This window comes from Streptomyces sp. NPDC053076 (assembly GCF_044546845.1).
Lineage (GTDB): Bacteria > Actinomycetota > Actinomycetes > Streptomycetales > Streptomycetaceae > Streptomyces.
The window spans coordinates 684,143-740,737 of the sequence record NZ_JBITZL010000003.1 but is presented as its reverse complement, the minus strand read 5'-3'; the positions used below and the strand labels follow the sequence as shown (position 1 = coordinate 740,737).

Sequence of the window (56,595 nt, the reverse complement as noted above, 5' to 3'; positions counted from 1 at the left end):
ACCGTATCGAGGTGCAGGCGGCCGTAGCTGCGCGCCGATGTCCCACTCGTGGTCCCGATCGCACCGACGGGTTCGGGGGTGGCGGCCAGCGCGGGCTGAGGCGGAGACACCGCCCACAGTGACCCGGCGAGCACGGCGGCGGTCAGAACCGCGGCACCTCTCCTGCCGACCGCACCTCTGCGGTGTGCCGTGACGCGTGCGGCCTGTAACCGATGTGCCGTCAACTGTCGCATGGCGACAGCCGACTACACCCGCCGCGCCCGCACAAGAGCGCCGCCGCGCACGGCCCCCACCGGCCGCGCTCCTGCTCTCCCTGTGCGTCGCGCACTGCATCCGGGTGACGCCCAGCCTTCTTCCGGTTCCCGCCCTGGCCGCCGGTGGTCCACCGTCTTCCGTACCCGATTCGGGCAAAGATCCATCCGCCACGGCCGGGGGTGGAGACTGGCCACGCTCACGTCACAGAAATGACACACCGGGGGGAATGTGATCACGTCTCCGTCGGTTGGTGAATGTCATGCCCGCAGATGCCGCACGACCCCGCATGCCCGTAGCCGTCTACATCCTCGGACTGTCCGTCTTCGCGCTAGGCACCAGCGAATTCATGCTCTCGGGGCTGCTGAGGCCCATCGCCGAGGATATGGACGTCAGCATTCCGCAGGCGGGTCTGCTCATATCCGCCTTCGCGATCGGCATGGTCGTCGGGGCGCCACTGCTGGCCGTGGGCACCCTCCGGCTGCCCCGCCGCGCCACCCTGATCGCCCTCATCAGCCTCTTTGGCCTCGGGCAGGTCGCGGGCGCGCTCGCCCCTTCCTACGAGCTCCTCTTCGCCTCTCGCGTGGTCTCGGCCCTCGCGTGCGCGGGCTTCTGGGCGGTCGGCGCGGCCGTCGCCATCGCCATGGTTGACAAGGACCAGCGGGCCCGCGCAATGGCTGTCATGATCGGCGGCCTGTCCATCGCCAACGTCCTCGGCGTCCCGGCCGGTGCGTTCCTCGGCGAGCACCTGGGCTGGCGTTCCGCTTTCTGGTCGGTCGGCGCGGCCTCCGCGGTCGCCCTCGTCGGCATCCTGATGCTGATCCCCCGGATCCCGCTGCCTGCCGAGCGGCCGAGGCTCGGCCGCGAGCTGCGGATCTACGCCGACCGTCAGGTGTGGCTCGCGATCGGCATCACGGCGCTGGGTGCCGGCGGCGTCTTCTGCGCCTTCAGCTACCTGTCGCCGTTGCTCACGGACGTGGCCGGGCTGGACTCGAAGTGGGTCCCGTGGATCCTTGGCCTCTTCGGCATCGGCGCCCTCATCGGTACCACCATCGGCGGCCGGGTCGCCGACGCGCATCTGTTCGGCGTGATGATCTGGGGCATCACCGCCTCGACGGTCTTCCTGGCCGCCCTCGCCCTGCTGGGCGGGGCGGCGGCCGTGGCCATCGCCCTGTCCTTCCTGCTCGGCGCCTCGGCCTTCTTCACCGCCCCGGCCCTCAACGCCCGCATGTTCAACGTGGCCGGAGCCGCCCCGACCCTGGCCGGAGCCACCACCACGGCCGCCTTCAACCTGGGCAACACTGGCGGCCCGTGGCTGGGCGGCACCGTCATCGACGCGGGGCTGGGCTTCTCCGCCACCGCCTGGGCGGGCGCCGCCATGACCGTCACGGCGATCGCCCTCGCCGCGGTCGCGGTACGCCTGGACCGCCGCACGCCGCCCCGCCCGACCCGGGTGGTCGCCTCCGCGGCCCCGACCGCCGAGTCCACAGCGGAGCCCGCCCGCGCCTGACCGCACCGACCGGGCGCTTCCCGAGGGCCCGGTCACAGAGCCTGAGCGATGAGGGGACCGAGAGGGCGGCGGGGCACCAGCCGTCGGCGGCCCGGACGGTGCACGGCGCGTGTGGGCGAGGAGCAACAAGCGAATCGGGCGCCGCCACGCGCGTCCTTCGAGAACCGCGCTCCCTGCGTACGGTCAGTGACCGCCTGAGGGCTGCTCGCACCCGTCGTGGTCGGGATAGCCGCCGAACGCGTCCGCCTCGGTCGCGGCGGGGGACAACGTGCCCTCCACGCACACGGGGTAGTCGTCGGCCTCGATGAGGAACCCGACACCGGAGCCGTCGGCGTACGTCCGCACCTTCGAGTAGCCCAGGCCGGCGATGGTGTGCGAGACGCTCTCGGGCGTGAAGTGGCCCTTCTCCCGCAGCGGTTGGAGTGCCTTCTTCACCCGCCCGATGACGGCGAGGCCCTGGCAGCGGCGGTCGCCGTGCAGCTTGAAGGGAACCATGAAGCCGTGGTTCTCGGCGTAGTGGTCCGTCGGCGCCGTGGAACTCGTCGGGGTCGACGATGCAATGGGTGAGGGGCGCTCGCCGGGGCAGAGGCGGTCGGCAGGCGCGCTCGGCGTCGCCACGGCCTTCGGCAGCCCGCCTCCGGCGGTCACATCTCCCGCCCGCTGCGTACCGCAACCCGCCACCAGTACGGCGAGCACCGCCACCGGCAGCATCCCCAGCCGAACCCGTCTCGCCCCGTTCATCGTCATGTCCCGCATTCTCGTATCTGTAGACGGCGGGTGTCATGAGTATCCGTACTCACTGCCCGTACGGACGCCGGAGGTTGCGCCGGCAGCGGTGGGGCGGCGTGTGCTCGTTCCGAGCCGTCCGGGCGGCGAGTCCGCATGCATCAGAAGGCGGCTGTCGCTCCGCGCAGGGCAGTCCGCTTCAGCGGGGTCGGCCCTCAAGGCGGCGGGATCGGTGCACCGGCCCCGCAGAGAATAGGAGGCGCAGGGTTCCCTGCTGATTCCACAGGACCGGTGCATGGCACAAGTACCCTGCGGTACACCCGATAAGCCCGATCCCTCCCTGCCGATTCGGTGGGATGACCCCCACGCGCGCGTGGGGCCCGGCCGCAACCGGCCGGGCCCCACTTCCACTTCACGCCTGGCGTGCTCCTCGTACGGGCACGCCTCTGTCTACCAGCGATACCACCGGCCCTTGCGGCCACCGCTGTCGGCGGACCGGACCACGAAGCCCAGCAGCCACACGACCAGCACGATCACCGCGATCCACCACAGCGCCTTCAGCGCGAAACCCGCACCGAAGAGGACCAGAGCCAGCAGAAGAACCAGAAGCAGGGGAACCATCGTTATCAACCTCCTGCCCACCGCATGCCCTTACTTCAGCTCTACAAGCACACAAGATGTGAGTTATTTCCGCGGGATCCAGGGCATTCGCACGTACTGCGATCTTCCCCTTCGTCCGCGTCTCACGCACCGCGCAGCGACGACACGGGGGACGACGCACTGGGCCGCGGAGCCCGGGTCTACCGAGATGATGCTGCAGGCCAGTTCCAGGAAGCCTTAGGTGAAGGTCGGCACGGCGTGCTCGTGGTCAGCGAGGCTGGTAGGCGGTGGCCAGCACCGAGACGGTGACCCGATCGGGCAGTAGGCCGTCATCGTTCATGTCTGCACGGCTCACGTGCCGTGCGCTCGGTGTCATCGCCACCAGGTCCAGGGCATCAATCCTGGCCAGGGACGCGGGATACTCCACCTGTTCGGTGACTGCCGCCTCGAAGAAGGGGGCCAGCGCCCGGTGCAGGCGCTGTTCCTTGGCCGGGTCGATCGTGACCATCCCAGGCAACCGGCCGCGCAGCTCGGCCAGATGCCGCAAGGTGGGACGCACCACGATCAGCCGGCCGGTAGGGCGCAGTACGCGGTGGAACTCGGCCGGGTTGCGCGGGGCGAACACGTCCAGCACGACATCGGCTGTCCCGTCGGCCAGCGGGAAAGGACGGAAGACGTCCCAGGCCACCGCGGCTGCCCGGTCGTGGACACGGGCTGCCGAGCGCAGCGCGCGCACCGATGTGTCCAGACCCAGACCACGGGCGCCGGACAGCTGGTCGAGTACGCCGGCCAGGTAGTAGCCCGTGCCGCATCCCACGTCCACAACTGTGGCCTGCTCAGACACGGCGTCGGCTGCCAGACGGGCCCCGGCTTCGCGGATCGGCGCGTAGGTGCCGGTGGACAGGAAGCGGTCCCGGGCCTGCGCCATGGCCGCGTCGTCGCCGCTGGTGGCGCGGGTGCCCGTCAGCAGGCTGGCGTAGCCGTGGCGGGCGATGTCGAAGGTGTGGCCCACCGGGCAGCGCAGTGTGCTGCGGTCCGGGTGCAGGTGGCGCGTGCGGCACGTCGGGCAGCGCAGAAGGTCGAGGGACAGTTCGAGGGCAGGGGGAAGCGACACCGGCACGAGGCACTCCAGGCAAGGATGAAGGGAAGAAACCGTGCCTGCACGCGCGCTCAGAGCGTCACTGCCTCAGGAAGGAACGGGCAGCGTCGGGACCGTGGTTCACGCGGGAGGCACGCCGAGGAGGGCGACGCCGTCCGGCATCGCCCTCAATGCCTTCCGATCACAGGAAGCAGCAGTGCGGGGTGCTCATGAATGCCATGCCATGAGTCTACGAGCATCGGCGAAGGCGGCCACGGCTCAACGGAGCCGGTGGGCACGGCCACGCCCTGACCGATAGGCGCTGGCTGGCACCTACCAAGCGTGAGCGCGACAGCCAATGATCGTTGCTGGTCTCGGACACCTGCTCATGACTGGTACGCAGGGCTGTGAGGGGGCACCAGTGAGCTCCGTGGAGAAGCCGTTCCTGATGCTGTCGCAGATGTCTTCCGCCGGGGCAGGCTGGTCATGTCGACGGGCCGGATCGAGCGTGGGCGGGTCCGCAAAGGTGACGCGGTGGAGCTCGTCGGCTTCGGCGGCATGATCGCTCACGTCACTGGTATCGACGCGAGCGAACTGCCCACTGACGAGGCGTGTGCGGGCATGAACGTAGGACTGCTGCTGCGCGGCGTGGCGGCGGGAGTCGTTGAGCGGGGACAGGTGCTCGCGGCATCGGGCTCAATCGACGCGCACATCGGCTTCGCCGCGGACATCATGCTGCTGTCCGAGGAACACGGGGCTGCCGAAGTACGCACGGGTGAGCGTCTCCAGTTCCACATCCGTACCGCCGTGGTGTCGGGCGTTGTGACATTGACCCGGGGAACGGACACGCTGCAGCCGCTGCACAAAGGCGCGGTGACGGTCGCGCTCGAACGGCCCGTCGCCCTTGAGGAGGGCCAGTCCCTCGCTTTCCGTCACCACGGGCGTGCCGCAGGCTCAGCGACCGTGACCCGGCTCCCGCGTGCGGTGTCGAGTGGGCAGCCATGTTTCGATGGCGGCTGCCAGCTCGTCGCGGTCGGTGAAGACGTGTCCGTTCATGCCGGTGGCCTGTGCGGCGCGTACGTTCTCCTCGCGGTCGTCGACGAAGAGGAAGTCGGCCGGGGCCGCCCGCATGGCGGCGACGCAGTGACGGAAGGCTGCTGGGGCCGGCTTCGCCACTTTGATCTTCCCGGAGAAGGCAACGTGGTCCAGTTCGTGCAGCCAGGGCTGCGCGGTGAGGAATGCCTCCGCGTGGTCCGAGGGAATGTTGGACAGCAGCGCGACCTCGGCGACGCGGCGCAGGGACTGGACGTAGGCGACCATCTGGTCGTCGACGCGTGACCAGCTGTCGATGTCGGTGATGCGTAGTTCCTCGATCGTGTCGGCGTCGACGGACAGGGACAGCCGTCGCAGTACGGCGGTCCAATACTCGCGCGCGGACTGCTGGCCGGCGTCGTAGGGCGGGCGACAGGCCCAGTACGCCGTGGTGAAGGCGCCGGTGGGTGCCTGGCAGCGTCCGGCCATCTCCGCCAGGGCGCCCGGGCGTTGGTGGCGGGCGATGACCCCGAAGAGGTCGAACAGCACGATGTTCCGGTCGGTGGACATGGTGGTTGGTTCCTTCGGCCGAGGAGCGTTCAGTGACTGCTTGCTGCTGTCTCGCGCGTGCGGTCGGATCCGGTGCGCAGGACCCCCGCGGCCACTGCGGTGCTCGCACACAGCAGCGTCAGCAGTACGAAGGCGTGGTTCAGGGCGACGAGATGGGTCAGCCAGCCGATGACGGCGGGACCGGCGAGCATACCGACGTAGCCGAGCCCGGCGACGCGGGAGACGTTGGCCCCGGCAGCGGCAGGGTCGGCGTGCCCGGCTGCACTGAACAGCTGCGGGACACAGCCGGACAGCCCGAGACCGAACAGCGCCCAGCCTGCGAGCGCCGCCCACATCCACGGGGAGAGGACCACCGTCGTGATGCCGACGGCGGCCGTTGCCGCGCCGTGGCGCAGGATTGCCGTGGACCCGAACCGCGCGACGAGGCGGTCGGCGAGCAGCCGGCCGATGGTCATGGTCGCCGCGAAGGTGCCGTACCCGAGGGCAGCAGTGCTCGCGGATGCACCGAGGACGTCCTTCAGGTGCAGAGCGCTCCAGTCGTTGGCGGCTCCCTCGCACAGCATGACCATCAGAGCCAGGGCGGCGAGGAGCCAGATGCGCCCGCTGGTCACGCGGTGCTCGGCGGTTGGCACTTGCTCGGATCCCTCCGTCGAGACAGTGTCGGCAGCGGTGGGCGCGGCCGGCAGCAGGGCGCCTGCCGACACCAGGGCGATCACGACGCCCAGGGCCCCCATTGCGGCCATGCCCGCGGCCGGACTCAGACCGGCGCTCGCCGTGGCTGCTCCGACGAGGGAGGCGAGGACACCGCCGACCGAGAACGTGGCGTGGAAGGCTGACATGACGGGACGGCCGTACGCCTTCTCCACGTGTACGGCGTGGGCGTTCATGCTCACGTCCAGGCAGCCGTTGCAGAACCCGAAGGCCAGCAGGGCAGCCGCCAGCGTCCACGGATCCCGGGGAAGACCGGGCAGCGCCAGGGTCGCGCTGCACAGGACGCCGGTGGCGGGGACGACGATGCGCGCCCCGAGCCGATCGGTCAGACGCCCGGCCGTGTGCATGCCGATGAAGGCACCCACACCCAGCACCACCAGGAGTCCCCCCAGCGTCGCGTGGCTGACGCCGACACGTTTCTCGATGGCGGGGATGTGCACCACCCAGGTACCCATCGCAGTACCGCACAGGATGAAGTAGACAAAGGTCGCCACTCGGGCAGCTCTCAGCGAATGACTCATGGCTGCCACCGTAACGACCAGATACAGTGATTGAATACTGTCACTTCGCACACATTGAATGTTCGTTTCGGCCGGTGTTCAATCACGGTATGAGGAACGCAGACCGACACGGAATGATCGCCCAGGCCGTCAGGGAGTCGGGAAGGATCACGGTCCAGGAACTCGTCGAACTGACCGGCGCATCCGAGATGACCATCCGGCGCGACCTCGACGCGCTGGCCGCGCAGGGCGTCCTTGAGCGCGTCCGTGGAGGGGCGCGCACCCTGCTGCTCCGGGGCGAGGAGCCGCCCTTCGCGCTGCGTGCTCACGAGGCGGTCGACGCCAAGCGCCGCATCGCGACGGAGGTGTCGTCGCTCATCGCCGACGGCGAGACCGTCCTCCTCGACAGCGGCACCACCTGCCTGGAAATCGCCCGCCTGCTGCGCCGACGGCCGGTCACCGTGATGCCCCTGTCATTGCAGGCCATCCATGTACTCGGCGAGGGTCCCGGCCCGGCCACGCTGATGGTGCCCGGCGGGCAGCCTCGGGCCGCCGAGGGAGCCCTCACCGGTCCCCTCGCCCTCGCCTCCCTGGCGGCGCTGCGCTTCGACACCGCCGTCATCGGCTGCTGCGGCCTGAGCGCAGCCGAGGGCCTGACCGCCTACGACCTCGACGACGCAGCCGTGAAGAAGGCCGGCATCGCCTCCGCGCGCCGCATCCTCGTCGCAGCCGACGGCAGCAAGCTCGGCCACACCGCCTACGCGTACGTCGGCCCCGCCACACTCCTGCACACCCTCGTCACCGACACCACAGCACCCACCGACGAGGTAACCGCGCTCGAAGGCACGGGCACTGTCGTCAAGGTCGTCTGACGAGGCCCCATGGAACCGGGGCGCCGGACAGGCTCCCGGGGCGCGGACGTCCCCGACCAACAGGCTTCAGGCGCGGACGTCCCCGGCGGACAGGCTCCCGGGGCACGCACGGAGACGGCCATCGCGGCAGCGGCGCCGCGGACGTTGGAACAGCTTTCGGCGCTAGCGGGTTGGACCTGATCTTCCAGTACGACAACGGCATCCGGGCGCTCGGCCCGCACGCGGTCGTCGGGCACGATCGGACGGTGCTGGTGACCGCACCGAGCCATCCGCTGGCCCGCAAGGAGGTCGTGACGCCCGGGGAGTGTGACAGGGGGCTTCGGTTGGCCGGTGAGTGCCGGAGTCGGGCCATCTCGTGCTCGGGCATTGACGCTGGTGAGTGCCGTCCGCCCCAGGACGGCACTCACCGGAGCCACCGATCACATGGGAAGCGAGAGCACGCGGACCTCGCCAGCAGGCCAGTTCGCACCCTCGCGCAGGGGCGTCCACATGGTCCGCAGCGGCATGATCACGGGTCCTTCGGGCTGTTCGACGTGGACGTCCTGCTCAAGCGGTCGCCAGCCGAGTCGCTGGTAGAGCGGGACGAGGGCCGGCCGGCAGAAGAGAAGCCCGTGCTGCGGCCCCATCGTCCGCGCGTGGTCCACTGCCGCCGATACGACCGACCGGGCCAGACCGTGCCCGCGCAGATCCGGCGCGACAGCCACCCCGCCGACGCCCACCACCTGTGTGCAGACCTCGCCGATCGATATCGGTAGCCGCAACAGACCTGCGTGCGCGACGAGGCGGCCCTTCTGCCTGATGCCGAAATGATGTTCCTTGGGCAGCCACGTCAGCCCGGCGTCTGCGACGCCGAAGGGATCGGCACTGTCGCCGAGGATTTCGATCTGCTCGGTCGTCGTGTACTGCGCGAGTCGGACCACGGTTGCTGGTGTGAAAGTGAGCCGGTGTGTCATCTCTCCATGATCCTTTTGCTGCCGGATCCTGGGGAACTGAAGCACTCAGGGGCCGACAGAGGTGCTCGGTGACGCTGGCGGGGGCCGGTGCCGTGACGGTGCGGCCACCGTTGATCACCGGTGTGTGAGAACTGAAGATCATGCGGGCGGACGGAAGCGCTCTGCAAGGCCTGTCACCGAGTGGCCGTCACTCCAGCCACAAACCGTCGCGCATGATGACTCTCCCGCGTAGTTCCGACACGCCGCGCCAAGCGCGCACGGTCCTCGGGACCACGCGTACGTACAGAAAGGAACCCTCCTCCTCGCGTGGATCCCACCCGAACTTGTCGGCGAACGCCTCCCCTGCGTCTCCGGGCACCTCCTGGTCCGGGAAGCACTCCGCCTCACCCTCGAGGAGCACCACGTCGAAGGTGTCCGGCAGCGCCAAACGCACGCGCGGCTCTTTGCGGACGTTCCGCGCAGTCGCGGAAGTGGCGCTGGTGCACATCCACACTGCTCGCCCATCCCACAAGAACCACAGCGGCACCTGGTGCGGCCCGTGATCAGGGTGAGCCGTCGACACCCATACATCCCGCTCGGTAACGAACCGCTCCAGAGCATTGCGCCTGCGCTCCGCCGTCTCGCGACGAAGGATTCCCGTGGTCTCCATGAGGACCGACCCTAGCCAGCGGGCGCGAAGCGCGCCTGAGGCGCAGGACCTACTCCCAGCGACCGATGAACCCCCGGCATTGGGCTTGGGGTGACCAACTGCGGTGCTCAGAGTGGCCAGCGGAAGTGCTCAGTCACACTGCTGGAACGGCCTGTACCGGCTCCCCGTACAGGTCGATCTCGGAGGGCTCACGCGCAAGTAGCAGTTGGAGATGCGCCTCCATGGCGGCGAACCACTCGTCGAGGTCCGCATCGGCGTCGTGAAGGATCCAGGAGCCGAAGGTTCTCCGCGGCACCCGAGATCTGACGGCGGTCGCTTGGCTGGAGGGTGCGTTATTCGATCGCTCCGTGGACTTGTTCGCGTTAGCTTGGCGTGGTGGCTGAGCTGAGAACCGAGCGTCTTGTGCTCCGTGGGTGGCGGGAGACCGACCTCGATCCGTGGGCGGCGATGAACGCCGATCCAGAAGTCCGTGCGCACTTTCCGGGAGTCCTCACCCGCGAGCAAAGCAACGCGTCCGTGGCCCGCTTCCAAGCGGAGATCGACAAGCGAGGCTGGGGTTGGTGGGCGGTCGAGGTGATCGCCACCGGCGAGTTCATAGGGTTCACCGGTTTGGATCCGGTGGAGGACGTCATGCCGTTCACCGGTGTGGAGGCAGGCTGGCGCCTGGCCCGGTCGGCCTGGGGGCACGGCTATGCGACTGAGGCGGCACAGGCAGCGGTGGCCTTCGGCTTCGGGTCCCTGGCGTTGCCGGAGATCCTCGCGGTCACGGCGGTCACCAATCTGCGGTCCCAGGCTGTGATGCGTCGCATCGGTATGAGCCGTGATCCGGCTGAGGATTTCGATGACCCGACCGTGCCGCCTGGGCCGCTGCGTCCGAGCGTGCTGTATCGACTCCCTCGCGGCAGGCAGCGGCCCGTTTGAGCGGTAGCGTCAGCCGGCCTTGACGGGCCCTTCGGCGCGTACCCGGGTGCTGGACGCGCCGACGGTGTCGAGCAGGGCCGGCAGGCCGTCGCGGTCCAGGCCGGGCGAGGTGAAGGTGAGGTACCGGCAGCGCTCGCCGTGTTCGGGGTGCCAGTCCACCGAGGCGGCGAGGCGGCGCTCGGCCGGCACCATCTCCCAGGCGGCGCCAGGCAGGGCGGCCAGCCAGGGTCCGGCCGACTCCACGCACAGCGCGCCGCCCGCGGCGTCCCAGGACAGCAATGTGTCGGGGTGGTCCGCAAGCCAGAACCGGCCACGGCTGCGGGCGGCGGCGCAGGTCAGGTCCTCCAGTGCCGCGTAGAGGCGCTGCGGGTGGAAGGGCCGTTCGCGCCGCCAGACGAGGGTGCTCACGCCGTGCTCGTCGCACTCCTGCGGCAGCAATGCGCACGCAGGATGCACACGGGCGGCGGCCGCCGCGACATCGAAGCCGGCCAGCAGAGCGGCGCCCAGCGCGCCGCTCCCCCCGCGTACTTTGGGTGCGCCTGCGTTGCAAATGGCGGGTCCTGCCTGCGGATTGCCCGCCCTGACGCCCAGTATGGGGGTTCATGGCCGGCTGGACCTCATCTGCTCAACCAGGGCCCTGCGACTCTCGCCGCTGCCGATCAGCATCTGGCCCTCTCCTGCTGCCAGGGTGGCCGCCCCGCGCACTCACCGTCTCCAGAGCCTCGGCGCCATACGCCCGGGTGGTTTGACCGGGGCACCCTTCGATCGGCCGTAGACCTCACCTATCTTCAGAGAGTAGTCGCACGGCTACGCAGAGTGAGAGGAGACAGGGATGCGTCCGACGTCCACGGGTCGACTGGCGGCCCTCGCCTCGGCGGCCTTACTGCTGGCCGGTGTGGTGAGTGCCGGATCGGCTCAGGCGCAGTCCGCTGCACAGGCACGGTATCCCGGTGGGCCCATCACCTACTCGATCGAGTTCTCCAACCCCCAGGAGAAGGACGACAACAACCTGCCCGAGCCCTACGGCAAGGTCTTCGTGACGGATGGCGGCCTCCGGCAGACCACCCTGTGGGAGCACCCGGACCTGGACATCAACACCCCCACCGTGCCGCGCTACCCGGAGTACGGCTTCACGCACAGGTTCGCCGACCACTTCATCTACGAGGTGTGTGCCTTCGTGGGTGAGGACGACACCGGCATCAACGCCGATGACGTCCTCGCCGAGGGTTGTGAGCCCTTCCACGGCCCCGGTGCGTACACCATCCCCGGTCCGGACGGAGAGGTGACCGTCACCGTCTACCACATCGGCTGATCCCTTCTTTGCGTGGCTGCCCTGCCCTCAGAAGGGGGCAGGGCAGCCAGGCAGTGAAGGCGCGCGCCGTGTATCCACACCGACGGCACCCATCACTCAATGCACGACGGCGTACAGTGAAAATGATGGCGGTGGGGCTCGCCGGAACCGCGACCGTCTACCCGGGTCGACAGCATGCCCACCTGGTACCTGCCATGCAGGCACACCCCCAGGTAGAAGGACACCGTGCCCCCGTGTCCCGGACAGCGTCTCAGCTGAACAGGAGCACTCGGAGCTCCGCGGTCACCCCTCGCGTCCGACGCACCTCTCGATCTCGAGGGACCGCAGATTGCGGCGCGCGGACCGCCCTCGGACTGGATCAACGTAGCCCGGTGAGGAAGCAGCCGATGTCCCGCGGAGAACCCCCGGCCCGGCCCGGCGACGACGCGGCGCCGCCGGCGGAGGTTCTGCCGGTCGACCCGGACGTCGAGGTCGGCGCCGGACCGCAGACTGTCCAGCCACCGGCCGAAGCCAAGCGCTCCCGCCAGACGGACGTCCTGGCGGTGATCGCCCTGGGCGGCGGACTGGGCAGCATCGCCCGCTACGGCCTCGCCCTCGCCTGGCCCACCCCGGCCGGCGGGTTCCCCTGGGCCACCTTCATCACCAACATCTCCGGATGCTTCGCCCTGGGGGTGCTCATGGTCTGCGTCCTGGAGGTATGGCCGCCCAACCGCTACGTCCGGCCCTTCCTGGGGGTCGGGTTCCTCGGCGGCTACACCACCTTCTCCACGTACACCGTGGAGCTGCACCACCTGCTCTCCCTGGGCGACTGGTCAAAGGCCGACGCCTACGCCCTGACGAGCCTTGTCGCCGGGCTGGTCACGGCATGGCTCGGCATCGCGGCCGTCCGCCGGGCCGCCGGACTGCCGGTGCGCCGCGGCCCCAGCCGCCGCAGCCAAGTACCCCCCGTGCCGACCGCCGGAACGGCCACCCCGCTCCCCAAGCGGCCCGCCCCGTAGAGAGGCAGCGATGAAGCCGCACCTTCCCCGGCACCACCCCGAGGACAAGCCTCCCCCGCGGCCGCCGCGGCTGTCCCTGAACGGCCCGGTCCTGTGGATGGCCATCTGTCTGGGCGAGTGCGACCAGTACCCCCACAAGGCAGAGGCCCGTGAGGTCGCCCCCGAGGGACTGATCCCGCTGGAACCGGTCCAAGTCGTCGCACAGAGCGGCAAAGGACTCAGCCCCGCCCCCGAGGAGCAGCCCCATTGATGCCCGTCCTCCTGGTGTTCCTCGGTGGCATGCTCGGCGCGCCCTTGCGCTACCTCACCGACAAGGCCATCCAGGGCCGCCACGACAGTGTCTTCCCGCTCGGCACCTTCACCGTCAACATCGCCGGGTCGCTCATCCTCGGTGCCCTGGCCGGGGCCGTGACAGCCCACGGCCTGCCCGGCGGCGTCATGCTGCTGCTGGGCACCGGCGTGTGCGGCGCCTTGACCACCTTCAGCACCTTCAGTTTCGAAACCATCCGGCTCCTCGAAGACGGCTCCCTCGCCGAGGCCGGACTCAACGCCCTGGGCAGCCTCCTGGTCGGCCTCGGCGCCGCCACCGCCGGCTACACCTTTCTGACGTGGCTGTGACGGGATGCCGGTTCGGGCGTCCCCCTGTGAATCCAAGGCGATCGCAGGCCGCGACGGCGTCGTACCCGCGGTCCCAGGCCGCCCTGAGTACGCGCGACACCGCTTCTACGAAGACAGGGCCGGGGCCTCGGCCTCCGCCTCCGCCTCCGCCTCGATGCGCTCTTCGATGCGTGCCCCATGCCGCGAGTGGTCAGGAGGCCGCCGAGTCCAGCGCGGACTGAAGCGACTGCTGGTAACCCGTGCTGGTGTACGTGGCGCCCGACACCATGTCGATGTCGGCGCTCTGCGCGGCCAGTGCCTCGCGCCTCAACCGGGGAATGGCGTAGCTGTTGATCTCGCGGTCACGCGGGTTGTCCCGCGGGTAGTCGACGGCCGTCACCTCCGTGAGCCGGCCGTCGGTGATCTCCACCCGTACCTGTACCGGTCCCCAGCGGGTCTGCACGGTGTCACCGGTGATGGTCCTGGAACCGGTCTGCGTTCCCGACGAGGGACCGCCTGACGCGGCGGAGCTGCTCGACACCGTGGGTGACTTGCTGTTCGCTGTCGCCAGCGCGGGGCTGGTGTGCGGCTTCATCGACAGCAGCAGCACCAGTCCGGAGACCGTGGCCGCGCTCGCCAGCACGATACGGCGCAGGGGCCGGTTCTTCTTCAGGGGATGCATGTGTGGGACCTCAGAACTCGAACGACTCGTGGTGGATACGGCGGTCCGGCACCCCGGCCGCCCGCAGGGCTTCGTACACGTCACGGGCGAAGGTGTGCGGGCCGCAGATGTAGACGTCGTGGCCGCGCAGGCCCGGGACGGTCGCACGCAGCGATTCCGCCGTGAGCTCGGGGCGCTGACCCTCCGGCCCGTTGAGCGCGTACAGCACTCGCGCCCCGCGCCAGCGGGCGATCGCCTCCAGTTCACCGCCCAGCGCCAGATCCTCGGCGCCGCGCGCCCGGTAGAGCAGGGTCACCTCGCCGGGCAGGGTCTCGAACAGCACGCGCAGCGGGGTGACGCCGACGCCGGCCGCGATCAGCAGCGAGCGGTGGCTGGTGACCCGGTCGGCCGTCAGCGAGCCATACGGGCCCTCGGCCCACACCCGGGTGCCAGGCCGCAGCAGGGCGACGGCCGCGCTGTGGTCACCGAGTGCCTTGACCGTGATGCGCAGCAGGTCCGGGCGCGGCGGAGCCGACAGGGAGTACGGCGTCGACGTCCAGCGCATGCCGTCACCGAGAAATCGCCAGCGGAAGAACTGCCCCGGCCGAGCGCCCAGCTCGTCCAGATGTCGCCCGCGTACGACGACCGAGTACACACCGGGAGCCTCCTTGTGCACCGACTCCACGCGCAGCCGGTGGCGCCGGTTGAGCCGGATCGGGCTGAGGATCCGGAACCACAGCACGAGGGCCGTGACACCCAGGTACAGCGCGTACCAGGCGGCGGTCGCGACCGGCTTGCCGTTGAACTCGTCGCCGAGCGTCAGCTGGTGGAAGAAGGCGAGGAACACGGCCGCGTACGTGAGCAGGTGCACGTGGTACCAGAACTCGTAGCTGGTCCGCCGGCGGGCGGCGCGCGCCGAGGTGAGGCCGACCGCGAGGAGGATCACCGTGCCGGCGGTGGCCTTGAGCATGTCCGGGTAGTCGAGGACGACGGTGACCGTCTCGTGCCAGAGCGAGGCCCGGTCCTGGGCCGCGTACCCCGCGAGGACCGACATGACGTGCGCGACGAGGAGGCAGACCGTGTACCGGCCGGCCATCGCGTGCCAGCGGGCCACCCGGTCGGAGCCGATCCGTCTCTCCAGCAGCGGCACCCGTGCCATCAGACCGACCAGCACGGCGCAGGCGTAGCCACACAGCAGTCCGGCGATGCGGCCGGCGCCGGTCAGCCAGCCGCCTGTGCCGACCACCGACGTGGTGTCCGCCCACCAGAGGGCGACGGTGGCCGCCGCACCGGCCCACAGCACGGTCAGCACGGCGCCCGCGCCGCAGCGTCGGAAGCGCCGTACCGCGGCGGGCACGGGCGGTGCCGCTCGTCGAGCATCCTCCGCGGTGGTCATCGATCGCCGTCCCTTCGTCCGTCGTGCCTGGCCGGCCACTGTGCGGGCCGAAGCTCTCAGGAACCTCTGAGCGAAGCCGTCACGGGCCCTTCGAGAGGGAACTCTCAGGGATTTCTCAGGCGGCGCTCCGCGGGTCAGAGCGCACTCAGAGGAAATTCAGAGCGGCGACGGTGGGATGCGCCTGTCGGAAGGGGCGATGCTGGTAGACGCGATGAACACCACACGTTCCGGCCGCCCGGCCCTGACCCGACCCGACGGCACCCCGTTGAGGGTCCTCGTCGTCGACGACGACCCGGACCTCGCGGAGGTGCTCACCGGTGCCCTGCGGTACGAGAGCTGGGAGGTGCGCGCAGCCGGGGACGGCGCCGCCGCGCTCGCCGCCGCTCGCGAGTTGCTGCCCGACGCCGTCGTCCTGGACGTGATGCTTCCGGACACCGACGGCTTCGCTGTGCTGCGCCGGCTGCACGAGGTCAAGCCCGATGTGTGCGTGCTCTTCCTCACGGCGCGGGACGCCGTCGAGGATCGTATCGCCGGGATCACGGCCGGCGGGGACGACTACGTCACCAAGCCCTTCAGCCTGGAGGAGGTCGTGGCCCGGTTGCGGGGCCTGCTGCGCCGGGCGGGCATGGCCCGGATGCTGGAAGAGGGGCCGCGGCTGATCGTGGGAGACCTGGTGATGGACGAGGATGCCCGCGAGGTGACCCGGGCCGGCGAGCTGGTCGAGCTGTCGCCGACCGAGTTCGAACTTCTCCGCTTCCTCATGCGCAATCCACGCCGTGTGCTCAGCAAGTCGCAGATCCTGGACCGGGTGTGGTCCTACGACTTCGGCGGCCGGGCTCACGTGGTCGAGCTGTACATCTCGTATCTGCGCAAGAAGATCGACGCGGGACGCGAGTCCATGATCCACACGGTGCGCGGGGCGGGCTACGTACTGAAGCCGGTGGCCAGGTGATCCGCGGGCCGCGCTTCGGTGGCGTACGCCGTCTGCCCCGGCCGCGCACCCTGCGCGCCCGGCTCACCGTCGGCCTGGTGGTGCTGCTGGCGGTGAGCTGCGCGGCCGTCGGCCTGGCGGCGGTGGTCGAGCTGAACGGATTCCTCACCCATCGCCTGGACGAACAGCTCGCCCAGGTCGGCACCCGGTTCCCGGAGAGCCTGGAGCACAACGGCAGACTGCCGGACGACCACGACGGGGACGAACACGGAGACACCCGCCGCATGGCCACCGGCACTTTCGGGGCGCGCCTGCTGCACGGGACGGTCACCAACAAGGGTCTGATCCGCAGTGGCGACCCCGCGGCCGACCTGAACGTCAGCCTGTCCGCGGCGGACGCCGGGCGTCTGGCCCGGGTGCCGGTCGATGGCAGGGCCCACACCGTCGACCTTTCCGCCCTGGCCGACTACCGGGTCGTCGCGTCGCCGGGCCGGGACGGGGACGTGCTGGTCGTCGGCCTCCCCCTGGAGCCGGTCCAGGCCACGGTCCACCGGCTGGAACTGGTCGCCGGAGCCGTCTTCGGCCTGGCTCTGGTGGTGACCGGGGTGGCCGGGGCCTTGTGGGTGCGCTGGTCGCTTCGCCCGCTCAGCCGGGTCGCCGCCACCGCCACTCAGGTCAGCGAACTGCCGCTGTCCAAGGGCGAGGTGACGCTGCCGTCACGCGCGTCGGTGACCGATTCGCACAGCGAGGTCGGCCAGGTCGCCGTGGCCTTTGATCGCATGCTCGGCCACGTCGAGGACGCCCTGGCCAAGCGGCACGCAAGCGAGGAACGACTGCGTCGTTTCGCCGCCGACGCCAGCCACGAGCTGCGCACCCCGGTCGCCTCGGTCCGTGGTCACGCGGAACTGGCGCTCCTCCATCCCGGACCGGTGCCGCCCGAGATCACCCGCGCCCTGCGCCGCATCTCGGCCGAGTCCGCGCGCATGGGCGAAATGGTCGACGACCTGCTCCTGCTCGCCCGGCTCGACGCGGGCCGGCCACTGGAACGCCGCCCGGTGGACCTGACGCGCCTGTTGCTGGACGCGGTGACCGACGTCCGCGCGGCCGGTCCCGGCCACCGCTGGATCCTGGACCTGCCCGAGGAACCGGTCATGGTCCCGGGCGACGCCCACCGCCTTCACCAGGTGCTGGCCAACCTGCTGGGCAACGCGCGTATGCACACGCCGGTCGGCACGACGGTGACGGTGGCGCTGAGAGCCGACGGCGATCCGGCTGTCGCCTCGGTCCACGACGACGGCCCCGGCATTTCCGAAAAGGTACAGCCAGGCGTCTTCGAACGCTTCACCCGGGCCGAACACCGCCGTCACCCGGACATCTCAGGCGGCGGAGCCGGGCTGGGCCTGTCGATCGTGGCGGCGGTGGTGGAGGCGCACGGAGGGAGCGTGGGCCTGGTGAGCCAACCGGGCTCCACCACGTTCGAGGTCCACTTGCCGACGTGAGGGGTCTCTCTCCTGTGCCCAGGGCGGTTCCGTCACCCAGTGGGCACGGCGGCCACTGGTTCCGGCGCCCCTGCCGCCAGCAGCCGCGCACGGCTCACGCCTGAGCCGTGCTCCCCCGGGGCACGTCCGTGCAGCCCCCTGAGATCCCGGCGCGGCACAACCGCGTGGGCGGCCGTAGCCTCAACTTCGCCCGGCTACGACCCGGTTCGATGCCCGAACTTTTCGAGGAACCGAACCGTGCTCCTCCTTCATGGTGAGGCGCCGCTGCTGCCCCGGGACGGGGCCGCACGTCCCGCTCATGAGTCCGAGCGGCGCCGTCCGCGGCCCGCTACGGAACGACGATCCCGTGCCCCCGAGCTGCGCGGTGCGGCGGCAGGCCGGGCAAGGTGGCCCGTGCCGGGACCCGGCCGACGGGCTCGGTGTGACCGCGTGGACCCGCGACGGAAGCCACGTAGTCCCGGGCCGTGAGCAGGCCGACCAGTCGTCCGTGCTGATCCGTGACCGGCAGGGCGTCGAGGTGTTCCTCCGTCATCACGGTCGCCGCGCGCAGCGCCGACTCCTCGGGGTGGACCGTGACGGTCCGGCGGCCGTGCACGAGGTCACGCACCCTGCGGCGCGACAGCGTCGTGGCGGCGGCCGCGCAGATCACCGCGAGTTCGGCACGGTCCAGGAGTCCGGCGCAGCAGCCGTCCCCGCGGACGACGGGGAGCTGACACTGCTCGGACCTCTCCATGACCTCCCAGGCCATCAGCACGCTCTCGTCCTCGCTGATCGAGTACGGGGCGGCATCCATCAGGCTCCGCACTGCGGGTCGCTCGTTCACCGTTGCCTCCTGGTGCTGGGCACCCCACGTCCGCACGCCGTCCGGAACACTGCATGGGACGCAGCTGTCGGGGGTGCCTGGTATGGCCGTGTACTCCTTATGCTCGTCCGCCAGGAGCCTGCTGTCATGGGGCCGCATGGCGGGGCCGCATGGCTCGCGGGGGCATGCCGTCGGTCGCACGGTCGGCCGGGGCGCGGGGCCACTCGGCCCGGCGTCGTACCCGATCAGCCCCTGAGCGTCCCTGCCGTCCGGCAGGCGGCCGACTGCGGGGCCGCCGGGAGCCGCGCAGCCGGCGTCACGGGTTCCGCGCCGGCGCCCTGTCCGAGAACCACGACGTACTCAAGAGCCGGCAACCACCGCGCCGGGGTCACGTCCCCCGGCCCGCCTCCGCACTGCGGCGCACCGCATAAGCGGCTGCTCCGACGAGCAGTACCGCCGCGCCCCAGCCCACCGACGAGACCGGCAGGCAGCAGGCCAGGACCAGGCAGCCCGTAAAACCGAGCGCCGGGATCGCTCGTGGCGGTCGGTTCTCCCGCGCCGTCAGCGTCCAGGCAGAAGCGTTGGCGATGGCGTAGTAGACGAGCACTCCGAACGAGGAGAAGCCGATCGCGCCGCGTACGTCCGTCGTCGCGGCCAGCACCGTCACCACCGCGCCGACGGCCAGTTCGGCGCGGTGCGGCACGTGGAAGCGGGGGTGCACGGCGGACAGAAGGTACGGCAGGTGGCGGTCCCGGGACATCGCCAGCGTCGTACGCGACACTCCCAGGATCAGCGCGAGCAGTGAACCGAGCGCGGCGACCGCGGCCCCTGCACGCACCACGGGGGCCAATCCGGGGACGCCTGCCTGTCGCACCGCCTCGGCCAGCGGTGCCGCCTGGTCGGCCAGGCCCTTGGGCCCCAGCACCGCGAGCACGGCCACCGCGACGGCCCCGTAGACGATCAGGGTGATCCCCAGCGCGATGGGAATGGCGCGCGGAATCGTGCGCGCCGGGTCCCGCACCTCTTCGCCGAGGGTGGCGATCCGGGCGTACCCGGCGAAGGCGAAGAACAGCAGTCCCGCGGCTTGCAGCACACCGGTCACGGACGTGTCCGCCCCGACGTCCAGTCGTCCCGCCTGCGCCGCTCCCGAGGTCAGACAGGTGGTCGCCACGGCCAGGAGGACCGTGAGCGCCGCCGCCACGATCGCCCGCGTCAGCCATGCCGCTTTCTGGATACCCAGACAGTTGATCGCCGTGAGCGCCACCACGGCCGCCACCGCGACGATGTGCGGGTGCCCCGGCGACGCGTACGACCCCACGGTCAGCGCCATCGCCGCACACGACGCGGTCTTGCCGACGACGAACGCCCACCCGGCGAGGTAGCCCCAGAACTCGCCAAGGCGCTCTCGGCCGTAGACGTAGGTCCCGCCGGACTGCGGATACCGCGCGGCGAAGCGGGCGGAGGACGTGGCATTGCAGTACGCCGCCCCGGCCGCGACCGCCAGACCGGCCGGCAGTCCCGAGCCCGCGGCGTGCGCGGCCGGCGAGAGCGCGGCGAAGATCCCCGCCCCGATCATCGATCCCAGGCCGATGACCACGGCGTCGAACACCCCGAGTCGCCGCTCAAGGGTGGCCGCTTCCTCATCCCGCGACTGCGGATCCATGCTGCGCCACCTACGTGTCGTCACCGATGTCGCCACACCGTAGCGGGCGGGCGTGAACCGCGAGGTGATCAGGTCGTGCACTGCGAGGACGGAGAGGGGCGCCGGTGGGACGGTGGTGCCGGCGGTGTGCTGGTAGGACCTACTTTGTGGACAGGGCGCCGAACAGGACTCGCGTGAGGGCAGAAGCACTGTGCGGCGACGTGTGTGGCGTCGGCCAGGTCGAGCAGGGCGCGAGCGGACTTGACGCTCTCGGTCGTCTGCCGGGTCGCGGCTGTCGCTTCGGCGACGGTCATGCCCTGGCCGAGGTGGGTGCCGAAGGTGCGGTTACGGGAGAGCGGGGAGGTGCAGGTGGCGACGAGGTCCCCGAGGCCGGCGAGGCCGGAGAAGGTGAGCGGGTCGGCCCCCAAGTCGCGGCCCAGGCGGGTGGTTTCGGCGAGGCCACGGGTGATGAGCATGGCGTTGGCGTTGTCGCCCAGGCCCATGCCGGAGGCGATGCCGACGGCGAGGGCGATGACGTTCTTCACAGCGCCGCCGAGTTCGCAGCCGGTGACGTCGGTGCTGGTACAGGGCCGGAAGTACGCGGTGTGGCAGGCCCGTTGCACGAGGCGGGCGGCGTGCTCGTCATGAGGCCCTCCCTGTCGGTGGGCCCGACGCCGGTGGAGCGGACGGGTGCGGACATCGTACCCACCGCGGCCGTCCCGGCCGGCTGATGCGCAGCCGGGCGGGAGTGGGTCAGGGCGACCAGGGCCGCGCGGCCCACCATCCCCCCCACCTCTCCCCCATCGCGGTCCCTCCCGCGCGTACCGTTCGCCGACCGGTCGCAGGAGATCACCGGCCGGGACTGGAGCGTACAGAGCCGCGTCACGGGTGGCTTCGTTCACTTCCAGGGGGATCAGGCACGCGTTCCGTGAGGACGATCAGCGGGGCTCGGTCTCGGTGACGTAGCGTCATCTGAACCGTGGTCGACGCTCAGGACAGGGTTATCGCAGTGGCCCCTGCTCGTCGACGAATACGGTGGGGGTGGACAGGAACACATCGGTCTCGACAGGGCCGTAGGCGATGTTGAACGTGTCCAGCCGGTACGACCAGTCCTGCATCCCCGCCGCGCTGCTGAAGCGGTAGTTGAGCTGCCACCGCACCCACTGGCCGAGGGCGAGTCGCACTGCCGGGGGCCGTCTCCGCCTCGGCGGTAGGGCAAACAACGGCTGCACTCCAGGCAAGACCCGCAGCCGTCCGTCGGCTTCACGGAGCTGAACATCGACGTTGCCGGGATCTGTCTGGGTGTCATACGGCGCGAAGCCGTTTCTCTCATGCATACGAATCACGTGTGCGGAAGCGGCCTCAGCCTGCGGGAGAGCGAAGCCGACCGGGGCCGCGTTCCTGCGGGAGGCCGCCTCCCCTCCCCGGGACCACTTCGTCCAGGACGTCCGTATCCACTGGACGGTGATCTCCATGACGTGCACCCGCCGATTCGTCGAGGAACTCACTCTATGCTCAGCGCCAGGTGAATACTCATTAAGCCACCAAGTTCGAAGCGCATTTCGCAACCGGCCCAACCGCCGCCGATCTCCCGATAGCGTGATCGACATGACAGCTGAGGACGGGGCGACACAGGGCGAAGCACTCGACGGCGGCATGATGAACGCGGGCGCGGTCTTCCGCCGCGGTTCCCTGGTGGAACGCCCGGCGCCGCCTACTGCGCGTGCCCTCCACGCCCACCTCCGCGCACTCAGAGAACACTGCTTCGACGCGGCTCCGACCCCGATCCAGCTCACCCCGGGCGGCCGCGAGCAGCTGACCTACATCCCCGGCGACGTTGCCCTGCCGCCGTTTCCCCGCTGGGTGATGACGCAGACCGCTCTGCGTTCGGTGGGAAGCCTGCTGCGACGCCTGCACGACGCCAGCGCGGCCATCACCGTGGACACCCACGCCGCATGGCCCCAGGCGCTGGCCGACCCGGAGGGAGGAACGATGCTGTGCCACAACGACGTGTGCCCGGAGAACGTCGTCTTCCGCGACGGCTATGCCACAGCCCTGATCGACTTCGACCTGGCAGCGCCCGGACGACCGCTGTGGGACGTCGCCATGACCGCCCGCTACTGGGTCCCCATGCTCGATCCCACGTCCGCGGCAGCCCTCTACCCCGCCGGGCTGGACGCCCCGACGCGACTGCGCATCCTCGCCGACGGCTACGGCCTCTCTCCGCAGGAACGCGCTGAACTACCCGGCATCATCGAACAGGCCACAGCCTCCTGCCGGGCCTTCGTCGCCGACCGAGTGACCGATGGCGACCCTGTCTACACACAGGTGCTGTCCGAGAGCGGAGGCTGGCAACGGTGGGACCGCATCCAGGAGTGGCTTGTGGCCCACCACGAGATGTTCACGACCACCTTGCTGGACTGACCGGGCCAGAGGTAGAAGGACAAGCCATGTCCGTGCTCAGGAACTACCGGTCCGGTTCAGCAGTCAGTGGCTGCGTCGGCGGGGGCAGCAGGAAAACGCGCTTGCGGAGAAGCGGGAATTTCGCCCGGGCGAACATCTGACACCTGGTCATGTCGCTGCGCCTGCGGAATCGGCGAGGTCAAACCGTGCGCTTGTGCATCACGTTGAGGTAGTGCCGGTCACGGTGTGGCACGCGGTTGTCTCGTCCCGGCAGGCTGAAGACCGCGCAGACCTCCGCGGGCTGGGTGACGAGGCTTGATTGCTGACCGAAGGTGAGCATGCTGTTGACCGTGTGCCGGCAGCCTGCGCTGTCGAGGGCCCCGACCAGTTCCTCGCGGACGACGGTGGCCTCGAATGACCCGGAATCAGGCAGGACGAGTGCCGGAAGCCTGGCGGTCGAGCCGGGCCAGAGGTTGATCCAGATGCCGCTGACGGCTCGCTGGGTGATGACCAGCTCCAGCCCGTCCCAGGAGTAGGGGTAGCCGTCGATATCGGACCCCTTCAAGATGTGAGCCGGGTGCGGGCGCCCCGGGCCAAGGAGGTGTTCAGCCTCAGCGAGGGACATTCCGCAGTTGAGCGGCCCGATCCGGCCAGTACGGGAGAAGTCGACGAGTACGTCCATCAAGGTCACGGCAGTGACTGTGACACCTTCCCGCGCATGTTCGCACTCCGATATCAGCGCGACGCCGAGCCTGCCCCGCCCTGCGGGACGGCGACGAGCGGAAGAAGACGTGCGGCCGTCGGCACGTCGAGTTCGTGCGGTGCCGGGACTGCGGGTGCGGGGTGTCTTATGCGCCGGCGACCCGGCCGCATCTTCGCTGACATCTTCTTCCCCACCGCCTTCATGGCCGGCTCCTTCGTCACGACTCTCGCTTGATGCGGCCGGCCGAGGCTTGCCGAGTGTCCGCGCCGGAGCTGACGTGCCGCTGGGTCCGCTGAGGGCCATGCCAGTCCAGGCACATCACGGTGGCATCGTCTTCGAGCCAGCCATCGGCAGGGTCCACGACTGCGGACGTCAGCGTCAGCGCAGTCTCTCGCGGGTGCAGGTTCTTGGTGCGCTCCAGCATGGCGAGCAGGTCGACCTTTGCCCCGCGACGTTCGAACATGCCGTCGGTCAGCATGAGCAGACGGTCGCCAGGACGCAGATCGATGTCCTGCACGCGATAGGGGTGAGGCACGCGCACGGACAGCCCGAACGGATGGTCCACCTCGCAGTTGATCACCTCCGCGACCCCCTCACGCAGGCGCAGCGGCCAGGGGTGACCGGCGTTGACCAGCCGGGCCTGTCCGGTGTGGAGGTTGATGCGCAGTAGCTGCCCTGTGGCGTGGCCGCGGCCGTGAGCGGCCAGGGCCTGGTCGGCGCGGTGGGCCTGCTCGGCGAGATCGGCCCCTGCCCGGCGGGCACCGCGCAAGGCGCCCACCAGGACCGTCGCGGCCAGGGCGGCGTCGATGTCGTGCCCCATGGGGTCGGTCACCGACACGTGCAGCGTGTCGCGGTCCAGGATGTAGTCGAAGGTGTCGCCGCTGAGGTTCTCGGAGGGCTCCAGATGCCCGCACAGCGTGAATTGTGCGGCCTCGCACGACAGCGACGGGGGCAGCAACTGGTACTGGATTTCCGCAGCCAGCGTGGGGGGCCTGGAGCGTTTGCCCCAGGTGTAGAGGTCGGTGAAGCGTCCATTGGCGATCACGACGTAGGCCAGAGCGTGGGCGGCTTCCCCGACCCCATCGAGGACGTGCGCATCGGGGGCAGCCGGCAGGAGCAGCTCCAGCAGCCCGATGGCGTCCCCCCGATTGGTCACTGGCACGATCACTCGCTGCCCCTGGACGGTCACCTCCTGGTACAGCCGCTGGGTACGGACCACCTGCTCGTAGACGCTGCCGAACAGCGGGATTCGCTCCGCTTCCCAGTCGTCCTCCGCCGTCCCGGCGGTGGACAACCTCGCCACGGCCCTTCCCGTCAGGTCAACGATGAGGAAGGAGACCTTCTCGGCCCCATATCGTCGCTGCAAGTCCTCCGCGACCACATCCACGGCGTCCACCGGCGCCGCCCTCTCCACAGCCGTCAGCAACCGGGAAAGCTCACTGCGTCCATCGCTCACGGCCGCGCTCCCTTCCACCCGCCCCTGACACCAGCCTGAGAACCACCAGCGCAGGCGTCAATCCGTGGCCAGTCGTGACAACGGAAGCGTGACAACGGAAGCACGGCCACGGCCGAGGTGGCTGGGTTCGTGGTCAAGGCGACGGGCCAGACCATCGCGGCCCACTCGGATGGCACAGGCGTGCATGGAAGGCATGGCTTCCAGCGGTCCTGCGTCCCGGCGGACACGGCAACGGCCACAAGCGCTGAGGGACCCCAGGGCCGCCGCCCCGCCTGTCTCCCCCGAACCGGTCCGGCAGACGTGCTGCGCCGGGCGATGGCGACGGACGGACCGTGTCTCGTGGAAGCGGTGACCGATCTCCCTACGAGGCGCCTTTGCCGAGACACTCAACCCGTACTCCCGCAGCCTCCTCGAAGAGCACCGCGTCGCCATGTCCCCCGCCTTGCAAGAACACTACGACGCCCTCGGCCGCCACCGGTGCGGCCCGCCCACCCGGCTCCGGGCGGAAGCCGGTCGGGCGCGTCGCAGCGGTGTCACAGCATCTCCAGCGGCCGTTTGCCCCGCGGCGGCGGGAAAGCCCGGTCAAGGGTCGCGAGGTCCTCGGCGGTCAGGTCCACCTCCAGAGCCGCCCTGTTCTCCTCGACGTGCCCGCGGGAGGACGCCTTCGGGATCGCGATGACGTCCTCGTGCCGCAGGACCCAGGCCAGGGCGATCTGCGCGGGCGTCGCACCGTGGGCGGCCGCCACCTCCCGCAGCGCCGTGTGGCCGAGCAGTCGGCCCTGCTCGACCGGCGAGTACGCCATGAGGGGGATCGACAGTTCACGGCACCTGGGCAGCAGACTGTACTCAGGCCCGCGACGGCTGAGGTTGTACAGCACCTGGTCGGTCTGCGGCCCGGCTCCGGGCGGCAGGTCCGCGAGATCCTCCACGTCCAGGTTGCTCACCCCCCAGGAGTGGATGGCACCCTCCCGCACCAGGGACTCGAACGCCTCGACCGTCTCCTCCAGCGGCACAGCTCCGCGCCAGTGCAGCAGGTACAGGTCGATCCGGTCCGTGCGCAGCCGGCGCAGGCTCCCCCGGCATGCCTCGGCCACTCCACGGGCGTCCGCGTGGGAAGGGAGCACCTTGCTGACCAGGAAAACCTCGTCCCGCCGTCCGGACACCGCCTCGGCCACCACCGCCTCCGCCGCGCCGTCCCCGTACATCTCCGCGGTGTCGATGAGGGTCATTCCCAGGTCCAGGCCGGCGCGCAGGGCCGACACCTCGGCCGCGCGGCGCCCGGGGTGCTCTCCCATCCCCCAGGTGCCCTGACCGAGCGCCGGGACCGCAACCCCGCAGGGAAGGACCACCGTCCGTGGATCCGCCATGGCTTCCTCCTGGCTGTAACGGTGGCCAAGACTGCCGACCACGCACTGCACCACGCCATACATCTGAGATCGGAAGGGAATCCTCTCAGACCGGAATGGAGTGCTCCGTAACGCCTCACCCAGAGGTGAACGGCGCTCTGCCCTGTACGCCGAACAGCTCTGAGCCGGTGCTGGAACGGATGGCCCCGGGCACAGTGGATCCGTCAGAGCCGGTCCCGTGCCCCGGTCTCGTCCCATTCCCGCCGCCGGCACCGGCAAGCCATCCCCTGAGCCGGAGCCCAGCTCTCCCGGCAGCCGCCCCCACCGGATCCCGGCTGCGGCGCGCGCAAGATCCCCGTTGGCCCATGGTTCATCCAGCGGAAGCCGTCCGCGTCGCGCGGCTGCCGCACCCATGTGATCGGGATCTTTCCGAATGGCAGCGCGATCATCGACGCGCTGACGGCAGGCATTGCGCTTGAGAGCGCCGCTACACGTGACAGGTGCTGCCCTCGCTGATCCGGGCGGCGAGTTCAAGATCGGTCCGTCAGCCTCCGGTCGTAGAGATCGCGGCCGGCCTCGGCGCGCAGCATGGCGACGGTGTCGTCGGCGACTTCGTCCGAGTGGCGGAAGAACTCGGTCGTGTGCGGGCTGAGAAAGACGAACCGGGCGTTGTTCGGCGGCCGTACCGGGTCGGCGTAGACCGGTATGGCCTTGTGGCGACGTGACCGCGCCGGAACTCCTGCTGGGCCGGGGCTTATCATCATTCGGATGCGGGCAGTCAGTACACGTCATTCGCGTTCACGGCGCACCTCCTCGAGGACCGTATCGACGCCTCGGCCGGCACCGTCGATGAGGCCGGGCGGGTCACTGCACGGGCTGGCGGCTCCTGACTGACCGGGCGATGCAGAACCTCGATGACTCGTTCGGCTGCATGGTTCGGTGCCTCGTTCTCAGCGCAGTTGCTCGGCCAGTCCGACGATGATCCCCTCCGGGCCGCGGAGGTAGCAGAGCAGATAGCTGTCCTCGAACCGGGCGATCTCGCCGACGAGTTCGGCGCCGTGAGGGCGCAGGCGGGCAACGGTGTCCTCGATGTCGTCGACGGCGAACATGACGCGGTGCGTGCCCAGAATGTTGTGCGGCCGGTTACGCGGCCCGGCGCTGATCGCCGCGGGGCTGCGGTACTTCGCCAGCTCGAGTCGGCTGTGACCGTCCGGGGTCCGGACCATCGCGACGTCACAGCGGACGCCGTCGAGTCCGGTGCACCGGTCGGCGAAGAGGCCCTCGACCTCCGCCCTGCCCTCCAGCTCCATACCGAGTTCCACGAAGAACGCGATGGCGGCATCCAAGTCCTCGACGACGATGCCGACGTTGTCCATTCGCTGAATCGCCATCCTGGTTTCTCCATCTCGCTCGCGCGGCCGGTGGTGGCCGCTGATGTCCCTGGGACGGAGCCGGTGGCACGCTCTCGACATCCTCAGACCGCCGAACCCGAACACCCTCTTCGCCCGTCCCGACCTCTCCCCCGACGACGTACCTCCTCTTCGCCCGGCCTGGACAAGGCCGTGGACGGGATGAGCGCCGGTCAGGGGGTGTCGCCGGAGTAGTAGAAGCGGCAGCTCACACCCGGGCCTGGTGTGCGCGACTCATCGGGACGCGGGTCGTAGAGAGCGCGGCCGCCGGGCCACCGGGACAGCTCGGTGGACAGGGCCACGCCACCGTCGATCTCCTCCGGCCGCCACCCGGTGATGTCCAACAGCAACCCGTCCAGCGGGCCGCCTATGAGCGTGGCGTAGGTCCGGTGCGGAAGCGCGCCCGGGTTGGGCACATCGTGGTCCTGGCCGTAGACCCGGCCGCGCAGCAGCTGCTCATCGCCGTTCATGTCGTTCAGTCTTCCAGCCACCACTGACAACGCGGGTCCGGGGCGACTCGGGCCGGCCCGCGCCGCCGACGGAAGGCCTGCCCCGGTCAGGCGCGGAAGCGGAAGAGCCGACCGCCGGCCTTCTGCGCGGCCCGCTCCGCTTCCTGATCCTGGCGGCTCCGAGCACGCGCAATACGTCGCTGCGCGTGTCGTTGGTCGATCCCGGCTCACCAGGGGCTTGCCCAGCAACCGACCTGGTGCGCGCGGCCGGGCCGGGCTGCGAGGGCGCGGCGGCCGGGGCCCTCCCGTCGCGCACGGGCGCGACGGCAGTTCAGCGGGCGGGGCGGGTGCTGGACGGCGAGGCGCCGCGCCGCCAAGCAGCGTCCTCGTCGGCGCATAGCGCGCCCTGTATGACGGTCGGCGGCCGGTTCTGTGGAGCCAAGGATCAGAGCTTGCAGGTTCGCATCCCGCCGAGCGCCCATTGGTGGCCCCGGCGAGACTCGAGCGCGCGCAGGTGGATCCGGAGAGACCCGAGGGGTTGGGATTGTCACGAAGTCACTCGGAGCAAGGACGACATCAAGATCAGGGATGTCCACACCGTTGCCTCAACCTGGCCCGATCCACAGACCTTGACAGCGCCTCGGCCCGGGCACGGGTGGCAGTCGTACGCAGATTAAGATCACTTACTCATCTGCAAGGGGGAATCATGCGCAAGATCATCACTGGGACGGCTCTGCTCCTGGCCGCTGCTCTACTGACAGGTTGCGGCAGCGACGACGGTCCGTCGACGGCTGACAAGTCCGCGAGCGCGAAGCCGCGGCAAAACAGCGGGAGCGGCGAGGTCAAGCACGAGGTCACCCTCGAAGTGCTCGGTACCGGCACGTCGCAGGTCTACTACAACCTCGACACCAACAAGATGGAGACGGTGAAGCTGCCCTGGAAGAAGACGTCGACCATCACCTTGACGACGGACGCCGAGAAGAGGATCGGCACGACGGTGTCCGTCGTCCCCGGCTCCGTGCCCAGCTCTGATGGCATGCTGCACGCAGCGGCCTGCGTCATCACGGTCGATGGGAAGAAGGTCGCCGACAATCAGGGCGGCAAGTCCGACAAGCCGTGCGAGTACAAGGTGAAGTGAGCATTCCCCAGCATCGCCACGCGGCCGCCGCACATACGGAGTGGCAGCACGACGAACGCCGGGTCTGGAACGTCCTGACGTCGATGCCGGGTGTCGGCGTCGGGACTTGGACCGTGTCCTACATGGTCAGTTGGCAGTTGTGCTGGACATGGGGAGTGGACGGTGGAGATGGATCGTTCCGGACGGCTTGTGGGAGATAGCGAAGCCGTTGCTGCCGCCGGCGCGGGTTCGGCCGCAAGGGGGCGGTGTCGCGAACATCGATGATGAGGCGGTCTTCGCCGCAATCATCTACGTTCTGGTCAGTTCAAGAGCAAGTACCGCTACCTCATGCATCGGCTGCGGCCGCTGGCGGTGCCAGAGCTGACCGCCGCCGCACGAAAGGTCCTCGACGAGTACGAGGCGCCGGAGCTGGAGCAGATCCTCGCGTCGTTGGGTATGACGGGCGTCGACGGAGAGTTCAAGAACCTGATCTTTGCCGCTAACGGTCCCAAGCCTGAGATCGTTCTGCGCGACGCGGTCAACAACCGCCTCGACATCGTCCGCAACGCCCAGTACTGCCTGACGTACACCCGGCCCCTCGGCGCCGCCGGCCTGTCCTGGTCGGAGCTCGTGAGCTGGGGGCAGGAGACCAACCCCGCCGTATCCGGTGATCAGGCTGCCGCCTCCGCGGCTCTGTGCGCACGCCTTGCAGAATCGCTTGCCTCCCCGCCGGAGAAGGTCCTGTTCCACACGTACGCGGCGCTGTACTTCCGTGAGGGAGGGTCCGCCTTGCCCGCCCTGATTCCCCAGGTGTATCTCCACTACGACCTATACACGGCGAAGGCTCGGACCGCGCCTGGTCCTTTGGCGAGGCAGCGTATGGACTTCCTCCTGCTGCTGCCCCACCGGGTGCGCGTGGTCCTGGAGGTCGACGGCCAACAGCACTACTCGGTCAACGGCAAGGCGAACCCCGAGCTGTATGGCCAGATGGTGTCGGAAGACCGGCAGTTGAAGCTCGCTGGCTACGAGGTCTATCGCTTCGGCGGCCACGAACTAGATCAGAGTGGCGGTCCTCGGGTCGTCGCCGGGTTCTTCCGAGAGCTCTTCGGCCGTTACGACATACCGTTGCCGCCCACCGTGCCGGCATCCGCCAACTAGCCGGGCGGTTCCGGCGCTGGCCGAGCCACGAAAGCCCCAGGCCAGGCCACGTGGATCCTCGACCGCGGCCAGGCGGGTGAGGCGGGAACGCTGCACGCTGATGCCGCAGCATCCGTGATGTCGCCGCTGCGGTCAGAGACATTTGATGTTCAATCACCCACCACGTGAGGCGGAGTGCGTTCATCCTGGGGCCATGACGCAGTCCGCCGCCGCCCCGGCATCACACAGCAACAGCACGCAGAGGATCACGAGACTCACGCGACGCGACATCGTCGACTACCTGACTGGTGAGGTGGCCCCTGGTGGGGGCGGCTCGACGAGATCGACTTCCTCGGATCCCTGTACGACCTCGACAGGCTGGCGTCGACGGACCCCCGGTTCACGACGGCACGACAAGACATCATCCAGCACCGGGTAAACAACCCACTCGACTGGGACGACGACTGGGTCTTCGAGTACCCCGGGTTCCAACTCCACAAGGGCCCTGACGAGGTTCTTCTCGCCTTCTTGGCGCGGTTCGTACATCCCGAGATGCAGCCCGACGTTGACCATGCATCCCAACGGGTCGCGAAGCTGAACCGCCTCCTCGGGCCGGACGGCTGGACCCTCCGCCCCTTCAAGTTCATATCGGGGCGGCCGGTCTACGCACCAGCCCCCGCGCCGGCCACCGGCCCGCTGGTCTCACTGCCGCTCGATGACGACGACACCAGCAAACTCGACCTCGTCCTCGGACAGACCTGCAGCCTCCTCGATCGCGACGGCGAGGAAATCGCCCGAGACCTGCTACGCCCGACTGTCCTGACGCTGCGCCGTGACGGCGGCTTCTACCACCCCATGCCTGGTGACGGATGGACGGACGCCACGTACGAGGCAGTCCTCACCGTGCCTTCTGCCCTCCTGCCGGCATTCACGGAGGCCGTCATCAACGCGGTCTGGCATCGACTGGAAGCCGTACTCACCATTCGATGTCACGACGCAGGACTTCTCAGATCTCGAGATTCGCGGCCAAGGGCTCCCCTACTTCTACGACAAGCGCAAAAGCCGCCTGATCACCGAATTCCTCCTCGACGACCGGCCGCGGGTGGCCACGTTGTGCAACGTCACCCTCATCAACAAGGACGGCGTCCTTTCGCCCAGGATCAAACTATGAAAGAAGGACAAGACCAAGGCTGCGAAGACAGCAGCCACGGAATCGATACCCGGCACCGAGGCCCCTCAGATCGTCAAGGCACTCGTCGACGCCGGATCGGCGGTGGCAGGCTCGCGCCGCACATCGGACCGCCCGCCCGCGTCGGCCGTACCGACTGTGCCGGCTGCATCGATTGTGCTGGCTGCGGCACCTGTGCCGACCGTGCCGGCCGCCTCCCGCAGTGCGTCCACCAGGCTGCGCAGCGCGGGGTGCTCCGGTGCGGTGCGGCGGCCCGCGGCGGAGATGACGCGCACCGGCTCGGGATTGCGGACCTCGCGCACGACCACGCCCGGGTGCGGGGTACGCAGCCCCAACCGAGGCATCAGACCGATGCCGAGGCCGGCCGCCACGAAGCCCTGCGCGGTCGCGTAGTCCTCGGTCTGGATGACGAAGTCGGGGCTGAAGCCCGCCGCCGCACAGGAGTCGAGCACCGGTTCGAGACAGGGTCCTGGCGGCTCGCTGCCCACCCACTGTTCGCCGGCGAGCTCGTTCAGGTTGATCACCTGCCGCTCGGCGAACGGGTGGTCGGCGGGCAGTACGGCGGCGTACGGGTCGTCCAGGAGATGGACGAGACGGATGGAGCCGTCGCCGGTCCTGTCCCGGGCCTGTACGACCACCGCCAGGTCGGCCCGCCCCTTGACCACCTCGTGGAACGGGTCCTCGGGGTCGGCGAGTTCGAGGTCTATCCGTACGCCGGGGTGTTCGAGCCGGAGCCGGGCCAGCGCGGGCGCGACCAGCGTGGAGCCCGCCGTGGCGAAGTAGCGGACCGAGAGGCGGCCGGTCCGCCCGGCCCGCAGATCGGCCAGGGCCGTCTCCGCCTGGGAGACGGCCGCGCTGATCAGACCCGCGTGCTCGGTGAGCAGCAGACCCGCAGCGGTGGGCCTGACCCCCCGGCCGACCCGCTCCAAGAGCGCCGTACCCGCCTGTTTCTCCAGAGCCGCCACCTGCTGGCTGACGGCGGAAGGGGTGTAACCGAGATGGGCCGCGGCAGCCGTCACCGTGCCGCTGGTGACCACCGCGCGCAGGACCTGGAGGCGCCTCACATCAAGCATGCAGTACAGCTTAACAAAAGGTGTAGAACCATTTGCTTGTCCCTCAAAGCTTGGCTGGGGCACCTTCATAACAGGGATGCCGGACCAAGCCAGCCACGGACCAGACACAGATCCAGACACAGATACGGAGACACCATCGTGAACAGTGGCAGCACGCAGAGTCTGAGGGGTGCGGCACGAGTGGCCGTGCTCGCGCTGCTGTGGGGATCGACCTTCCTGTGGATCGAACTGGCGCTACGGGGGCTGTCCCCGCTCCAGGTCACACTCGCCCGCTGTGTGCTGGGTGCAGTCGTGCTCACCGGCGCGCTGTACGCCACCGGGCGGCGCCTGCCGACCGGCCGCACGGTCTGGCGGCACATCGTCATCGCCGCCTTCTTCTGCAACGCCCTGCCGTTCGCCCTCTTCAGCATCGGCCAGCAGACCGTCGACTCGGGCCTGGCCGGCGTACTGAACGCGACGACCCCGTTCTTCTCCCTCGCCCTCGGGCTCGCCCTGGGCACCGAGCGCGGTCTGCGCCCGGTCCGGCTGGCCGGGCTGCTGCTCGGCTTCGGCGGGGTCGTGGTCATCTTCGCGCCCTGGGAGCGGTCGGGCTCGCTCGGCTGGGGCGCCCTCGCGATCCTCGGCGCCGCGGCCAGCTACGCCGTCGCCTTCGTCTACATGGGCCGCACCCTGGTCGGCCGTGGCATCCCGACCCTCTCCCTCTCCGCCGCCCAGCTGGTCGCGGCGACCGGGCTGACCGCCATGGCCGTGCCGGTCGGCGGCCTGGACGCGATCCACCTCAGCACGACGGCCCTGGTCGCGGTCCTGGTCCTCGGGGTCTTCAGCACCGGCGTCACCTTCCACCTCACCTACCGGATCATCGCGGCTGAGGGCGCCACCCAGGCCGCCGTGGTCGGCTACCTGCTGCCCGTGGTCTCCGTGGCGCTCGGCGCGGTCTTCCTGGGTGAGAGCGTCGGCCTCCGGGTCGCGGCCGGCATGGTCGTCGTCCTCGTCGGCGTCGGCCTGACCCGCCGCAAGGGCGCCCTGAAGCCGGCGCCGGCCGTTGAGGAGCCCGGATCCGCATCCGCAGTTGAGGAGCCCGGATCCGCACCCGCCGTGATGGCACCCGCACGATGACTCCTTCCGCTCCCGACCCACAACTCGGGCTCCCTGTGCCCGGGGTTGTGGGCTGCGTACCGCGAACTGGCAGCCAAGACCGTCCGTACGGACCTCTCACCCGGCCGGCGGGAGGCCATGCCCGTCTTGCCCCGCACGCGAGGGTCCGGACGGCCTCCCGCTATTGCGGTGCGATGGCTTTGAGCCAGTCCTCGACGGCGACGACATCTGCCCACTGCGGGAACAGCTTTTCGGTGAGCATCGTGTGCACCTCGGGGTCGGTGTCGAGGCAGGCATCCGCCAGGACGGTGAGGCCGAAGTCCAGGTCGATGGCGTGCCACAGAGTGGACAGCACTACAGCGCTGGTGGCGATGCCGGTGAGAACAAGACTGTCGATATCGCGAGCCCTGAGTACCAAGTCGAGGTCGCTGCCCGAGAACGCGCTCCCCCGCCTCTTGGTAACCACCACGTCGCCCTGCTGGGGCGCGACGTCGTCATGGACCTCGGCGCCAGGGGCCCCCTCGGTGAACAGGCCAGCCCGCACGGCGTTTGTCATCACCCTGTTGCGAGGGCTGACTTCCGGATCGCCCGGCCGTAACCCCATCACCACGTAGATCACGGGAATGCCGGCAGCCCGGGCACCGTCGATCGCGCTGCGCAAGCGCGGCAGATACCCGGAACCGTCGTCGGCGATGGCCACGACGTCCCGTTGGACGTCCATCACCAGAAGTGCGCTGCTCGCCATGCTTGCCGTCCCTTCTCCGTTGGGAAACAAGAGCAAGTCTGGTGGATCAACCGAGCGCGGTGGAGGTTTCGGAGATCCTCAGCAGCGTCGCACCACAGTGCGCCCATGACCGGTGTCGGTTCTCATCGACATTTTCTTGCCCTGTGATCACCAAGTGCTGTCCAAACTCGGTGCACCGGTTCGGGAAGGGCGGGCGTCGGGAGCGTCGCCCCGGCCTGGGCGGTGATGAGCCGTGCGGTGGTACGGACGTACTCCATGAGCGCCTTGGCCTCCCGGTACTGGCGGATCTCCCGGTGCAGCTCACGCCACCACTTGCCTTCCGCCGTCGTGCCGCTGGATCCGCCCCACGTGGCAGGCTCCAGCGCCAGGATGCCGGGGAGCCTGGCCGTGAAACCCTTGGGCAGCCCAGGGAGCTCCCGCTCGATGTCCGCGATGGTGAAGCGCGGCTTGGCGGCTTCCTGCGTGGAGACCGGTGCGCTGCGCTGCATGACGATCAGCGTCTGGAGAACCCGCAGGAAGGGATCGCTCATGTAGGGGCGGAGTTCGGGCAGGTGTAGGCATGCCGCGATGGTGAGGGCGGGACGGTCGTCGTCGGCGATGTGGAAGCCGATGTGCGAGGTGAGCGGATCAGCTCTTCGGCATCGAGGTCATGCCGGTCCAGGGTGGCGACAGTGAAATGCCAGACCGGCCACGTCCCCTCCATGAGTACTGCTGTGCCATGGTCGTCAAAAGCGTCGTCTGTTCCCGGGACAGCTCCGCCGCCAGATTGTTCAAGGCATCCGTCTTTCCATCAGGGCGCGATCCGCACCACTCTCAGGAACCCAAGGCAACACGGACCGGGCATCGTGCACAACGCGTTTCGCCTCAGTACATGGAGAGCTGCTCGTGCTCGGGAAGGTCGTAGTGGGTGATGCGGCCGGCCAGCGTCTCGTCGAACTCCCTCATCTCCTGGGCGTTGCGCACGAGGACGCGTTGGGACGACAGCTGCGGTGAGAGGGAGACGAGGTCGGGGCACGGGCGCACGATTCCGTACAGCGAGTGATAGCGATCGCGCGAGTACACTGGGACTCCGTAGGCGAAGTGGGCGGCCATGCTCGGCTTCTCGGGAATCTCCACCCGCAGCTGTTCCTCACGCCAGGCCCGCTCTGCCACCGCGGCGAACAGTTCGTCCCTCTGCTTCTGGGACAGCCGGATCCACCATGCTCTGGCTGTCTCCAGGGCCTTGCGCTCTTTCTCCTCCTGCTCAGCCTGTTCGCGATAACGACGGGCCTCCTCCTCAGCCCGCTGCTGGAGCAGCTTCTCCATCAGGACTCGGTGTTCTTCTTCCCGCACCTTGCGGCGGCGGGCGGCTTCTTCCGCACGGCGAAGCCGGTCCTCCTCCTCCAGCTTCTTGCGGCGGCGTTCGGCTTTGGCTTCCTCCTCTTTCTTACGCGCCTCGGCTTCCTCCTTCGCCTTCTCCTGCCGCTGGCGCATCTGCTCGTGCTTGTGCTGAGCGCGGGAGGATTGCCGGGAAGTCCACCACCCGTCCCGCCGGAGAATCCAGTGCTGCTTGTCGACGACCCGGGGCACCCTCCGGTAGCGCGGCAGGCTCCGGCAAGGGGTGAGCTGCCCGAGCAAAACCCACCGCACGAACTGCTGCAGTTCTTCCTCGCGGACAGTCCAGCCGCCGGCTGCGAAGTCGAACCCGGCGACTCCGTCGTCGACCACCCAGGGTTCCTCCGCTTCCGGGGCTCGCACCCGTACGGCGGGAACGGCGTCGATCCACTGCGGTGTCTTCTTGTGCGGAGACACCCGGCACACGGTGATGCCTTCGGCGCGGTAGCGCGCCGTCCGGGCGCGGATGTCGTCCACCGTGATGGGTGAAAGCTGGGCCTCCCACGCCATGCGTTGGGTGCCGTCCGGCGAGGACGCCATGACGTCGGAGCGCCATGAGCCGTCTTCGGCCGGCACCTCGAGTTCGGCGTACCAGCCGGCCTCGCGGATCGCACCTGCCAGCTCCAGCTTGAGCATGTGGTGTTCCCACGACTCATTCGACAGCTCGCACGAAGGCGGCCTGCCCGGATCGTGGCAGAAGAACCGCACCCCGCTCGGTGAATGCTTCGCGTGGACACCCCACCCGCACTCAGGACAGGAGAGCTCGACTCGAGGGCGGACCTTGTGGATCTGTTTCCAGTCCATACGGCATCCGAGATCAAACAAGGTGGCATCGAGGCGCCCGGCTTCGGGGTGCAGCGCGGTGAAGGGCATGAATCGCATCTCCTTGCGATCCGGCGCGTATCGCGGCGTATCTGACACGACACCAGATAGCAGGAGCCACTGACAGTGTCTTTTCCGCCCGCTCCTGGCGGAAGGTTGCAAGGCTCAGAAGTAAAGAGACGCGAACGTGAGGCATGTCCGCACCGAAGTCGAACCGCCGGGCAGTCCGCCAGCGCTACGTCGCGGCGGTCCCGATCCCGCACCGCGCCCGCCGCCCTCCGCCCATGGGTTCGGTCGTCCGGGCCTTCGACTCGTCTACGGTCCCGGCGACCTATGCACATGACGAGAACGGGGAGCGCATCGAGTGGATGCCGCCGGCAACCTACCGGCTCTGGCGGGACGTGGGACTTCGGGGCTACGGACCGGACGGGCTGCCCTCTGGCCGGCTCCGCGGCCGGTGGGCGGCCCGCAACGCGACGTTCAGCGACCTCATGGTCCGCACGGGGCTGAGGCTGACCGAGCAGGCCAGCGTCACCGTCTTCGAAATCCCCACCAGCATCGCCCTGGGTGGATACCAGCGGTTCTGGCTGCCCGGGGTGATTGCGAAGAACTTCTCCGCCCGGTGGGTCTACGTCCCGCACAGCACCGTCCCAGAGGTGATCGCCTACGTGGAGTGGGACCGGGCCGAGGTGGTCGATCAAGCCTGGACAGCGGGCCGCTACCAGCGCATCCGCCGGCCCCTGGTCATCGCAGACCCGTCCCGCCCGCACGTGGTGCACCGGCTCAGCGCCGGCGGTGTCCACCGGATGCGCCTGCAAGACCTTCGGCCGGCTGAGCGGCGACGGCTTCTGCGGGAAACCGAGGACGGCCTGGAACCTGCGATGCTCTGGCTGAACGAGAACGGGCTGCCGATGTCGGTCGCCGGCTGGCAGGCGATGTTCTCCGCGGTCAACGCCCGCTGCCACAAGGCCGACGGGCCTGGACGAACAGATCGTGCAGACGGTCGTCGACGACTACACCCGCCCGGCCAGCCGACGGATGATGACCGCCGACCTGCGCGCCCTGTATCCGCGCGACACCGAGGACCAGGCCGTGCTGCGCCCACTGACCCGGAAGCGGTCCGCGCCTCAGTACGAGCGGGCCCGCCTCGCCGCCGGCGCCCTGGCCACCCGGGTCCATACAGCGGGGCGTGCGGAGCGCTGCGGGCGATCCGGACTCCGATGCGCTGCCGCTTAACCATTTCCGCAGGTCCGGGCGGTCGTAGGCTTTGTCCGCGTGTAGGCGCTGGGGCTTGAAGTAACGGCCTTGATCGGGGTCGTGTCTCGTTTGGTGACCCTCGATCATGGGCTTCAGCCCCTCGCTGTCGTGGGTGTTGCCGGCTGAGACGCCGACGAGGAGAGGCAGTCCGTGCGCGTCCGACAGGACGTGCATCTTGGAGCCCGGCTTACCTCGGTCCACGGGGCTCGGACCTGTGTGTTCGCCCCCTTTTTAGCCCTGACGTGGGCGGTGTCGAGGACGACGCGGGTCACATCGATGAGGCCGGCGTCGTCGAGCCGGTGCAGCACTGCCTCGTGGAGGCGGCCCCAGACGCCGGCTCTCGACCAGATCAGGAACCGGCGATGGGCAGTCGCTTCGATACCCCGAAGCAGGGCGGCAGAGCCCGCCAAGCGCAACCGCTGACCAGGACATAGACGATGGCCGCGAACAGCCTCTCATCAGGTGTGTCCTGTGTACCGCCACCCTGCGGCCGCACTCTAGACGGCGGGATCAGCGGCTTCGCGATCTCCCACAGCCCGTCCGGCACGATCCAGCTCCACGTACCCCGCCCCATACCGAGTCAACGTCCGCCTCACCACGTAGGACACCGTCTTAAGTCCGCATCTGATCGTCATCGGCGACGGCAGCGTCTTCCCGCCCGTCGGCCACCTCGCCGCCCACGCCGGCCTGGCCCCCGCGACGAGAAGGTTCCGCAAGCATGTGACGCGCCGGAAGAAGGACGCCGCGTACCTGTTCAACGAACACAACGGGCCCATCGGACGCGCCGTTCCCGCCCCGGTGCCGCTCTCCCCCGACGCCTGGCACCTCTCCTGACGCAACCAGTTCGTACAGCTTTGCCCGGACCCGCGCCACCAGGCAGAGGTCAAGGGCCCACGAATCCGCGGTCGCACCGGCCTGACGTGCCGTCATCCGTGCTCGCCCTTGGGCGCCAGGACGACCCATCACGTCGCACGTCGCCGCACAGAGACTCCCGGGTAATGGCCACTCTGATTGATTCTTCATAAATTGCTGTGTCAACGACTGCCGGGAGCCCGTGCACAGCACAACGCTTATCCGGCTACTGCGACTACCCAAGTGGCAGCGGCTTGATGCCAGGTCTACCTTTGTTTCAGGACTTCCCTGTTGACGAGAAGTCGGAAGTCACGCGGCCGTAACGGTTCGGGATCCGGCCAGCTCGGTCACGGCGGGGGAGAAACCTCAGGGGCATTTTCTGGTGCATGGCGGGCTTTCGGGAGGTTACCGTGCCTATGTCAAGTGAGCCGCCACCTGATGACTTCGCACAGTCAGCGGAAGAGGCTCGGCTCAGACAGCCAGAGGGAATTACGGAACATCTCGGCTTCGACCCCGACCAGTTCCCGACGGAACTGGTGGAGGCACGAGCTGCAATAGAGCAGATTCTCAGCGCTCAGGGCGATCAGCGAACCGGACTGGAATCCACGGGCGGACTGACCGGACCCACCAACATACAAGGCGTTGGCATCGGTAGGGCAACGCCGTCCGAAGACGGTCCGCACCGCAAATTCATTGAGCCGGGACAGCCTACCTTGACCGTGTATTTGGCCAACCCACAGAGCGCCGATGAGCTCGAGACACTGATCGTCGAGGAGTTGGGGGTCCGTGCCGTCGCATCGCCGAGGGTTGCGGTGATCCCTGTTGTCACTGGCGAGATCGAGGCACAGAGTTACACCTTCCAGAAGCGACCGGCACCGGGCGGGATAACAATCAGCGGTCGCTCCAACCCCCAAAGCGCCGGCACCCTGGGATGCCTGGCCACCGGGCGATCATTCCCACGCGACCAGAGAACTCTCATTCTCAGCTGTAACCATGTCATCGCCAACAGCAACAGCGGGGAAAAGGGGGACTGTATCGCTCAACCCGGGGATGCCGATGGAGGGGTCTGTCCGAGCGATCTGATCGCCGTACTCGAACGTTGGACCGAAATACAATTCGGCGGACCTATCAACACCGTCGACTGTGCGACGGGATGGGCGGATCCCAGCAAAGTCGATGCCAACATTCTGATAACCGGAGTGCTGGGGCCGGTCGAGGTCCCCATCAGCTCCACGACGGCAGCAGTGACGGTAGACTCGCTCGTCTTCAAGAGTGGGCGTACGACAGAGCTAACGACGGGAACAGTTCGAGAAGTTGGCGCCTCTCACTGGGTCCGTTACGGCGGGAAGAAAGCCTACTTCTCCGGGTCCCTGGCCATTGAGGGAACGGTCGGCCCCTTCAGCAAGCCCGGAGACTCCGGCGCGATCGTCTGGAGTTTCAATCTGGATCGGAATCCGGTCGGCATGGTCTATTCCTCGTCCAGCACCATAAGTACGAGGTCCTTCGCCAACCCGATCGACGTCGTCACGCAAGCCCTCGACATCTTCATCATTGACTCGATATGAGTGCTGCCGGATTGCCTGGCCCTGTGTATCGCTAACCGCCGCTGCCGGGCCGGACCGCGGCTTCCAGGTCGACCGGTCCCCCATACCGACAACTCCGCTCGTGCACAGTCATGTGAGCCGACCTAGAGCCATTCCGGTCACGCCCTGCATCAGGTTCCTCATGCACGGACAGGGTGGACCGTTGGAGCCGCTCCCCGCCCAGGCGCTCGGGGCCGAGTTTGGACAGGTTGGCCGTCACCGCCGGCCCTCTGTCGTGCGGGGAACAAAGGTGGCACGACTTGGAGCGGGTGTGGTTGAGGGGGTCCTCGGTCTTCTGGGCGTGCCAGTGGGCGTCGGTCGTCCTCCGGGTGTCCGGTGTGCTGAGCTCAGTCGCCATCCCGTTCGCCCGCGAGCAGGCGTTCGAGTCGGTCGAAGCGCTCGTGCAGGGCCTGGGCGGTCTCGTCGCGCAGATGGTGCAGCCGGTCCCGCCTACGGTCCTCCCGGCCCACGAACCATGTCGCCAGCGCGGCTGTGACCATGCCGTACGTGGTGATACCGACGACCATCACGACCGCACCGACGGCCCTCCCCCAGGGTGTGACCGGGTAGAAGTCTCCGTAGCCGACAGTGGTCGCCGTCTCGATCGACCACCACAGTGCCCTCGGATACGAGGTCAGATTCGCACGGCGCGCGCCCTCCTCCGCGGCCACGACGGCCCAAGACCCGCTCACCATCACCGCCAGGAGCACGATCGTCGCGCCGCCTGCCGCTCTCAGGTGAAGCGACCGTCCTTCCCGACCGAGCAGCATGGCGACCATCCCGGTGAGCCACACGGGAAGCATGATCACTCCTTCCGTCCGCGGCCAGTGTCCATGCTGCCGACCGCTCGGGCATGCCGGACAGGCCCGTCCGTGTCGCAGCCGCGAACCGCCCTGCCGGCAGGCGCCGAGCGGTGCTGACGGCAGGCGCCGAGCAGTGCCGGCCTTCATGCCGGTTGGTGCGTGTCCCATTCGGCCTCCGAGTCGCCTCGCTCGCCTCCGGCTCCGCCGATAATGATCACCGGTCACAGCGGCCCGGTGCGGAGCAGCGTCGGCAGCCTGCCGCTACGGGCGCGAGGAGAGGGTGAAGGCGCTGAAACCGTTGGCGCTGGTCGGGCGTGACGGCTCGTAGACCGTGCCGGTGTCCGGTCGCTGCCCTCGCTGGGTGATCACCTCGTAGTTGTCCAGGGGGTCGCCGTCCACGGTGACGTAGGAGAAGGGGACGGACAGCTGCCTGGGCCAGATGGCTTGGTGGATGGCCCCGGGCTCCTCGGTGATGATTTCCGCGCTCTCGGACCTGGCGTAGGGCGTGCTCTTGGTCAGGGATGCCGTCCAGTGGCGGGTGAGGTTGCTGAGGGTCAGCACGTAGGTCGTCGGGTCGCTGGAGCGTCGTACCACCGACGCGGACACGGTGTCGCCGGCCGCCACTGGGCGGTCGCCCGGCACGGGCTGCTCTCCGGTGGGGTCCCCGCCGTTGATCACTTCCCAGAACGCCTGGTGCACGAGGACGGGCGCTCCGGTCGGGTCCCTGTGGTCGCAGCTCGCAGACGTGCCGACCTGTACGAGGCTTTCGTCGAGGCTGTGGTCCAGGCCGTCCAGGCCGACCCAGACCGAGATGTGGTCGGGGGCGGCGGTGTCAACGCAGGGGAAGGACGGCTCGATCCAGGTCGCGGTCACGGCGGTGGGGGCTGTGTTCCGTGGGCTGCTGGGGACGACGTAGCCTGCCCAGTTGCCGTAGGGAGGCGAGAGGTGGACATCGTCGATCTGCACCCACGAGTCGGTACCCGGTGCGACGTAGCCGATGAAGACAGTGATGGAGGTGTTGACTCCCGAGTTGAAGGCCACATGTACGTACTGGTAGGCGCCGGGCGTACGGACAATGCCGTAGTTCTCCTGGACCAGCGTCTTCCCGTTCTGTGTCCGTGCACCGAAGTATCCGGTGGTGTAGTTCCCCGAGGTGCGGACCCAGCCGTCCAGGACGTAGTTGGTGTTCGCGTGGACCGGCACCCGCTGGGTGATCGCGTTCCAGTTGCGGCTGGATGTGCGGATGAAGGCGTTCTTGTCGCCGGTCTTCTGGTATCCGCGCCATATGTCGATGCCCTTGAAGCCGGGTCCCTCCGCTGACCACGGTGCTGAAATCGCCTGGTGGGGCTGCGCCTCGAAGCCCGGATCGCTGATGACCCCGGTCGGCGGGTCGGCCGAGGCCCGGGACGTGCAGCCGGCCGGCAGGGCGACCGCGACCAGCAGTGCCAGGGCCAGGGCCGGCGACCACCTGTGCCGTTCCCGGAACACTCTGACCCAACGCATGCTCAAGTACACGAGGAAGCCCCCCTGACGCCGCGCCCGGGTGCGTGTCCGCACCCCGTTCGCCCGGACCCTAGAGGCGTGGGCAGCCCACAACCAGGCGCTTCCCTCGGCGTCCAGGAGCGTTCCGGGGGCGCGCTGGGCTTTTGGGCGCGCCGGCTCCACGGTGACGTACGGCAGGCTCCCGCGCCCCGGGCGAACGGGCAGCCTTCGCGATTGCCCGGCAGGACGTCGGTGCTGTCGGCTAACGTGTCGTCCGCCGTGTCCGGAATGCAAGGTCATATCGGCACACAGGGGGAGGCCGGGTTGGTGCGGAGCATTGCGCGTATGCCGCTGGGGGACGGGGCTGTGATTCTCGTCGAGGCCCATGAGAGCGCTGACGGGCCGGTGATGGCCGGCCGCGTCGTGGACACGATCCGGGACCTGCCGCGGACACTGCACGCCGCGCTGGACCCTGTGGCGGACATGGCGCGCACGGTGCTGGAGCAATTGCGCCGGGCGGGACCCGACGAGGTGGAGGTCGAGTTCGGGGTCGACCTGGCCGCAGAGGCAGGAGCGGTGATAGCCCGGTCAGAAACGAGCTGCCATCTGAAGGTGACCATGACCTGGGCCGCGGCCTCCGGCGACGCCGCGGTGTGAGCGGTGGCCGGCAAGCCATGGGCACCGGGTCCGGCAGGGGCCGTGGCGCGGATCCTCTCCCCCGACGGCGCGGTTTTCGGCACCGGATTCCTCACCGGTCCCCGCTCCGATGAGGTGCTCCTGACCTGCGCACACGTGGTGGCGCAGGCCGGCTCGGGTCCCGGCGGGCGGCTGTGGGTGGAATTCACCCAGATCGCCGGACGTCCGCGGGCCGAGGGAGTGGTCCTGCCCGGCGCATGGACGGATCCGTGGGGCCAGGACGTCGCCGTCATCCGGCTGGACGAACTGCCCCCGTCGGTAGAGCCGCTGGCCGTCGGCTCGGCCGACAACTGTGCCGGTCACTGGGTCAGCAGCATCGGCTTCCCCACGAACGGCGAGGAGGCCGGCAGCCCCGGTCGCGCGCAGGCCGGAAGGGTGATGCCGGGGTCGGCCGGCTATCCCGTGCTGCATCTGAACGAGGCCAACAGCATCACGGTCGGCTTCAGCGGGGCGCCGCTGGTGGACGACCGGACCGGCCTGGTGATCGGGATGGTCCGGTCCATCACCCCCTCCGACTCCTACGGCCGGGGCCTGGCGACCGCACAGGCGGTCCCCGCCGAGACACTGCGCACAGTGTGGCCCGCGTTGGGTTCCGGTACCGGCAGGTGCCCGTATCTCGGCCTCAGCTCGTTCACGCGGGTGGATGCGCCGTGGTTCCACGGCCGGGACACTGCGGTGACCTGGGTGCTGGAGAAGCTGAGACCGGGGCCCCATGGCCTTCTCCTGGCCGGTCCCTCCGGCTCCGGGAAGTCCTCGCTCATCCGCGCGGGAGTGCTGGAGCAGTTCGCATCGGACCCTTTGATGGGGGGCGGGCGTTGGCTGCCCTTGTATCTGGAGCATCCGGGGCAAGACCTCGCGGCAGCCCTGGACCTACCGGATCTCCTTCCCGGGGCCCGGGTCGTCGGCATCGAGTCAGCGATGGCGGAACGGCTGTCGGAGGAACCGAACTGCGACCGTCTCGTCCTGTTCATCGACCAGTTCGAGGAGCTTCTCATCCAGGCCGGCCCGATGAGTGGCCTGTCCGCAGAGGCTCGCAGAACCGTGGACCTGTTGACCGGTCTCCTCATGTCGTACGCGCCGGTCACCCTGGTCATGATCATGCGGAGCGACTTCCAGCCCCGCCTGGAGGAGGTGGCCCACGAACTGTTGGACAGGGTGGACGGTGTACGACACCTGCCCTCCAACCTGACTCGTGACGATCTGAAGGACATCATCATCAGACCGGCCGAGGACGTCGGGGTGATCTGGGAACCCGGGCTGCCGGACAGGATCGCCGACGACGTCCTGGCCGCAGCGGACGGGCGGGCGCCCGCACACCTGCTGCCCCTGCTGGAGATCACCCTCAGCCGTCTGTGGGACAGACGCGAGGACGACCGTCTGGTCGGGACCTCGTATGCGGGAATCGCCAGGAGTCTCAACGACTGGGCCCACAAGGCGATGAGCAAGATGTCCGCCGACCAGCGGGAAGCGGCCGAGCGCATCCTGGCGGCACTCGTGCGCCGCGACGAGTCCCGGCGCATCCCGGACGTCCGTGACAAGGTGCCCCTGGACGAACTGCACAAACTGGCCGGCCACTCCGCCGACACGGTCCTGTCCGTCCTCACCGCCGAACGACTTGTCGTGACCACGGGGCCCGACCCAGCGGACGAGCCGGGCAGGCCGCCCTACGCGGAACTCATCCACGACTGGCTCCTGACCGGCTGGGAGGACCTCAGGAGGTGGGTGCGACAGTACGAGGCGTTCCACTCCTGGCGGCACCGCAGCACTCGGCAACTGGCCCTGTGGAACCAGCGCGGCAAGCGGAGCGACCTCCTGCACGGCAACGACCTCGAAGAGGGCCTCACGTGGCTGCGGCAGGGACTCCTCGCCTCCGACACCGACAGGGAGAGGTTCGTACGCAGGAGTCGGCAGTGGCAGCGGCTGCTCAGATCCAGTGCCGCCGTGCTGCTGTCGGTCGCGCTCATCGCCGTGACCACGCTGGCAATCAGGCTGGGGGTTCAGCTGGAGCGGACGCAGCAGGCACTGCGGCAGGCCACGCAGGCGCAGCGCCTCGCGGTCGCCCTGCAACTCACTGAACGTGCTGAACAATTGCGTCAGAGCGACCCCTGGCTGTCCCTGCAACTCGGCATCGCCGCGAACCGGACCACCCCGGACCCAAGGGTACGAGCGGCCCTCGTCAAGACCATGACCACCACACGCCTCGCCGCGAGCCTTCCGGGCAGGCCCCTCGGTCTTACCCAGGCCGGCCGCTTGGTCCTCGACCGCCCTGTCGAGTCTCGGTCCCGGATTTCGACCTGGGACCTGACGCCCGACGGGGGCTCCGGGGGAATGCGAGTCCGATCCGCCCCCCTGCCGCGGATAGCCGCCGCGAGTGCTGACGGTCGCACACTCGTCACAGTCGAGGGCTCTGGACACATCCGGCTGTGGAGGCTCACGGAGGGGGCCCATGTGGTGCCCCTGAGCGCAGAGTTCGGCAGCGAGGCCGGCTACGCCGTGCTCAGCCAGGACGGCCGCCGTCTGGCGGTCGATCACACGGACGGCACCATGACGGTCTGGGATGTCGCCGACCCCGCCAGCCCCCGGCGAAGCGGGCCGGCCGTCCGGGTCTCGAAGGACTCCCGCATGCGTGCCGTCCGCGCGTTCTCGCCGGACGGCCGGATCATCGTCACCGCGTCCGAGCGCACCATGACCCTGTGGGACACCGACACCCATCGGCGTCGCCTCGCGACAGTGCGCCTGCCCGAGTTTCCGCAACGAACCGACGCGCTCTCCCCGTACGACATCCACGGCGTGGCCTTCAGCCCGGACGGACACACACTGGCCGCCGCCACCGTGGGGAACGTGGTGCTGTGGGACATCACCCGTGTGCACCGGCCGGCGCAGCTCGGTACACCCCTGAATGGTGACAGCCTGGCCGCCTTCAGTCCCGACAGCGGCAGCCTCGCCACGGCCGACGAACACGGCGCCGTCACCGTGTGGAACCTCAGCCACCGCGCACGCCCCCGTCGATCCGACCGCTTCCCGGCTCCCCAGAACGGCGGCGCCGAGTCGATCCGTTACTCCCCCGACGGCACACATCTGGTGGTCGGCTACAGCCCGGCGGGTTCGATCGCACCGTGCGGAGTCGCCGAGACCGAACACGACTGCCGTCAAGGGCTGTTCGACAGCGACTACACCGTCGTCTGGAGCCTGCGCCCCTCCCCCTCGCCCGCCCCGCTCGGCAAACCCCTGCCGACCACCGCCTCCCCGTACGCCCTCGCCGTCAGCCCCGACGGGCACACCGCAGTGACCGCCCGCCCTGACGGACTCCTGGTCTTCCAGGACATCACCGTGGTGAACCATTCCCTTCGCACCGGCACGCTGCGCCCCGGCTTCCACGGGCGCGTCACCGCGCTGGCGTACCGGCCGGACGGGCGAGTCCTGGCAGTCGGCGGCGGACACGGAACGGTCGAACTGTGGACAACGGACGGTGCGGCCCGGCCGGTGCGGACAGCGACCGCCACCCCTCTCAACCAGCCGGTCACCGTGCTCCGGTTCAGCCACGACGGGCGGACCCTGGACGTCGCCGACGCTCTCGATGCGGTCCGATGGACCACCACGGCACCGGTCCCGCGGTCGATCGGCTCCTGGATGAGTCCACGCACCGCGAGGGTGGCCATCGACCCGGTGACAGGGACCATGGCACGCGTGACGCCCCGCACCGGCATTTATCCCTCGGCTGGAGGCAGGGTGAGCGATCAGGTCGAGCTGTGGCCCTTCGACGGCGACGTGGGACCGCAACCGGGCAGCGGTGCGCGGGAACTCACCGGCCCCGGAAGCATCGGGTCCACCATCGACTTCTCTCCCCGCGGCCATGTCCTGGCAGTCGGAGGCGAGGACGGCACGCTGACCCTCTGGTACGTCAGCGCTGAGATCGACGGACGCTTCCGCAACCTGAGCCTCCCGGTCGGCGGACACCGGACGGCGGTCACCGCGATCGCCTTCTCCCCCGACGGCTCCACGATCGCGACGGGAGCCGCCGACGGAACCGTCCTGGTGTGGGCCGCGAGTGCCAACGGGCCGCTACGCCTTGGCGACCTCCAGTCCGCGCAGCACGGCGAGGTGACCACCCTGGCCTTCGCCCCGGGCGGCCGTACGCTGCTGGCCACCGGCGCCGACGGGAAGCTGCGGCTGTGGAACACCGGCGACCTCGCCGACCTGCGCCGCGCACCGGACGCCCACGCCTGCGCATTGACTGGTACCGGCCTCGGCAGGCGGAGCTGGGCAGCGCTCGTGCCGTCCCTGCCGTACGTCAAGACGTGCCGGTGAGGTCCCGCGGCCAGGAGAGCCAGGCGGACAGCACACACCGGTCGAGGTCGAGCTCGCCGCGCTCCCCGACGCCCGCGGTGCCGCCGACCGCCTGGCTCTCCTGGCCGCCGTACTGCCCGGTCTCTCCCGGCCCCCGCTACCGCACGGGGAGGTGGATGAGGGTGTCCACCACCGGCCGGACCCGTTCTGTCGTGCATGCTGTGGCACATGGCCACGATCCACCGCCGCCCCGACACCCTCACCGTCGGAGCACTGCTGGCCGTCGTCGGCGGATTCCTGGACGCCTACACCTTCATCCGCCACCACGTCTTCGCCAACCTGCAATCAGGCAACTTCCTGCTGTTCTGCGTGGAAGCCACAGCCCAGCACTGGCAGCGAGCCCTCTTCCTGCTGACCCCGATCGCCGCCTTCAGCGCCGGCGTCCTCCTCGTGGAAGTGCTCGGCCTGCCTCGGATGGAGCACCTGGTACGCCGGCCGCTACGCCTCGTACTCACCCTGCAGATCACAGCCCTGACCGCCATCGCGGCGCTCCCCGCCCGCATGCCGGAACAGATCACCACCGTCACGGTCTCCTTCGTCGCCGCCCTGCAGTTCTCCACCTTCACCACACTGCGCGACGCCCCGTACACCACCCTCGCCGAAAGCGGGAACCTCCACAAAGCCCTGGTCGCGGCACACGCGTGGACCACCACCAGAGAAACAGCAGCCGCCCGCCGTGCCGGACGCTACGGCACCATCGTCACCGCGTTCGTCGTCGGCGCGCTGGGCGGCGCCACCCTCACCCGCCTCCTCGGCCCCCCAGCCATCGGCACGGCCGCCGCCCTGCTCGCCGCCGTACTCCTCACCCTCATCCACCAGACACGCCGGCTCGAACACCACAGGACAACGCCCCCCGCGCCCACACCTCCGAACGCCCACTGATCACCCCGAAGGCCGGAGCACCAGGACGAACCCGAAGGCCGGAGCACAAGGAGGGGCGGTGCCGACGACCGCGCCCGAAGCCCTACGACCCCGCTCCATCGCCCCACGCGGACGACACGACCCTCATCCACCCGCTCCCCCAGATGGAGGACCCCCCGCGCCACGCGGCGACCCTAGCGTCGTGACAACAAGGTCCGAGCCGCCCAGCAGGAGAGCGAGAACATCATGCACAACGCACGAGACAGCCACCCCGGACGCGTCATCGCCGGCGTCGACGACCACAAGGAAAGCATCGTGACGCTGCGGTGCGCGGCCGAGGAAGCCCGACGGCGCCATGCCCTCCTCGTCGCCGTCACGGTATGGAGCCCCTACGGCGGTGAGGTCGCCGAACGCACCCTGCCCTGCCCCGAACTCGACGCGTCCCAGAAAGCGTCGGCACAGGCCATGCTCGATACCGCCTGCTCACGCGCCCGCCTCCCCGAGGGCCTGCCGCTCGAGCGCCGAGTGGAAAGAGGCATGCTGGGACCGGTGCTGGCACAGCTGGCCCACGGCCCGCACGATCTGCTGGTGATCGGCCCACGCTACCGGCAGGCGCTGGCCCGGCTACGCCCCTCATCCGACCGGTACTGCCTGCGCCACGCGGCAGCACCCCTGCTCATCGTCCCTCCCCACTGGGCACCGGCCACCACCTGAGGCGTTTCTGCCGGATCATCGGGTCGGCGTCGTCACTGCTCGGCTCGCCCGAGCCGATGGGGAGGAAGACCGGACATCCCGCACCTCAGACGACGTGGGATCCGTACTGTGTGCAGCAGACGACCGAGATCCTGAAAAAGTGACAGCCTTCTTCCGTACTGCTGGGCCGGACGGCGGCCGGCGTGCCCGTCGGCGGCGCTCACCCTTCGTCCGCGACATGCCCGTGAGGGGGTGTGCGCAGCGCGATCATGGCGACGTCGTCGTCATTGTCGCTGGGGCGGACCTGGTCCAGCACGGAGTCGCAGAGGGAGTCCAGAGGGCGGTGGGCCAGGGAGGCCGCGTGTCGGCGCAGCCGGTCAAACCCCTGGTCGATGGAGTGGTGCGGGGATTCGACCAGGCCGTCTGTGTAGAGCAGGAGCGTGGCCCGGGGCGGCAGGACGGTGACGGCGTCGGGGCGAGGTCTGCTGACTCCGGTGCCGAGCAGTATGCCGTGAGCCTCGTCGAGGTAGCGGGTCTGACCGTCATGGGTGATGAGCAGGGGCGGCGGGTGGCCGGCGTTCGTCCAGTGCAGGCGCCACATTGCGTCGTCGCCGAGTGTGAGCCTGGCGAGGATCATGGTCGCCATGGGTACCTCGGCTATGTGCATCACGGCCTCGTCGAGCTGTGTGACGACGGCACTGGGCGCGGCCTCGGGGTGGGACCACGCGAAGGCGCGGAGCATGTTGCGCACCTGTGCCATACCGGCCGCGGCGTCGAGATCGTGCCCGACGACGTCGCCGATGGCCAGTGCGTGGACGTGCGCGGCCAGAGCGAAGGCGTCGTACCAGTCACCGCCCACGGACGAGGCGTCCGGAGCGGGCACGTAGCGTGCGGTCATCTCCAGCCCGGGCAGGACGGGCAGCTGGGGCAGCAGGTGGCGCTGCATGGTCTCGGCCACTTTGCGCTGGCGCTGGTACAGGCGTGCGTTGTCCAGCGCCAGACCGGCTCGGCGGGTGAGATCCTCCAGCAGCGGCAGGTCGGCCGGGGTGAAGGCGTCATGTTGCTGGGAGCGGCCCAAGGTCAGGGCGCCGAGGACGTCGCGCAGACCGCGAATGGGTGCGATGGCAGCGGTGTGCATGCCCGTCTCGGTGAACAGGCGCTGCTGCTCGACCGCTATGCCCGAATCCGGTGGGCCCTGGTAGGTGGCGGGACCGGCGAGGGAGGAGGCGGCGCCGCGCAGAGCCCGTGACAGGGGCATCGGCGACTCTGCCGGCACGGGAGGCATCGGGCCTTGCAGGTCATCCCGCTCGACGAGGATGCCGTCCTTGTGCTCCATCACGAGGACACGTCGTACTTCGTCACGTTCGGTGAGAAGGTCGAACACCGCCCAGTCCGCCAGCCGGGGTACGGTCAGGGCCGCCAGCCGGTGCATCGCCTCGTCCACGTCCAGGGTGGACGTGAGCTGCGTGGTCGTCTCCGCCAGCAGGGCCAGGCGGTCCAGTTCCGTCAGCGGTGCGGAGTGCCCGTCATCGCTGTGGTGCCTGTCCCCCTGTTTCGGCTCGTACAGCATGGCCAGCGCACCTGCCACGCCCGGACCGGGTGTGTAGGGGGTGACCAGCCAGGAAAACTGGACGAGAGTGCCGTCCCCGCGGGCGAACCACTCGGCGTCGCCATGCCTGGTGTCCCCGGTGAGCAGGGCCTTCCTTATCTGGCAGCGAGTGCGTGGCACCGAGTGCCCGTATCTGTCCCGGTGCAGCAGGTCGTGGAAGTCCCGACCGACGAGTTCCGACGCATCCCGGCGCAGCAAGCTTTGGGCTGCACTGTTGGCCGTGACGATGAGGCCGTCGTCATCGACCGCGATGGCGGACGCCTGCAGGTTTTCCAGCGTTTCGTCGGGCAGGGCGCCAGGCCGCGCCCGATGCCCGGACGCGGGAAAACCTTCCCGGCCGGAAGCGGCGGCGTCGTCCATGTCCCTCCTCAGTTCAGGCACGAATTCATTCGGGTACCCCAACCGGACCACTCCATGCAAAGAAGGCACGCAGTCTCGGTATGGCTCGCCGGGGGGGACGGGGAGCGAAGGGGTTCGTGGAGCGAGCTGGTCCAACCTGGTGGCGATCGCACGGAGCCGGGGTGGCGATCCGTGCCGCGATCCGCGGCCTGAACATCTTCCTGGTGGTCCAGCCCCTGAACGGATCACGCCCGGAGGGCCGCGGCTCCGGGCGGGGCGCCCCTTGTGTGTGTCAGCGGACCGTGGGCGGGCTGCCAGGGGGCGCCACGCTCGCATGCTGCCCGCGGCCGCAGTGGACCAGCCGTTCCCGCAGCCCCAGGCGGGCCGCTTCGGACAGGAAGTCCTCGAGCGGGGAGCGGAAGACGTCGTAGTCGTCGTAATGGACCGGCAGAGCGCGGGGGGTGCCGAGGCGGCGGACGAGTTCGGCGCCCTGAGCACCGTCCATGGTGACGACGAAACCGCCAGGCAGTCGCGTACCTCCCAGGTGGAGCACGGCCAGGTCGGCTCGGGGGAAGCGACGTACTATCTCGTCGAGTCCGTCGTACAGAAGCGTGTCGCCCGAAATGTACAGGCGAAGGCTCACCGGGCCGTCACGACGTCCGAATTCCAGCATGCTGCCCATCACCGGCGGCAGCAGTCTGCGCAGCGCCGGCCGCAGGGAGTGCACTCCGGGCAGCGCGGTGACACGGACCTGCGAGCGGCCCGCGTGGATCGTGCAGCTTTCCCACGTTCGCAGGCCGCCGGCGCGGTCGAAACCCTGCCAGGTCCGCAGACGGCGGGCTGCGTGCGGGGTGGTGACGACCGGCACCGACCGGTCCAGGTGCCGTCTGGCCGTGCGGTCCCAGTGATCACCGTGCAGGTGGGAGAGGACCACGGCGTCCAGGGCCGGAAGTTCCGCCGGCTGAAGCGCCGGCTCGGTCAGACGCTTGCTGGTCAGTCCGTATCCCAGGTGCGCGCGCTCCCCGCGGTGCAGGAAGTTGGGGTCGGTGAGCAGGACCAGGTCGCCGTATCGCAGGAGCACGGTCGCCGTACCGATGAAGTGCAGGTTCAGAGCGTGGTCGTCGGAAGCAGCCATGGTGGTCCTTGCCCAAGTCATCATCGTCTTGACGGGGATCGGCCCGTTCGACCGACCGGGACGGATCCGTCGGGTTCACCGGACCCCTCCGGAGTACCCCGCGCGGCCTCGGCCACTCGGCGACCGACGACGGACACCCTGATGTGCGTTTCGGCTGTACTCCCAGGCAACCCGGCGGGGACGGTCATCACCAGACCGAGATCACCACACCGAGACCGCGCGCTCTTGATCGCTGGGAACACGCGGCGGCTGAACCAGGCCGAGGTCAGGACCGGCGCCGGAGCGAAGACGAGGCTGGGGCCCCCTGCCGAGACCATAGCCAGGCAGGGACCGAGACCGGTGGACGGATGCGTCGTACCTATGCGGGAGAGAGCATGGAGAAGCGCCTGACATCCAGCCTCACTCCTGTCTCGGATCTCGAAGTGGGGGCACGGCCATGAGCAACGATACGGACCCGTACACCGCCCTGCACCGCGACCGCGCACTCGCCGACATCCTGCGGGACGTCATCGGACACCTCGGCGCGAACACGGGCCTGGTCTACCTCCTCGCCGACGACAACCACACCCTGCGCAGCGAGATCATCGGGGGAGCCCAGCCGGCGATCTACGTCATGCCCGAACACATAGACATCGCCGATCCCTTCGCCACCTCCGCCGCCTACCGCACCGGGAACGTGATCACGGCAGGCTTCCGCACCACCGCCTCCTCCCCGGGCCTCATATTCGCCAGCCGGGTCCCCTTCCCCTACTCGGTCATCGCCCTGCCCATCGACAGCGACAACGGCCGTCTCGGTGTCCTCACCTTCGTCTGGGTCCCGCCGCGCACCCACCACCTGCACACCCGCGACATCGCCTGGCTCAAAAACAAGATCGCCGCCCTGGCCCGCACCCTCGACACCATGGCCGGCCACGGGGTCGACATGCGTCCCGGAACGAAACCCGCCCTGCTCCCCCTCTACCAGCGCACACCCACTCCTCGACCGGGCGACAACACCGGCTGGGGACTGCCGGACTACCCCGGCTCCACCGAGGTCAGCTTCATGTACCAGCTTCACCAACTGGCCGCCGAACTCAACGAAGCCACCAGCGTCGGCGACGTCATGGCCGTCACCCGCCACCGCATCATGGCCCCCTTCGCCGCCACCGCATTCCTCGTCCACACATGCAAAGACGGCCGGCTATGGGTCGCGGGGCACAGCGGGTACCCCACCGTCGCCCTCCGGCTCCTGCACGGCGCCGCCGCCACCTTCCACCGCCCCGACGCCCGCGCCCTGCACACTCGCACCCCGTTGTTCTTCGAAGACCGTCACACCCTCCTGAGCAGCTACCCTCACGCCGTCGACGACGACCTCGAAGCAACCGTCTACCTTCCCATCACCCTCCACAACCACCCCCTGGGCGTGTGCACCCTGGGCTTTCCCCACCCCCGCGCCTTCAGCCCCGAAGAACAAGCCGTCGCCATGCTCATGATGGACCTCCTCGGCCCCGCCCTGGAACGCGCCACCCTCACCGAGAACGCCCGTCAACTCGCCGAGAACCTGCAGAAGAAGCTCCTGCCCCGCCACCTCGTCGAAGTCCCCGGCATGATCACCACGGCCCGCTACATCCCAGCGTCCTCCACCGAAGGACTCGGCGGTGACTGGTACGACGTGATCCCCCTGCCCGGCAACCGGATCGCCCTCGTCGTCGGGGACGTCGAAGGCCACAGCATCGAGAGCAGCATCGTCATGGGCCAGCTCAGAAGCGCCGTTCGCGCCTACACCACCGAAGGGCACACCCCCGGGACCACCCTCACCCGCGCCAACCGCCTCCTCGACGAACTCGACACCGACCTCATGGCCACCTGCTGCCTGGTCATCCTCGACACCACCACCGGCGCCGCCGAGATCGCCACCGCCGGCCACCCTCCACCCCTCATCCGTACCTCCGACGGCACACTCGTCACCCCCAGCCTTCCTCCCGGCCTTCCCCTGGGCATCAACCCCGACACGCCCTACATCACCACCGACCTCCTCCTCAACCCCCACACCCTCGTCCTGCTCTACACCGACGGTCTCACCGAAAACCGCCCCCTCGACGCCGCCCCCTACACCCGCCTGCTCACACCCCGGCCCGACACCCTCGACCACCTCGCCGACCATCTCATCGAATACGCCGCCACCCACCACACCCACCACGACGACATCGCCCTCCTCATCGCCGACTACGAAGGTTCCCAACCGGGCCCCAACCGCCGCATCACCAACATCCACTTCCACCGCCACGACCTCAACGCCGTCAAGACCGCGCGCCAGTTCATCACCGACAGCCTTCACACCTGGGGCCTGGACAACCTCATCGACAACACGCGACTCCTCACCTCGGAGATCGTCACCAACGCCCTCATCCACGCCGACAGCGACGTGGATCTCCGCCTCCGCGAGTACCCCGACCATCTCCGCCTCGAAGTACATGACACCGACTCCACCCCGCCCATCCCCATCCCGATCACCCTCACCCCCGACGCCAACCAGCACGCCGAACACGGACGCGGACTCCTCATCGTCGACGCCCTCGCCACGCAATGGGGCAACACACCCACCGGCCGCGGCAAAACCATCTGGGTCAACATCTACAACCACCCCTGACCACCCACCCAGCCGACCGACCACGCCGCCGCCAGCCACCCCGCCACTTCGTGCGGTGGAAAGCCGCTCCGGGTCGACGCACCAGGACATCGTGTGCTCGACCGCTCAGCCGTGCCGGCCCAGTCGTCCGGTGGCTTCGATATCGCGGCGCGCAGTACACGGCACGATGTGCCTGCGGCGCAGTCGGCTTACAGGGGGCCGATTCGTCGTCCTAGCCGCACGGCCCTCCTCTGTGCCTGTTCCATGCCGGGTGCCGCCCCTCCCCGCTCCCGCACCAGAGGCGCCACCCGGGGGGCGCGGGGGCTTGTCGCGCGCCCCCCGGGTCTGGTTGGGTACCAGCGCGCCGCAGGCACGTCGGGAGTGCCGGGCGAGTGGGAAGTGGAGCGATCAACGTGCACACGACGGTACGGCAGGACGGCTCGTGGCCCTTGCCCGACGGGCTGGGACAGGCGATCCGGGGCACCGCCGAGGAGATCGCCACGCTGGTGCGGAGCGCGAACGACACGGCGCTTGCCGTGCCGGGGTCGGAGTGGACCGTCGGTGAGGCCGCCGCCCACCTGGCCATGGCCAACGAACTGATGGCCGACCTGGCCGCTGGGCGGGAACGCCGCTACGGCGACGGAACTCCCCAGAGCCTCGCCGAGGCCAACGCGGCGTCCCTCGCCGTCTTCGGGGAGCGCCGGGCTGGGCCTCTCGCGACGATGATCACTGAACAGGCCGAGGCGTTCCTGGATGCTCTGTCGCGCTCTGCGACCGACAGTCCGGCGTCCACACCCCTGGGCCTGATGAACCGGTCCGTTCTTGCGTCGTACCTGCTCACACACATGCTCGGCCATGGTTACGACCTGGCTCGCGCCCTTGAGCGTCCGCACATGGTCGACCGGGAACGGGTGGGCTTGTGCATGCCGTTCATGCTCTCGGTCATGCCACGTGTCGCGAACCCCGCAGCCACCGAAGGGCTCACCGCCCGTTACCGGGTCCGGCTGCGTGGGGGCGAGGCGTTCGGTGTGTCCCTGGCCGACGGCGCCGTGCAGGTGACACCCGGGACACCACCACAGCGCGCGGACTGCACCATCCTGCTCGATCCCGTCGCCTTCCTGCTGATCGCGCTGGGCCGGCTGAATCCCTGGCGTGCCATCGCCCAGGGGCAGGTCCTCGCCTGGGGCCCCCGCCCGTGGCTGGCCACCCGTTTCCCCACCCTGTTCACCGCACCCTGAACCGGTTCCCGAACGCCCTGTGCAGGCGCATCGGGCCGTAAGAGATACGCCCACCCTGTGCCTTCCGCGCCGAACGTGGCGAGGAAGGCACGGGGCTGTTTGCCTGCAGACGATGCTCGGCAGCCTCAAGCGAAGCCGCCCAGGGCCGTGTCAGCGCGATGCGCGCACGACGGAGTGATGTCGCAGCCGCTCGCCTCGCGGCACTGACCGCATGGTCCTTCGCTCCACGCGGCTCCGGGAAGGCCCGGCTCGCAGAAGCACGGGCCCACTGTGGGCGTGCTGACGGGAGCCTGCTCAGCCTGGCAGGTCACCGGTGTAGCGGTAGATGTTCCCGTTCGCGTTCACCCCCCATACCGTGCCGTCCACGCCCGCACCGATGTCCGTCAGCGCGCCCGGGATCTGCACCCACGGGCTGGCGTCGTTGTTCGTGAAGCGGTAGATGTTCCCGCCCGCGTTGACACCCCACACCACACTCCGCGAGCCCGCAGAGATCCCCGTCAGCGCGCCGGAGATCTGCTTCCAGTGGCCGCTGTCCTGGTCGCCGGTGTAGCGGTAGATGTTC

The 56,595-nt window shown here is 69.3% G+C and carries 49 protein-coding genes and 6 pseudogenes (1 of these 55 running past the window's edge); 23 read left to right on the top strand and 32 right to left on the bottom strand.

Annotated elements, in window-relative coordinates; all coding sequences use genetic code 11:
- Positions 1–233: the 5' end (the start) of an amidase gene (locus tag ACIGYR_RS16620; protein WP_399599896.1), read on the bottom strand. Its footprint begins 1,480 nt before the window's first position; only the first 233 of its 1,713 coding nucleotides appear in the window; it begins with the start codon at positions 231–233; its stop codon lies off the left edge, out of view.
- A 308-nt stretch (positions 234–541) separates the two neighbouring features.
- On the opposite strand from ACIGYR_RS16620, the gene ACIGYR_RS16615 reads away from it, so the two are divergent.
- Complete coding sequence (locus ACIGYR_RS16615) at positions 542–1,762, top strand: Cmx/CmrA family chloramphenicol efflux MFS transporter (protein WP_399599894.1); 1,221 nt, start codon at positions 542–544, stop codon at positions 1,760–1,762.
- Positions 1,763–1,945: 183 nt separating this feature from the next.
- Here ACIGYR_RS16615 and ACIGYR_RS16610 read toward each other — a convergent pair whose 3' ends face one another.
- The 3 genes from ACIGYR_RS16610 to ACIGYR_RS16600 all read right to left on the bottom strand — a co-directional run bounded on the left by ACIGYR_RS16610 (position 1,946) and on the right by ACIGYR_RS16600 (position 4,208).
- Entirely contained in the window at positions 1,946–2,509 is a 564-nt protein-coding gene (locus ACIGYR_RS16610) for a hypothetical protein (protein WP_399599893.1), read from the bottom strand.
- 429 nt (positions 2,510–2,938) lie between these two features.
- Positions 2,939–3,109: a DUF5670 family protein gene (locus ACIGYR_RS16605; protein WP_391842321.1), complete on the bottom strand. Its 171-nt coding sequence runs from the start codon at positions 3,107–3,109 to the stop codon at positions 2,939–2,941.
- A 247-nt stretch (positions 3,110–3,356) separates the two neighbouring features.
- Entirely contained in the window at positions 3,357–4,208 is an 852-nt protein-coding gene (locus tag ACIGYR_RS16600; RefSeq protein WP_399599890.1) for a putative RNA methyltransferase, read from the bottom strand.
- Between the two features lie 444 nt (positions 4,209–4,652).
- Here ACIGYR_RS16600 and ACIGYR_RS16595 point away from each other — a divergent pair.
- Positions 4,653–5,078 (top strand): annotated as a pseudogene (locus tag ACIGYR_RS16595) (EF-Tu/IF-2/RF-3 family GTPase); the annotation flags it as partial.
- A gap of 42 nt (positions 5,079–5,120) precedes the next feature.
- Here the strand turns inward: ACIGYR_RS16595 and ACIGYR_RS16590 are convergent.
- Together ACIGYR_RS16590 and ACIGYR_RS16585 are read right to left on the bottom strand one after the other, a co-directional pair.
- The gene (locus tag ACIGYR_RS16590; RefSeq protein WP_399599887.1) at positions 5,121–5,768 is read right to left on the bottom strand and encodes an HAD family hydrolase; all 648 of its coding nucleotides are present in this window, start codon (positions 5,766–5,768) and stop codon (positions 5,121–5,123) included.
- A gap of 29 nt (positions 5,769–5,797) precedes the next feature.
- Complete coding sequence (locus ACIGYR_RS16585) at positions 5,798–7,000, bottom strand: MFS transporter (RefSeq protein WP_399599883.1); 1,203 nt, start codon at positions 6,998–7,000, stop codon at positions 5,798–5,800.
- A gap of 89 nt (positions 7,001–7,089) precedes the next feature.
- Between ACIGYR_RS16585 and ACIGYR_RS16580 the strand changes: the two genes are divergently transcribed.
- Positions 7,090–7,851 (top strand): DeoR/GlpR family DNA-binding transcription regulator, encoded by a 762-nt coding sequence (locus ACIGYR_RS16580; RefSeq protein ID WP_399599881.1) that lies wholly within the window; start codon positions 7,090–7,092, stop codon positions 7,849–7,851.
- Positions 7,852–8,270: 419 nt separating this feature from the next.
- On the opposite strand, the gene ACIGYR_RS16575 is transcribed toward ACIGYR_RS16580, so the two are convergent.
- The 3 genes from ACIGYR_RS16575 to ACIGYR_RS16565 form a co-directional block, all read right to left on the bottom strand.
- Complete coding sequence (locus ACIGYR_RS16575; protein ID WP_399599878.1) at positions 8,271–8,804, bottom strand: GNAT family N-acetyltransferase; 534 nt, start codon at positions 8,802–8,804, stop codon at positions 8,271–8,273.
- Between the two features lie 187 nt (positions 8,805–8,991).
- The gene (locus tag ACIGYR_RS16570) at positions 8,992–9,453 is read right to left on the bottom strand and encodes a pyridoxamine 5'-phosphate oxidase family protein (RefSeq protein WP_399599876.1); all 462 of its coding nucleotides are present in this window, start codon (positions 9,451–9,453) and stop codon (positions 8,992–8,994) included.
- A gap of 133 nt (positions 9,454–9,586) precedes the next feature.
- A complete protein-coding gene (locus ACIGYR_RS16565; protein WP_399599874.1) occupies positions 9,587–9,748 on the bottom strand; it encodes a hypothetical protein in 162 nt (53 codons plus the stop codon).
- A gap of 80 nt (positions 9,749–9,828) precedes the next feature.
- Here ACIGYR_RS16565 and ACIGYR_RS16560 point away from each other — a divergent pair, with 80 nt between their 5' ends.
- Positions 9,829–10,374, top strand: a complete 546-nt coding sequence (locus ACIGYR_RS16560) for a GNAT family N-acetyltransferase (RefSeq protein ID WP_391842337.1) — start codon at positions 9,829–9,831, stop codon at positions 10,372–10,374.
- A 9-nt stretch (positions 10,375–10,383) separates the two neighbouring features.
- Here the strand turns inward: ACIGYR_RS16560 and ACIGYR_RS16555 are convergent.
- Positions 10,384–10,914 (bottom strand): annotated as a pseudogene (locus ACIGYR_RS16555) (GTP-binding protein); the annotation flags it as partial.
- Between the two features lie 292 nt (positions 10,915–11,206).
- Here ACIGYR_RS16555 and ACIGYR_RS16550 point away from each other — a divergent pair.
- The 4 genes from ACIGYR_RS16550 (at position 11,207) to crcB (ACIGYR_RS16535) (ending at position 13,302) form a co-directional block, all read left to right on the top strand.
- Positions 11,207–11,686 (top strand): hypothetical protein, encoded by a 480-nt coding sequence (locus ACIGYR_RS16550; RefSeq protein ID WP_399599871.1) that lies wholly within the window; start codon positions 11,207–11,209, stop codon positions 11,684–11,686.
- 386 nt (positions 11,687–12,072) lie between these two features.
- The gene (gene crcB / locus ACIGYR_RS16545; protein WP_391842341.1) at positions 12,073–12,684 is read left to right on the top strand and encodes a fluoride efflux transporter CrcB; all 612 of its coding nucleotides are present in this window, start codon (positions 12,073–12,075) and stop codon (positions 12,682–12,684) included.
- A gap of 10 nt (positions 12,685–12,694) precedes the next feature.
- Positions 12,695–12,934 carry a hypothetical protein gene (locus ACIGYR_RS16540; RefSeq protein ID WP_399599868.1) on the top strand — a complete coding sequence of 80 codons (240 nt, stop codon included), beginning with the start codon at positions 12,695–12,697 and terminating at the stop codon, positions 12,932–12,934.
- Positions 12,934–13,302: a fluoride efflux transporter CrcB gene (crcB, locus tag ACIGYR_RS16535; RefSeq protein ID WP_399599865.1), complete on the top strand. Its 369-nt coding sequence runs from the start codon at positions 12,934–12,936 to the stop codon at positions 13,300–13,302. Before ACIGYR_RS16540 ends, crcB (ACIGYR_RS16535) begins: the two co-directional genes overlap by 1 nt.
- Positions 13,303–13,492: 190 nt before the next feature.
- On the opposite strand, the gene ACIGYR_RS16530 is transcribed toward crcB (ACIGYR_RS16535), so the two are convergent.
- Together ACIGYR_RS16530 and ACIGYR_RS16525 are read right to left on the bottom strand one after the other, a co-directional pair.
- Positions 13,493–13,963 (bottom strand): FMN-binding protein, encoded by a 471-nt coding sequence (locus tag ACIGYR_RS16530; protein ID WP_399599863.1) that lies wholly within the window; start codon positions 13,961–13,963, stop codon positions 13,493–13,495.
- A 10-nt stretch (positions 13,964–13,973) separates the two neighbouring features.
- Entirely contained in the window at positions 13,974–15,338 is a 1,365-nt protein-coding gene (locus ACIGYR_RS16525) for a ferric reductase-like transmembrane domain-containing protein (protein ID WP_399599860.1), read from the bottom strand.
- 211 nt (positions 15,339–15,549) lie between these two features.
- On the opposite strand from ACIGYR_RS16525, the gene ACIGYR_RS16520 reads away from it, so the two are divergent.
- Positions 15,550–16,290, top strand: a complete 741-nt coding sequence (locus ACIGYR_RS16520) for a response regulator transcription factor (protein WP_399599857.1) — start codon at positions 15,550–15,552, stop codon at positions 16,288–16,290.
- Positions 16,287–17,768 (top strand): sensor histidine kinase, encoded by a 1,482-nt coding sequence (locus ACIGYR_RS16515; protein ID WP_399599855.1) that lies wholly within the window; start codon positions 16,287–16,289, stop codon positions 17,766–17,768. The genes ACIGYR_RS16520 and ACIGYR_RS16515 overlap by 4 nt, the downstream gene beginning before the upstream one ends.
- 328 nt (positions 17,769–18,096) lie before the next feature.
- On the opposite strand, the gene ACIGYR_RS16510 is transcribed toward ACIGYR_RS16515, so the two are convergent.
- The 4 genes and pseudogenes from ACIGYR_RS16510 to ACIGYR_RS16495 all read right to left on the bottom strand — a co-directional run bounded on the left by ACIGYR_RS16510 (position 18,097) and on the right by ACIGYR_RS16495 (position 21,687).
- Complete coding sequence (locus ACIGYR_RS16510; protein ID WP_399599852.1) at positions 18,097–18,591, bottom strand: HPP family protein; 495 nt, start codon at positions 18,589–18,591, stop codon at positions 18,097–18,099.
- Between the two features lie 367 nt (positions 18,592–18,958).
- Entirely contained in the window at positions 18,959–20,233 is a 1,275-nt protein-coding gene (locus ACIGYR_RS16505) for an APC family permease (RefSeq protein WP_399599849.1), read from the bottom strand.
- Positions 20,234–20,301: 68 nt separating this feature from the next.
- Positions 20,302–20,856, bottom strand: a pseudogene (locus ACIGYR_RS16500) (NAD(P)H-dependent glycerol-3-phosphate dehydrogenase); the annotation flags it as partial.
- A gap of 357 nt (positions 20,857–21,213) precedes the next feature.
- Entirely contained in the window at positions 21,214–21,687 is a 474-nt protein-coding gene (locus ACIGYR_RS16495; protein ID WP_399599847.1) for a hypothetical protein, read from the bottom strand.
- 133 nt (positions 21,688–21,820) lie between these two features.
- Here ACIGYR_RS16495 and ACIGYR_RS16490 point away from each other — a divergent pair, with 133 nt between their 5' ends.
- On the top strand, positions 21,821–22,636 hold the full coding sequence (locus ACIGYR_RS16490) for an aminoglycoside phosphotransferase family protein (protein WP_399599844.1): 816 nt from the start codon (positions 21,821–21,823) through the stop codon (positions 22,634–22,636).
- A gap of 178 nt (positions 22,637–22,814) precedes the next feature.
- On the opposite strand, the gene ACIGYR_RS16485 is transcribed toward ACIGYR_RS16490, so the two are convergent.
- From ACIGYR_RS16485 to ACIGYR_RS16460, 6 genes are all read right to left on the bottom strand, one after another.
- Positions 22,815–23,180, bottom strand: coding sequence for a hypothetical protein (locus tag ACIGYR_RS16485; protein WP_399599841.1), 366 nt, complete (start codon positions 23,178–23,180; stop codon positions 22,815–22,817).
- 355 nt (positions 23,181–23,535) lie between these two features.
- Positions 23,536–24,774, bottom strand: a complete 1,239-nt coding sequence (locus ACIGYR_RS16480; RefSeq protein WP_399599838.1) for a PP2C family protein-serine/threonine phosphatase — start codon at positions 24,772–24,774, stop codon at positions 23,536–23,538.
- A gap of 533 nt (positions 24,775–25,307) precedes the next feature.
- The gene (locus ACIGYR_RS16475) at positions 25,308–26,141 is read right to left on the bottom strand and encodes an aldo/keto reductase (protein WP_399599836.1); all 834 of its coding nucleotides are present in this window, start codon (positions 26,139–26,141) and stop codon (positions 25,308–25,310) included.
- A 509-nt stretch (positions 26,142–26,650) separates the two neighbouring features.
- Positions 26,651–26,884 (bottom strand): hypothetical protein, encoded by a 234-nt coding sequence (locus ACIGYR_RS16470; RefSeq protein ID WP_399599835.1) that lies wholly within the window; start codon positions 26,882–26,884, stop codon positions 26,651–26,653.
- Positions 26,885–27,070: 186 nt separating this feature from the next.
- Positions 27,071–27,511: a VOC family protein gene (locus ACIGYR_RS16465; protein ID WP_399599833.1), complete on the bottom strand. Its 441-nt coding sequence runs from the start codon at positions 27,509–27,511 to the stop codon at positions 27,071–27,073.
- Between the two features lie 191 nt (positions 27,512–27,702).
- Entirely contained in the window at positions 27,703–27,999 is a 297-nt protein-coding gene (locus ACIGYR_RS16460) for a hypothetical protein (RefSeq protein ID WP_399599830.1), read from the bottom strand.
- A gap of 685 nt (positions 28,000–28,684) precedes the next feature.
- Here ACIGYR_RS16460 and ACIGYR_RS16455 point away from each other — a divergent pair.
- The 4 genes and pseudogenes from ACIGYR_RS16455 to ACIGYR_RS16440 form a co-directional block, all read left to right on the top strand.
- Complete coding sequence (locus ACIGYR_RS16455) at positions 28,685–29,116, top strand: hypothetical protein (protein ID WP_399599827.1); 432 nt, start codon at positions 28,685–28,687, stop codon at positions 29,114–29,116.
- Positions 29,117–29,264: 148 nt separating this feature from the next.
- A pseudogene (locus ACIGYR_RS16450) lies at positions 29,265–29,462 on the top strand (IS5/IS1182 family transposase); the annotation flags it as partial.
- Positions 29,444–30,253, top strand: a complete 810-nt coding sequence (locus ACIGYR_RS16445) for a hypothetical protein (RefSeq protein ID WP_399599825.1) — start codon at positions 29,444–29,446, stop codon at positions 30,251–30,253. The pseudogene ACIGYR_RS16450 and the gene ACIGYR_RS16445, both read left to right, overlap by 19 nt.
- A gap of 321 nt (positions 30,254–30,574) precedes the next feature.
- Positions 30,575–30,844 (top strand): annotated as a pseudogene (locus ACIGYR_RS16440) (DUF4263 domain-containing protein); the annotation flags it as partial.
- A 624-nt stretch (positions 30,845–31,468) separates the two neighbouring features.
- Here the strand turns inward: ACIGYR_RS16440 and ACIGYR_RS16435 are convergent.
- The gene (locus ACIGYR_RS16435; RefSeq protein WP_399599823.1) at positions 31,469–32,494 is read right to left on the bottom strand and encodes a LysR family transcriptional regulator; all 1,026 of its coding nucleotides are present in this window, start codon (positions 32,492–32,494) and stop codon (positions 31,469–31,471) included.
- Positions 32,495–32,632: 138 nt separating this feature from the next.
- Between ACIGYR_RS16435 and ACIGYR_RS16430 the strand changes: the two genes are divergently transcribed.
- A complete protein-coding gene (locus ACIGYR_RS16430) occupies positions 32,633–33,610 on the top strand; it encodes a DMT family transporter (RefSeq protein WP_399599820.1) in 978 nt (325 codons plus the stop codon).
- Positions 33,611–33,770: 160 nt separating this feature from the next.
- Here the strand turns inward: ACIGYR_RS16430 and ACIGYR_RS16425 are convergent, their stop codons facing one another.
- The 4 genes and pseudogenes from ACIGYR_RS16425 to ACIGYR_RS16410 form a co-directional block, all read right to left on the bottom strand.
- Complete coding sequence (locus ACIGYR_RS16425) at positions 33,771–34,334, bottom strand: cysteine hydrolase family protein (RefSeq protein ID WP_399599817.1); 564 nt, start codon at positions 34,332–34,334, stop codon at positions 33,771–33,773.
- 122 nt (positions 34,335–34,456) lie between these two features.
- A complete protein-coding gene (locus tag ACIGYR_RS16420) occupies positions 34,457–34,864 on the bottom strand; it encodes a hypothetical protein (RefSeq protein WP_399599814.1) in 408 nt (135 codons plus the stop codon).
- Between the two features lie 334 nt (positions 34,865–35,198).
- Complete coding sequence (locus ACIGYR_RS16415) at positions 35,199–36,581, bottom strand: competence protein CoiA family protein (RefSeq protein ID WP_399599811.1); 1,383 nt, start codon at positions 36,579–36,581, stop codon at positions 35,199–35,201.
- Positions 36,582–37,608: 1,027 nt separating this feature from the next.
- Positions 37,609–38,361: pseudogene (locus ACIGYR_RS16410) on the bottom strand (IS5 family transposase); the annotation flags it as partial.
- A 664-nt stretch (positions 38,362–39,025) separates the two neighbouring features.
- Here ACIGYR_RS16410 and ACIGYR_RS16405 point away from each other — a divergent pair.
- Positions 39,026–40,204 (top strand): hypothetical protein, encoded by a 1,179-nt coding sequence (locus tag ACIGYR_RS16405; RefSeq protein WP_399599810.1) that lies wholly within the window; start codon positions 39,026–39,028, stop codon positions 40,202–40,204.
- Positions 40,205–40,569: 365 nt separating this feature from the next.
- Here the strand turns inward: ACIGYR_RS16405 and ACIGYR_RS16400 are convergent, their stop codons facing one another.
- Entirely contained in the window at positions 40,570–41,025 is a 456-nt protein-coding gene (locus tag ACIGYR_RS16400; RefSeq protein ID WP_399599808.1) for a potassium channel family protein, read from the bottom strand.
- 261 nt (positions 41,026–41,286) lie between these two features.
- Complete coding sequence (locus ACIGYR_RS16395; RefSeq protein ID WP_399599806.1) at positions 41,287–42,528, bottom strand: G1 family glutamic endopeptidase; 1,242 nt, start codon at positions 42,526–42,528, stop codon at positions 41,287–41,289.
- Between the two features lie 324 nt (positions 42,529–42,852).
- Here ACIGYR_RS16395 and ACIGYR_RS16390 point away from each other — a divergent pair, with 324 nt between their 5' ends.
- The 4 genes from ACIGYR_RS16390 (at position 42,853) to ACIGYR_RS16375 (ending at position 49,125) form a co-directional block, all read left to right on the top strand.
- Positions 42,853–43,164: a CU044_2847 family protein gene (locus tag ACIGYR_RS16390; protein WP_391842380.1), complete on the top strand. Its 312-nt coding sequence runs from the start codon at positions 42,853–42,855 to the stop codon at positions 43,162–43,164.
- A gap of 42 nt (positions 43,165–43,206) precedes the next feature.
- Positions 43,207–47,511, top strand: a complete 4,305-nt coding sequence (locus ACIGYR_RS16385; protein WP_399599803.1) for a trypsin-like peptidase domain-containing protein — start codon at positions 43,207–43,209, stop codon at positions 47,509–47,511.
- 207 nt (positions 47,512–47,718) lie between these two features.
- A complete protein-coding gene (locus tag ACIGYR_RS16380) occupies positions 47,719–48,432 on the top strand; it encodes a YoaK family protein (RefSeq protein WP_399599801.1) in 714 nt (237 codons plus the stop codon).
- Between the two features lie 225 nt (positions 48,433–48,657).
- On the top strand, positions 48,658–49,125 hold the full coding sequence (locus ACIGYR_RS16375) for a universal stress protein (RefSeq protein ID WP_391842386.1): 468 nt from the start codon (positions 48,658–48,660) through the stop codon (positions 49,123–49,125).
- A gap of 199 nt (positions 49,126–49,324) precedes the next feature.
- Here ACIGYR_RS16375 and ACIGYR_RS16370 read toward each other — a convergent pair whose 3' ends face one another.
- Complete coding sequence (locus ACIGYR_RS16370; protein WP_399599799.1) at positions 49,325–51,073, bottom strand: SpoIIE family protein phosphatase; 1,749 nt, start codon at positions 51,071–51,073, stop codon at positions 49,325–49,327.
- A 271-nt stretch (positions 51,074–51,344) separates the two neighbouring features.
- Positions 51,345–52,187: an MBL fold metallo-hydrolase gene (locus ACIGYR_RS16365; RefSeq protein ID WP_399599797.1), complete on the bottom strand. Its 843-nt coding sequence runs from the start codon at positions 52,185–52,187 to the stop codon at positions 51,345–51,347.
- 436 nt (positions 52,188–52,623) lie between these two features.
- On the opposite strand from ACIGYR_RS16365, the gene ACIGYR_RS16360 reads away from it, so the two are divergent.
- Positions 52,624–54,816: a SpoIIE family protein phosphatase gene (locus tag ACIGYR_RS16360; protein WP_399599794.1), complete on the top strand. Its 2,193-nt coding sequence runs from the start codon at positions 52,624–52,626 to the stop codon at positions 54,814–54,816.
- 392 nt (positions 54,817–55,208) lie between these two features.
- Positions 55,209–56,033 carry a maleylpyruvate isomerase family mycothiol-dependent enzyme gene (locus ACIGYR_RS16355; RefSeq protein ID WP_400014237.1) on the top strand — a complete coding sequence of 275 codons (825 nt, stop codon included), beginning with the start codon at positions 55,209–55,211 and terminating at the stop codon, positions 56,031–56,033.
- A 294-nt stretch (positions 56,034–56,327) separates the two neighbouring features.
- On the opposite strand, the gene ACIGYR_RS16350 is transcribed toward ACIGYR_RS16355, so the two are convergent.
- Positions 56,328–56,595, bottom strand: a 268-nt coding sequence (locus tag ACIGYR_RS16350; RefSeq protein WP_400014235.1) for a tectonin domain-containing protein, incomplete at its 5' end; no start/stop codon positions are given.

Coding starts and splice junctions, on each gene's coding strand:
- ACIGYR_RS16415 (WP_399599811.1), bottom strand. CDS start 36,581: ATGCCCTTCACCGCGCTGCACCCCGAAGCCGGGCGCCTCGATGCCACC.
- ACIGYR_RS16570 (WP_399599876.1), bottom strand. CDS start 9,453: ATGGAGACCACGGGAATCCTTCGTCGCGAGACGGCGGAGCGCAGGCGC.
- ACIGYR_RS16605 (WP_391842321.1), bottom strand. CDS start 3,109: ATGGTTCCCCTGCTTCTGGTTCTTCTGCTGGCTCTGGTCCTCTTCGGT.
- ACIGYR_RS16475 (WP_399599836.1), bottom strand. CDS start 26,141: ATGGCGGATCCACGGACGGTGGTCCTTCCCTGCGGGGTTGCGGTCCCG.
- ACIGYR_RS16400 (WP_399599808.1), bottom strand. CDS start 41,025: ATGCTTCCCGTGTGGCTCACCGGGATGGTCGCCATGCTGCTCGGTCGG.
- ACIGYR_RS16520 (WP_399599857.1), top strand. CDS start 15,550: ATGAACACCACACGTTCCGGCCGCCCGGCCCTGACCCGACCCGACGGC.
- ACIGYR_RS16615 (WP_399599894.1), top strand. CDS start 542: ATGCCCGTAGCCGTCTACATCCTCGGACTGTCCGTCTTCGCGCTAGGC.
- ACIGYR_RS16540 (WP_399599868.1), top strand. CDS start 12,695: ATGAAGCCGCACCTTCCCCGGCACCACCCCGAGGACAAGCCTCCCCCG.
- ACIGYR_RS16435 (WP_399599823.1), bottom strand. CDS start 32,494: ATGCTTGATGTGAGGCGCCTCCAGGTCCTGCGCGCGGTGGTCACCAGC.
- ACIGYR_RS16360 (WP_399599794.1), top strand. CDS start 52,624: ATGAGCAACGATACGGACCCGTACACCGCCCTGCACCGCGACCGCGCA.
- crcB (WP_391842341.1), top strand. CDS start 12,073: ATGTCCCGCGGAGAACCCCCGGCCCGGCCCGGCGACGACGCGGCGCCG.
- ACIGYR_RS16585 (WP_399599883.1), bottom strand. CDS start 7,000: ATGAGTCATTCGCTGAGAGCTGCCCGAGTGGCGACCTTTGTCTACTTC.
- ACIGYR_RS16375 (WP_391842386.1), top strand. CDS start 48,658: ATGCACAACGCACGAGACAGCCACCCCGGACGCGTCATCGCCGGCGTC.
- ACIGYR_RS16580 (WP_399599881.1), top strand. CDS start 7,090: ATGAGGAACGCAGACCGACACGGAATGATCGCCCAGGCCGTCAGGGAG.
- ACIGYR_RS16390 (WP_391842380.1), top strand. CDS start 42,853: ATGCCGCTGGGGGACGGGGCTGTGATTCTCGTCGAGGCCCATGAGAGC.
- ACIGYR_RS16470 (WP_399599835.1), bottom strand. CDS start 26,884: ATGATGATAAGCCCCGGCCCAGCAGGAGTTCCGGCGCGGTCACGTCGC.
- ACIGYR_RS16405 (WP_399599810.1), top strand. CDS start 39,026: ATGGCGGGCTTTCGGGAGGTTACCGTGCCTATGTCAAGTGAGCCGCCA.
- ACIGYR_RS16495 (WP_399599847.1), bottom strand. CDS start 21,687: ATGGAGATCACCGTCCAGTGGATACGGACGTCCTGGACGAAGTGGTCC.
- ACIGYR_RS16550 (WP_399599871.1), top strand. CDS start 11,207: ATGCGTCCGACGTCCACGGGTCGACTGGCGGCCCTCGCCTCGGCGGCC.
- ACIGYR_RS16420 (WP_399599814.1), bottom strand. CDS start 34,864: ATGAGCGATCCCTTCCTGCGGGTTCTCCAGACGCTGATCGTCATGCAG.
- ACIGYR_RS16490 (WP_399599844.1), top strand. CDS start 21,821: ATGACAGCTGAGGACGGGGCGACACAGGGCGAAGCACTCGACGGCGGC.
- ACIGYR_RS16370 (WP_399599799.1), bottom strand. CDS start 51,073: ATGGACGACGCCGCCGCTTCCGGCCGGGAAGGTTTTCCCGCGTCCGGG.
- ACIGYR_RS16445 (WP_399599825.1), top strand. CDS start 29,444: ATGCATCGGCTGCGGCCGCTGGCGGTGCCAGAGCTGACCGCCGCCGCA.
- ACIGYR_RS16460 (WP_399599830.1), bottom strand. CDS start 27,999: ATGAACGGCGATGAGCAGCTGCTGCGCGGCCGGGTCTACGGCCAGGAC.
- ACIGYR_RS16465 (WP_399599833.1), bottom strand. CDS start 27,511: ATGGCGATTCAGCGAATGGACAACGTCGGCATCGTCGTCGAGGACTTG.
- crcB (WP_399599865.1), top strand. CDS start 12,934: ATGCCCGTCCTCCTGGTGTTCCTCGGTGGCATGCTCGGCGCGCCCTTG.
- ACIGYR_RS16505 (WP_399599849.1), bottom strand. CDS start 20,233: ATGGATCCGCAGTCGCGGGATGAGGAAGCGGCCACCCTTGAGCGGCGA.
- ACIGYR_RS16525 (WP_399599860.1), bottom strand. CDS start 15,338: ATGACCACCGCGGAGGATGCTCGACGAGCGGCACCGCCCGTGCCCGCC.
- ACIGYR_RS16590 (WP_399599887.1), bottom strand. CDS start 5,768: ATGTCCACCGACCGGAACATCGTGCTGTTCGACCTCTTCGGGGTCATC.
- ACIGYR_RS16425 (WP_399599817.1), bottom strand. CDS start 34,334: ATGGCGAGCAGCGCACTTCTGGTGATGGACGTCCAACGGGACGTCGTG.
- ACIGYR_RS16395 (WP_399599806.1), bottom strand. CDS start 42,528: ATGCGTTGGGTCAGAGTGTTCCGGGAACGGCACAGGTGGTCGCCGGCC.
- ACIGYR_RS16365 (WP_399599797.1), bottom strand. CDS start 52,187: ATGGCTGCTTCCGACGACCACGCTCTGAACCTGCACTTCATCGGTACG.
- ACIGYR_RS16610 (WP_399599893.1), bottom strand. CDS start 2,509: ATGACGATGAACGGGGCGAGACGGGTTCGGCTGGGGATGCTGCCGGTG.
- ACIGYR_RS16575 (WP_399599878.1), bottom strand. CDS start 8,804: ATGACACACCGGCTCACTTTCACACCAGCAACCGTGGTCCGACTCGCG.
- ACIGYR_RS16455 (WP_399599827.1), top strand. CDS start 28,685: ATGCGCAAGATCATCACTGGGACGGCTCTGCTCCTGGCCGCTGCTCTA.
- ACIGYR_RS16530 (WP_399599863.1), bottom strand. CDS start 13,963: ATGCATCCCCTGAAGAAGAACCGGCCCCTGCGCCGTATCGTGCTGGCG.
- ACIGYR_RS16380 (WP_399599801.1), top strand. CDS start 47,719: ATGGCCACGATCCACCGCCGCCCCGACACCCTCACCGTCGGAGCACTG.